56 protein-coding genes, 1 tRNA gene, 1 other RNA gene and 3 pseudogenes are annotated in these 57,671 nt (G+C 39.4%); 42 read left to right on the top strand and 19 right to left on the bottom strand.

Going from position 1 to position 57,671, the window contains the following annotated elements; translation table 11 throughout:
- The first annotated feature begins 180 nt into the window (after positions 1-180).
- A complete protein-coding gene (locus ACFOSE_RS07335; protein ID WP_380432068.1) occupies positions 181-426 on the top strand; it encodes an AbrB/MazE/SpoVT family DNA-binding domain-containing protein in 246 nt (81 codons plus the stop codon).
- On the top strand, positions 420-752 hold the full coding sequence (locus ACFOSE_RS07340) for a type II toxin-antitoxin system PemK/MazF family toxin (RefSeq protein WP_380432069.1): 333 nt from the start codon (positions 420-422) through the stop codon (positions 750-752). The genes ACFOSE_RS07335 and ACFOSE_RS07340 overlap by 7 nt, the downstream gene beginning before the upstream one ends.
- A gap of 49 nt (positions 753-801) precedes the next feature.
- Here the strand turns inward: ACFOSE_RS07340 and ACFOSE_RS07345 are convergent, their stop codons facing one another.
- The gene (locus tag ACFOSE_RS07345; RefSeq protein WP_380432070.1) at positions 802-2,154 is read right to left on the bottom strand and encodes an MFS transporter; all 1,353 of its coding nucleotides are present in this window, start codon (positions 2,152-2,154) and stop codon (positions 802-804) included.
- A 96-nt stretch (positions 2,155-2,250) separates the two neighbouring features.
- Between ACFOSE_RS07345 and ACFOSE_RS07350 the strand changes: the two genes are divergently transcribed.
- Positions 2,251-3,348, top strand: a complete 1,098-nt coding sequence (locus ACFOSE_RS07350) for an ArsR/SmtB family transcription factor (RefSeq protein WP_380432072.1) — start codon at positions 2,251-2,253, stop codon at positions 3,346-3,348.
- Positions 3,349-3,358: 10 nt separating this feature from the next.
- On the opposite strand, the pseudogene ACFOSE_RS07355 reads toward ACFOSE_RS07350, so the two are convergent.
- From ACFOSE_RS07355 to ACFOSE_RS07370, 4 genes and pseudogenes are all read right to left on the bottom strand, one after another.
- Positions 3,359-3,520, bottom strand: a pseudogene (locus tag ACFOSE_RS07355) (ISLre2 family transposase); the annotation flags it as partial.
- A 253-nt stretch (positions 3,521-3,773) separates the two neighbouring features.
- Positions 3,774-3,992, bottom strand: coding sequence for a zinc-binding dehydrogenase (locus ACFOSE_RS07360; RefSeq protein ID WP_380432073.1), 219 nt, complete (start codon positions 3,990-3,992; stop codon positions 3,774-3,776).
- Positions 3,974-4,504 carry a zinc-binding dehydrogenase gene (locus ACFOSE_RS07365; RefSeq protein WP_380432075.1) on the bottom strand — a complete coding sequence of 177 codons (531 nt, stop codon included), beginning with the start codon at positions 4,502-4,504 and terminating at the stop codon, positions 3,974-3,976. The genes ACFOSE_RS07360 and ACFOSE_RS07365 overlap by 19 nt, the downstream gene beginning before the upstream one ends.
- Positions 4,408-4,770, bottom strand: coding sequence for a hypothetical protein (locus ACFOSE_RS07370; RefSeq protein ID WP_380432077.1), 363 nt, complete (start codon positions 4,768-4,770; stop codon positions 4,408-4,410). The genes ACFOSE_RS07365 and ACFOSE_RS07370 overlap by 97 nt, the downstream gene beginning before the upstream one ends.
- A 105-nt stretch (positions 4,771-4,875) precedes the next feature.
- Between ACFOSE_RS07370 and ACFOSE_RS07375 the strand changes: the two genes are divergently transcribed.
- Positions 4,876-5,250 (top strand): MerR family transcriptional regulator, encoded by a 375-nt coding sequence (locus tag ACFOSE_RS07375; RefSeq protein WP_380432078.1) that lies wholly within the window; start codon positions 4,876-4,878, stop codon positions 5,248-5,250.
- A 415-nt stretch (positions 5,251-5,665) separates the two neighbouring features.
- Here the strand turns inward: ACFOSE_RS07375 and rpmG are convergent, their stop codons facing one another.
- Both rpmG and rpmF read right to left on the bottom strand, forming a co-directional pair.
- Positions 5,666-5,815 (bottom strand): 50S ribosomal protein L33, encoded by a 150-nt coding sequence (gene rpmG, locus ACFOSE_RS07380; RefSeq protein ID WP_002262412.1) that lies wholly within the window; start codon positions 5,813-5,815, stop codon positions 5,666-5,668.
- 15 nt (positions 5,816-5,830) lie between these two features.
- The gene (gene rpmF / locus ACFOSE_RS07385; RefSeq protein ID WP_380432095.1) at positions 5,831-6,013 is read right to left on the bottom strand and encodes a 50S ribosomal protein L32; all 183 of its coding nucleotides are present in this window, start codon (positions 6,011-6,013) and stop codon (positions 5,831-5,833) included.
- A 146-nt stretch (positions 6,014-6,159) separates the two neighbouring features.
- Between rpmF and ACFOSE_RS07390 the strand changes: the two genes are divergently transcribed.
- The 12 genes from ACFOSE_RS07390 (at position 6,160) to ACFOSE_RS07445 (ending at position 19,174) form a co-directional block, all read left to right on the top strand.
- Positions 6,160-7,026: a hypothetical protein gene (locus ACFOSE_RS07390; protein ID WP_380432097.1), complete on the top strand. Its 867-nt coding sequence runs from the start codon at positions 6,160-6,162 to the stop codon at positions 7,024-7,026.
- Positions 7,027-7,122: 96 nt separating this feature from the next.
- Complete coding sequence (hisS, locus tag ACFOSE_RS07395; RefSeq protein WP_380432098.1) at positions 7,123-8,403, top strand: histidine--tRNA ligase; 1,281 nt, start codon at positions 7,123-7,125, stop codon at positions 8,401-8,403.
- 37 nt (positions 8,404-8,440) lie between these two features.
- Positions 8,441-8,860 carry a hypothetical protein gene (locus ACFOSE_RS07400; protein ID WP_380432100.1) on the top strand — a complete coding sequence of 140 codons (420 nt, stop codon included), beginning with the start codon at positions 8,441-8,443 and terminating at the stop codon, positions 8,858-8,860.
- Positions 8,861-9,076: 216 nt separating this feature from the next.
- On the top strand, positions 9,077-10,828 hold the full coding sequence (aspS, locus tag ACFOSE_RS07405; protein WP_380432102.1) for an aspartate--tRNA ligase: 1,752 nt from the start codon (positions 9,077-9,079) through the stop codon (positions 10,826-10,828).
- The gene (locus ACFOSE_RS07410; protein WP_380432104.1) at positions 10,821-11,756 is read left to right on the top strand and encodes a YitT family protein; all 936 of its coding nucleotides are present in this window, start codon (positions 10,821-10,823) and stop codon (positions 11,754-11,756) included. The genes aspS and ACFOSE_RS07410 overlap by 8 nt, the downstream gene beginning before the upstream one ends.
- A 1,875-nt stretch (positions 11,757-13,631) precedes the next feature.
- Positions 13,632-15,791: a peptide cleavage/export ABC transporter gene (locus ACFOSE_RS07415; RefSeq protein ID WP_380432180.1), complete on the top strand. Its 2,160-nt coding sequence runs from the start codon at positions 13,632-13,634 to the stop codon at positions 15,789-15,791.
- A gap of 12 nt (positions 15,792-15,803) precedes the next feature.
- On the top strand, positions 15,804-16,574 hold the full coding sequence (locus ACFOSE_RS07420) for an HlyD family efflux transporter periplasmic adaptor subunit (protein WP_380432106.1): 771 nt from the start codon (positions 15,804-15,806) through the stop codon (positions 16,572-16,574).
- A 246-nt stretch (positions 16,575-16,820) separates the two neighbouring features.
- Positions 16,821-16,991: a hypothetical protein gene (locus ACFOSE_RS07425; protein WP_380432108.1), complete on the top strand. Its 171-nt coding sequence runs from the start codon at positions 16,821-16,823 to the stop codon at positions 16,989-16,991.
- A gap of 707 nt (positions 16,992-17,698) precedes the next feature.
- Positions 17,699-17,980, top strand: coding sequence for a Blp family class II bacteriocin (locus tag ACFOSE_RS07430; RefSeq protein WP_380432109.1), 282 nt, complete (start codon positions 17,699-17,701; stop codon positions 17,978-17,980).
- Positions 17,981-18,138: 158 nt separating this feature from the next.
- The gene (locus ACFOSE_RS07435; RefSeq protein WP_380432111.1) at positions 18,139-18,270 is read left to right on the top strand and encodes a hypothetical protein; all 132 of its coding nucleotides are present in this window, start codon (positions 18,139-18,141) and stop codon (positions 18,268-18,270) included.
- Between the two features lie 383 nt (positions 18,271-18,653).
- Positions 18,654-18,869, top strand: coding sequence for a Blp family class II bacteriocin (locus ACFOSE_RS07440; protein WP_380432113.1), 216 nt, complete (start codon positions 18,654-18,656; stop codon positions 18,867-18,869).
- Positions 18,870-19,003: 134 nt separating this feature from the next.
- Positions 19,004-19,174, top strand: coding sequence for a hypothetical protein (locus tag ACFOSE_RS07445; RefSeq protein ID WP_380432115.1), 171 nt, complete (start codon positions 19,004-19,006; stop codon positions 19,172-19,174).
- Between the two features lie 117 nt (positions 19,175-19,291).
- Here ACFOSE_RS07445 and argS read toward each other — a convergent pair whose 3' ends face one another.
- Positions 19,292-20,983, bottom strand: a complete 1,692-nt coding sequence (gene argS / locus ACFOSE_RS07450) for an arginine--tRNA ligase (RefSeq protein ID WP_380432117.1) — start codon at positions 20,981-20,983, stop codon at positions 19,292-19,294.
- Between the two features lie 154 nt (positions 20,984-21,137).
- Here argS and argR point away from each other — a divergent pair, with 154 nt between their 5' ends.
- The 6 genes from argR to ACFOSE_RS07480 are packed head-to-tail and all read left to right on the top strand — an operon-like array spanning position 21,138 to position 27,607.
- A complete protein-coding gene (argR, locus tag ACFOSE_RS07455) occupies positions 21,138-21,566 on the top strand; it encodes an arginine repressor (protein WP_380432119.1) in 429 nt (142 codons plus the stop codon).
- Complete coding sequence (locus ACFOSE_RS07460; protein WP_380432121.1) at positions 21,566-21,901, top strand: YlbF family regulator; 336 nt, start codon at positions 21,566-21,568, stop codon at positions 21,899-21,901. Before argR ends, ACFOSE_RS07460 begins: the two co-directional genes overlap by 1 nt.
- Positions 21,885-24,437, top strand: a complete 2,553-nt coding sequence (mutS, locus tag ACFOSE_RS07465; RefSeq protein WP_380432122.1) for a DNA mismatch repair protein MutS — start codon at positions 21,885-21,887, stop codon at positions 24,435-24,437. Before ACFOSE_RS07460 ends, mutS begins: the two co-directional genes overlap by 17 nt.
- Positions 24,438-24,448: 11 nt before the next feature.
- Positions 24,449-26,395, top strand: a complete 1,947-nt coding sequence (gene mutL, locus ACFOSE_RS07470) for a DNA mismatch repair endonuclease MutL (protein ID WP_380432124.1) — start codon at positions 24,449-24,451, stop codon at positions 26,393-26,395.
- 45 nt (positions 26,396-26,440) lie between these two features.
- On the top strand, positions 26,441-27,031 hold the full coding sequence (ruvA, locus tag ACFOSE_RS07475) for a Holliday junction branch migration protein RuvA (RefSeq protein WP_380432125.1): 591 nt from the start codon (positions 26,441-26,443) through the stop codon (positions 27,029-27,031).
- Between the two features lie 15 nt (positions 27,032-27,046).
- Positions 27,047-27,607, top strand: coding sequence for a DNA-3-methyladenine glycosylase I (locus ACFOSE_RS07480; RefSeq protein ID WP_380432127.1), 561 nt, complete (start codon positions 27,047-27,049; stop codon positions 27,605-27,607).
- A gap of 76 nt (positions 27,608-27,683) precedes the next feature.
- On the opposite strand, the gene ACFOSE_RS07485 is transcribed toward ACFOSE_RS07480, so the two are convergent.
- Positions 27,684-29,597: an ABC transporter ATP-binding protein/permease gene (locus ACFOSE_RS07485; protein ID WP_380432129.1), complete on the bottom strand. Its 1,914-nt coding sequence runs from the start codon at positions 29,595-29,597 to the stop codon at positions 27,684-27,686.
- A 190-nt stretch (positions 29,598-29,787) separates the two neighbouring features.
- On the opposite strand from ACFOSE_RS07485, the gene ACFOSE_RS07490 reads away from it, so the two are divergent.
- The 7 genes from ACFOSE_RS07490 (at position 29,788) to ACFOSE_RS07520 (ending at position 34,604) form a co-directional block, all read left to right on the top strand.
- Positions 29,788-31,059, top strand: a complete 1,272-nt coding sequence (locus tag ACFOSE_RS07490; protein WP_380432131.1) for a competence/damage-inducible protein A — start codon at positions 29,788-29,790, stop codon at positions 31,057-31,059.
- Positions 31,060-31,093: 34 nt separating this feature from the next.
- A complete protein-coding gene (gene recA / locus ACFOSE_RS07495) occupies positions 31,094-32,236 on the top strand; it encodes a recombinase RecA (RefSeq protein WP_380432133.1) in 1,143 nt (380 codons plus the stop codon).
- Positions 32,237-32,421: 185 nt separating this feature from the next.
- The gene (gene spx / locus ACFOSE_RS07500; protein WP_380432135.1) at positions 32,422-32,820 is read left to right on the top strand and encodes a transcriptional regulator Spx; all 399 of its coding nucleotides are present in this window, start codon (positions 32,422-32,424) and stop codon (positions 32,818-32,820) included.
- Positions 32,821-32,913: 93 nt separating this feature from the next.
- Positions 32,914-33,525 (top strand): SP0191 family lipoprotein, encoded by a 612-nt coding sequence (locus ACFOSE_RS07505; protein WP_380432137.1) that lies wholly within the window; start codon positions 32,914-32,916, stop codon positions 33,523-33,525.
- Between the two features lie 76 nt (positions 33,526-33,601).
- Positions 33,602-33,868 carry an IreB family regulatory phosphoprotein gene (locus ACFOSE_RS07510; RefSeq protein WP_380432138.1) on the top strand — a complete coding sequence of 89 codons (267 nt, stop codon included), beginning with the start codon at positions 33,602-33,604 and terminating at the stop codon, positions 33,866-33,868.
- Positions 33,868-34,287: a Holliday junction resolvase RuvX gene (gene ruvX, locus ACFOSE_RS07515; protein WP_380432181.1), complete on the top strand. Its 420-nt coding sequence runs from the start codon at positions 33,868-33,870 to the stop codon at positions 34,285-34,287. Before ACFOSE_RS07510 ends, ruvX begins: the two co-directional genes overlap by 1 nt.
- An 11-nt stretch (positions 34,288-34,298) precedes the next feature.
- Positions 34,299-34,604: a DUF1292 domain-containing protein gene (locus ACFOSE_RS07520; protein WP_380432140.1), complete on the top strand. Its 306-nt coding sequence runs from the start codon at positions 34,299-34,301 to the stop codon at positions 34,602-34,604.
- A 150-nt stretch (positions 34,605-34,754) separates the two neighbouring features.
- Here the strand turns inward: ACFOSE_RS07520 and ACFOSE_RS07525 are convergent.
- Positions 34,755-35,175 (bottom strand): annotated as a pseudogene (locus ACFOSE_RS07525) (transposase); the annotation flags it as partial.
- 258 nt (positions 35,176-35,433) lie between these two features.
- Here ACFOSE_RS07525 and ACFOSE_RS07530 point away from each other — a divergent pair.
- From ACFOSE_RS07530 to nrdG, 6 genes are all read left to right on the top strand, one after another.
- Positions 35,434-37,041 carry a DUF2079 domain-containing protein gene (locus ACFOSE_RS07530; RefSeq protein WP_380432142.1) on the top strand — a complete coding sequence of 536 codons (1,608 nt, stop codon included), beginning with the start codon at positions 35,434-35,436 and terminating at the stop codon, positions 37,039-37,041.
- A 100-nt stretch (positions 37,042-37,141) separates the two neighbouring features.
- Positions 37,142-39,340, top strand: coding sequence for an anaerobic ribonucleoside-triphosphate reductase (gene nrdD / locus ACFOSE_RS07535; protein WP_380432143.1), 2,199 nt, complete (start codon positions 37,142-37,144; stop codon positions 39,338-39,340).
- A 33-nt stretch (positions 39,341-39,373) separates the two neighbouring features.
- Positions 39,374-39,652 (top strand): IreB family regulatory phosphoprotein, encoded by a 279-nt coding sequence (locus tag ACFOSE_RS07540; RefSeq protein WP_380432144.1) that lies wholly within the window; start codon positions 39,374-39,376, stop codon positions 39,650-39,652.
- 23 nt (positions 39,653-39,675) lie between these two features.
- Positions 39,676-39,816, top strand: a complete 141-nt coding sequence (locus ACFOSE_RS07545; RefSeq protein WP_380432145.1) for a hypothetical protein — start codon at positions 39,676-39,678, stop codon at positions 39,814-39,816.
- A gap of 52 nt (positions 39,817-39,868) precedes the next feature.
- The gene (locus ACFOSE_RS07550; RefSeq protein ID WP_380432147.1) at positions 39,869-40,384 is read left to right on the top strand and encodes a GNAT family N-acetyltransferase; all 516 of its coding nucleotides are present in this window, start codon (positions 39,869-39,871) and stop codon (positions 40,382-40,384) included.
- A complete protein-coding gene (nrdG, locus tag ACFOSE_RS07555; protein ID WP_380432148.1) occupies positions 40,381-40,980 on the top strand; it encodes an anaerobic ribonucleoside-triphosphate reductase activating protein in 600 nt (199 codons plus the stop codon). Before ACFOSE_RS07550 ends, nrdG begins: the two co-directional genes overlap by 4 nt.
- Before the next feature lie 81 nt (positions 40,981-41,061).
- Here nrdG and yaaA read toward each other — a convergent pair whose 3' ends face one another.
- The 9 genes from yaaA to ACFOSE_RS07600 form a co-directional block, all read right to left on the bottom strand.
- Positions 41,062-41,790, bottom strand: a complete 729-nt coding sequence (gene yaaA, locus ACFOSE_RS07560) for a peroxide stress protein YaaA (protein ID WP_380432149.1) — start codon at positions 41,788-41,790, stop codon at positions 41,062-41,064.
- 44 nt (positions 41,791-41,834) lie between these two features.
- The gene (locus ACFOSE_RS07565) at positions 41,835-42,521 is read right to left on the bottom strand and encodes a rhomboid family intramembrane serine protease (protein WP_380432151.1); all 687 of its coding nucleotides are present in this window, start codon (positions 42,519-42,521) and stop codon (positions 41,835-41,837) included.
- Positions 42,511-43,044 carry a 5-formyltetrahydrofolate cyclo-ligase gene (locus ACFOSE_RS07570; protein WP_380432153.1) on the bottom strand — a complete coding sequence of 178 codons (534 nt, stop codon included), beginning with the start codon at positions 43,042-43,044 and terminating at the stop codon, positions 42,511-42,513. The genes ACFOSE_RS07565 and ACFOSE_RS07570 overlap by 11 nt, the downstream gene beginning before the upstream one ends.
- A 112-nt stretch (positions 43,045-43,156) precedes the next feature.
- Positions 43,157-44,287 carry an N-acetyldiaminopimelate deacetylase gene (locus ACFOSE_RS07575; RefSeq protein ID WP_380432155.1) on the bottom strand — a complete coding sequence of 377 codons (1,131 nt, stop codon included), beginning with the start codon at positions 44,285-44,287 and terminating at the stop codon, positions 43,157-43,159.
- Positions 44,288-44,344: 57 nt separating this feature from the next.
- Positions 44,345-45,043, bottom strand: a complete 699-nt coding sequence (dapD, locus tag ACFOSE_RS07580; protein WP_380432157.1) for a 2,3,4,5-tetrahydropyridine-2,6-dicarboxylate N-acetyltransferase — start codon at positions 45,041-45,043, stop codon at positions 44,345-44,347.
- Positions 45,044-45,187: 144 nt separating this feature from the next.
- Complete coding sequence (locus tag ACFOSE_RS07585) at positions 45,188-45,793, bottom strand: DUF4947 domain-containing protein (RefSeq protein WP_380432183.1); 606 nt, start codon at positions 45,791-45,793, stop codon at positions 45,188-45,190.
- 76 nt (positions 45,794-45,869) lie between these two features.
- Positions 45,870-45,942, bottom strand: a tRNA-Lys gene (locus ACFOSE_RS07590).
- 1 nt (position 45,943) lies between these two features.
- Positions 45,944-46,135, bottom strand: a non-coding RNA gene (ssrS, locus tag ACFOSE_RS07595) — 6S RNA.
- 44 nt (positions 46,136-46,179) lie between these two features.
- Positions 46,180-47,466 carry a replication-associated recombination protein A gene (locus ACFOSE_RS07600; RefSeq protein WP_380432159.1) on the bottom strand — a complete coding sequence of 429 codons (1,287 nt, stop codon included), beginning with the start codon at positions 47,464-47,466 and terminating at the stop codon, positions 46,180-46,182.
- A gap of 136 nt (positions 47,467-47,602) precedes the next feature.
- Between ACFOSE_RS07600 and ACFOSE_RS07605 the strand changes: the two genes are divergently transcribed.
- The 7 genes and pseudogenes from ACFOSE_RS07605 (at position 47,603) to ACFOSE_RS07635 (ending at position 57,644) form a co-directional block, all read left to right on the top strand.
- On the top strand, positions 47,603-48,073 hold the full coding sequence (locus ACFOSE_RS07605) for a DUF3013 family protein (RefSeq protein ID WP_380432161.1): 471 nt from the start codon (positions 47,603-47,605) through the stop codon (positions 48,071-48,073).
- Between the two features lie 65 nt (positions 48,074-48,138).
- Entirely contained in the window at positions 48,139-49,239 is a 1,101-nt protein-coding gene (locus ACFOSE_RS07610; RefSeq protein ID WP_380432163.1) for a hypothetical protein, read from the top strand.
- Complete coding sequence (gene prmA, locus ACFOSE_RS07615) at positions 49,236-50,189, top strand: 50S ribosomal protein L11 methyltransferase (RefSeq protein ID WP_380432165.1); 954 nt, start codon at positions 49,236-49,238, stop codon at positions 50,187-50,189. The genes ACFOSE_RS07610 and prmA overlap by 4 nt, the downstream gene beginning before the upstream one ends.
- A gap of 1 nt (position 50,190) precedes the next feature.
- Positions 50,191-50,937 carry a 16S rRNA (uracil(1498)-N(3))-methyltransferase gene (locus ACFOSE_RS07620; protein WP_380432166.1) on the top strand — a complete coding sequence of 249 codons (747 nt, stop codon included), beginning with the start codon at positions 50,191-50,193 and terminating at the stop codon, positions 50,935-50,937.
- Between the two features lie 154 nt (positions 50,938-51,091).
- Positions 51,092-53,314 carry a RelA/SpoT family protein gene (locus ACFOSE_RS07625; RefSeq protein WP_380432168.1) on the top strand — a complete coding sequence of 741 codons (2,223 nt, stop codon included), beginning with the start codon at positions 51,092-51,094 and terminating at the stop codon, positions 53,312-53,314.
- A 59-nt stretch (positions 53,315-53,373) separates the two neighbouring features.
- Positions 53,374-53,855 (top strand): annotated as a pseudogene (gene dtd / locus ACFOSE_RS07630) (D-aminoacyl-tRNA deacylase).
- Between the two features lie 306 nt (positions 53,856-54,161).
- Complete coding sequence (locus ACFOSE_RS07635) at positions 54,162-57,644, top strand: glycoside hydrolase family 66 protein (protein ID WP_380432169.1); 3,483 nt, start codon at positions 54,162-54,164, stop codon at positions 57,642-57,644.
- The last annotated feature ends 27 nt before the right edge of the window (positions 57,645-57,671 follow it).

Consider the following 57,671-nt stretch of genomic DNA (forward strand, 5'->3'; position numbering starts at 1 on the left):
TTTGTCACTTACAGTATAGTCCTTTTGGGCTTTTTATTGTCGTTGAAAATCAACTAGCACCACGAGTAATAGAATATATAACTCAAAATTACGAACAACTTTCTTATAATGTCAACTAATTCAAAGTATATACAAAATGATACTTTTGTGATATAATATTTAAAAAGAGGAGGTGGCATTATGCAACTAACAGTTAATAAATGGGGGAACAGTGCAGCTATACGTCTCCCAAAACAATTAGTACAGCAACTACAATTACATACCAACGATATTCTTGATTATGAAGTGTCAGGGAACAAGATTATTCTTAAAAAGGCAACGACAGTCCCAGAATTAACAGTTGATGACCTTTTTAAAGATTATCAGGGTGAGCCAGTTTCTGTAACGCCATTCATTTTTGAAAGTGCTGGTAATGAACAATGGTAAGTATTAAGCAAGGGTCTATCATTAAAATTAACCTTGACCCTAAACAAGGTCATGAACAAAAAGGCTATCGCCCTTATATTTGTTTAAGTCATAGCGTTGTTACGAAGTATTCTAACCTTGCTATTTTTGCTCCTATCAGCAACACTAAAAGGGACTATCCTTTTTATGTTCCTCTGAGAGATACCGAAACAACAGGTAAAGTCTTACTCGACCAGTTGGTGACAATAGATTTCAATGCTAGAGACTATCGGTATATCGAAAATGTTTCAGATGAGTTATTGAGTAGCTTGTTAGCTCGTGTGAAAGTATTGTTTGAAAAGGGGTAATTATATATAAAAAGATTTCAGTAAATAGTCACTGAAATCTTTTTTATAGTCAATTATTGTATTTTGAAAAAATCATGTCCTTTAAACTCATAATAACTAGCACTAATGTGATTCCCCATCCAATCCGAGTAACTAATAATAGATTGTTTGGCCAAAGATTTAGACAGGTTGAACCAACTGCTGAACCAGTCGAAATAGCAACATTTTGTACCATTCGCTGTAAGACTCCTGTACTTCCTTGCATTTCTATGGGGCTGGCTTGCATAATACTAGCAATATTAGCAGGTTGAAAATACCCCCCGCCAACACCATAAATAAACAATCCTAAAGTTAGGAATAGATAAGACCAGCTAGGAGTGAGAAGTAAGAGGAAGATTAAGGATAAAAGAATAATACCCAAACCAATATGGCTAAATGATTTATTTTTACTACCATCATTGACTTTACCAGATATCCTTGAAAAGAGAACCAAACCTGCAGGTGCTCCTAGTACAAGAAAGCCTGTCTGTCCCACCCCTAAATGATATAATTGTTCAAAAATGAAGGGAGGAAGTAAAAATATCATTGCAGAGGCGAAACCGAAAGTGACTGTTTGAAAAAGATAGGAGATTACTTGTGAATTATCTTTTAAGCCCTTAACATCAATAAGCGCATGATTAGTCTTATACTCAATATAGTAAAATACAATTCCAATCAACAAACTGGTTATTATTAAAATAAGACTAACCACTAGTAGATGAGGCTTACTCAATAAAGAAAGTCCTAATAGAAGACAAATCAACATCAAAGCGTTCATAGCGGTTCCAATGGTATCCAATGTTCGTTCACTAGTTTCCTCGGAGACCCTGTTAAGAAGGTAATGATTACAAATTATTCCAATGATAGCAAAGGGAACATTTATCCAGAAGATAAAGCGCCAGAGATTTAAGGAAAGTAATATACCTCCTAAGGATGGACCGAGGACAGGTCCTAAACCAATCATAACTCCTAAAATGCTAATGGCACTGTTTTTTCGTTCTTCAGAAACTAAAGTTGTAATTAAGGCTGCTGAAGTAGCTTGTAGAGCGGCAGCCCCTATGCCTTGAACAATCCGACCAGCAATAAGCCAACCAATACTATTAGCAAACCCACAAAATAATGAACTCAATCCGAAAAGTACAAATCCTAAATAGGAAATTTTTAACTTTCCAAATTTATCGCTTAATACTCCTAAAGGTAAGATAGAGATAGCTAATGCCAAAGTATAACCAGTTATTGTAAAGGATGCAATGTTAGTTGTAGTTTGGAATTGTCCTTTCAAAAAGGATAGCGCAACATTGATAATGCCTGTATCAAGGGTGGACAACAACATTCCCATACCTGCGATAACTGTTATTAGTAAATCTCGTAAATGTCTTGTCATTCTTAACATCTCCTTTAATGTTATTTATGATACAATAAAGATGATTGACAATCAATCGATTCGAAAAATATCGAATCGTTTAGAAGGAGTATGGACATGACTATTACAGTTCAATTTAGCAACTATGCTCTGAAAACGGATGAAACGTTAACACAAAGGATACAATTTGTGTACTCACCCTTAAATGAACTTTTTAGAAGCTTACATGTCTTATTGAACCCGCGTCATCATGGTACAAATATTGATTGGGTCATTGAGATACAAGACAGATTGACAGATGATTTCTATGAAAACCTTCACTATTTTCAACTTTTTTATGAACTTGGTGTTTCTCCTATTTTACTTTGTAATTTTCGCTATCATGCGACAACGATTGAAGAAGAGATGGGCAATTTAAAGAAATTTCTTGATGAGCTACCAACTATTCAATTAATTGAGCATTTAGAGAAAGTGACCAGTGACCGAGAAAACACCTTCATTCCAACATTGGCAAAAGGATTAGAATGGAAGGATTTTTCTTTGAATGAGGATAATCAGTTACTTATAGACTTGAGGAAGAATGCCTCTAGCGTTTATCAACATCTTTTTTCTTTTATTAATTGGTATCGCCAAGAAATATTTGATGAAACTTGGAAAAACAAAGATATTCAACGAAAGCTCTTAACAGAAATCCAACATCAAGCTTCTTTTTTAAGGGAAAATGGTTTTGAAGAGATGTTTAATCATTTGCAAATTGACCGCATTCATTGGCAAAAAGACAGGCTGGCCATCATTAAACCTTTTGACCAAGAAATCCAACTGCAAGATAGTGATTCTATTATGTTATTACCAAGTTATTTTATTTGGCCTCATCTGTTTGTTGAATCTTTCAACCAAGGAATTGCTATTACCTATGATATTACAGAGCAGCCAAGTTACTATAACTCCACACCGGAAAATTTAGTTACTATTTTTAAAGCTTTGAGTGACCCTGTCCGTTTACAAATTATGAATTATGTTATTGATAAACCAAGTACGACACAATCTTTGGCTCAAATTTTATTAATGAGCAATTCAAGTATATCTAGACATTTACAAATTTTAAAGGAGGCTAACTTATTAACGACAACAAAAGCTAAAAAATTCGTTCTTTATGAGCCAACACAGCTTGTTACGCAACTTATGCCGAATTTCTACCGTTTCTTTAAAAATTGAGGCTTTAGTATTTCCTATATCGACGATGGCGAAACGTAAATTCGCCAAATGTAAAAGCTACCGTGCGCTCCATAGAATGGATGCAAGTATAGCCCCTAGTCTTCATAATCGGAACCATCTGATCATCATATTTAGAGACAAACTCATAGAAATTTGTCGCATTTTGTGCAATTAGTGGTTATTTTAATCCTCGTTCATCAAAGGTTGTCATTGCCTCTTCTCCTCTAAATTAGGATAACGAGAACTATTTTAAAGATTCATTAATTACTTTTCAAATTTCTTTTGATTTTGGCACCAAAAAAGACTTAGTACTGTGCAAAATACAGAACTAAATCCTTTCAACAATTATTTATCTAACTTTTGAGGGCAGCTCATAATACTGGAGAGGTTATAGTTTTTACTTTCAAAGTTTTGTATCACTACAACTATGGTTCAATAATAATCGTTCCTAAAAAGTCATTCTTTTCAAGTTTACGATAAGCTTCCCAAATCTGATTTAAAGGGTAAGTTTTAGCAATAGTAGGATTAAAATCACCAAGTGCTAATTTTTCACAAATGTGAGTCACCGCTTGCCTTCTTGCCAAGTCATCCTCAACAAGTTCACTTACTGTCCAACCTTTAAGCGTTAAGCCTTTACCAAGCAAAAGCCCTGCTGAAAATTGGCACTCGCTGCCACCAAGAATGCCATATTCATAAATTTTTGCTCCCCGTCCAGCAACTTGGAATAATTCCTCCAATGATGCCCAGCAATAGGATCAAAAATGAATTGAACACCTTTTCCAGCAGTAATTTCAGAAATTCTAGTAACCAAATCTTCTTCATTACTAATAATGACATGGTTCAATTGTTTTAGCTGCCGTAGTTGCGCTGCTTTACGGCGTGAGCGGGTTGTCACAATTGGAATTGCTCCTAATTCACGTGCCAAATCAATCGCCGCTTGACCAACAGCAGAAGTCCCTGCGATAATCAACACATAATCACCCGATTTTAGATTGCTTTGACTATAAACAGGGTAAGCTGTTAGATATGGTACCCAAGTACTAGCAGCTACTGCAAAATCTACCTTATCTGGAATCTCAACCAGACGATTGGCTGGAACAATAATATCATCTCCCAAACTTGGATAACGTTCAAAATCATACGGTCCAACAGGCATAACTCGCTTACCAAGCCATTTTTCATCAACTCACCCGCTTTTCCAATAGCAGTCACAATCCCAGCAGCCTCATACCCAAGAGAGCTAATTTCATGAATAGCTTCTCCTGGCAAACGTAATCCCTTGATGTAGTTTAGCTGGTCGCCAGTAATTCGACTCGCTTTGACAGTCATTCTCACTTCATTTGAGGCTAATTCACGAAGTTCAACCTCATCCAACTGTAACTGGTCAATCCCTTGACCGTGAACACGAACTAATGTTGCCATAAAAGTTTCTCCTTTACCTTTGTAGTCTTTTTTTGATATCATGATTATAACCCCCTCGGGTAACCCGAAGTCAACTATTTACTATTATTTTTAGAGGATTTCACTATGTCATATACAATTAAAGAAACTAGCAAACGAACTGGGCTAACCTTACACACTATTCGCCACTACTGTGACCTTGACTTAATCTCAAGTTTACAACGTGATGAGAATAACAATCGTATTTTTGATGAAGCTTCTATTCATTGGTTGTATGCCATAAAATTTCTTAGACAAAGTCAAATGTCTCTCAAAGAAATTCGCCAATTTTTTGAAAAATACCAATATGACCCAACTAAATCTAGCGACCGTAAAAAGTTGTTACAAAAAGCCATTCAAGTTTCTGATGAAAAATTACAAAAAACCATTCAAGAACATGACCAATTAAAACATGAGTTGGAAACTTACCTTGACAATATTGATTGTGAAATTCAAAAATGATTCAATCGTTCCAAAGAGTCTCTCAATGGATTTCCCCCGTTTTTGATAATTTTTGCTTTCTGTACAGACCGATAGTTAAAGGGTATTAAACACAGAGTGTAGGGGCTCTTTTATACTCTCTGAATCGGTTACACTAGACTAGACAATAACACTTATAATAATTTTCTATTTTTTTGATGACGAACCGAAGGCAATGAACATAAAGCAACCTCAAAAACGTATAGAATAACAAAAAGCCCTGTTATAATAGCAATTTAACAGGGCTTAACTTCAATATCCAAATGATATATTTATCTAAAAAAGTAGAGTAAAAGGTAGAGTTTGTATCGATTTATAATGCAATCTACTGAACTTTATAAATTTAGAAATTGCATAAAATCAACGTTTTGACGTCTAGTGACGAGTAACGAAACCCTTACTTAACTTCCGTAAAAATTACATGTTTACGCAATTTGGGTGAGTATTTTTTCAATTGAAGACGGTCTGGAGTGTTGCGTTTGTTTTTTGAAGTAAGGTACAAGCGTTCACCAGATTCTTTGTGTTCAAGTGTAATGTTTACGCGCATGGTATCTCCCTTCTATTATTCAGCTGCAGCTGCTTTTTCGATCTTACGTCCCTTGTAGTATCCTTTGAGGGATACACGGTGAGAACGTGAGTAATCTCCAGTAGTTTCGTCAAATTTTACAGTTGGAGCTGTCAATTTGTAGTGAGTGCGGCGTTTATTTTTTTTCGCTTTTGAAGTGCGACGTGCAGGTACTGCCATTCTTTTTTCCTCCGATAAATTCATGTTATTGATTTACATCAACTTCACTATAATAGCACATCTTTTTTGTAAAGTAAAGTTACTTGACATTTTTTGTTTTCTCTTGAGTAATATATTATAAAAAAGGATGAAGGAAAGGAGGAAAGATGAAAAAAGGATGTTTATTTGGATGTACAGGTGTTCTAGCATGCTGCTTAGTTATTATAATGCTATATGTTGCATCAAACTTGATTCAAAAATATAGAGAACAACAGGAAATACTATCTGTACTGAGACATGAATTTAGGTTAGCAGGATATAAAGGAGATGTAGAAATACTGGAGTATGACAAGCCGTTATGGATCTCCCCTAATATTCATTATCGTTATAAGGAAAAAGTGGATGGACAAGCGATGAGATTTGATGGCGATCTTTCTTGGGACGAAGAAGAAAGAGATTTGTCTAGTAGCATTCCAACTTTTGAGGAAGGATCAATTGATGGAGCTGCACAGATGGTAGCCATGTGGCGTCAACCTGAAGTGAAGAAAAAATTACAGATGATGTCTACTAAATTTAAAAAAATGGAAACAGATGATCTAAGTTTAGAAAGGGTAGATGGTGAAGATATCAGTATTCATTATACAGATGATGATAAATTAGATTGGTCTCAAGTACAAGAAGGACGACGTGAAATAATAGCTGATTTTAAGAAAAATAGAGAAGCTGATAAACCGCTTAATGGTTATTACAATATCGATGTACCTTATTATCTTGAAAAGCGGGTGTTGCAAGTGGATATTGAATTTGAATGGAAAGTGCCTAGTAGTTACACCTCTTTTGACGGTGCTGATAAATTGGTTAAGAAGTTTAAAAAAAGGGTGAAGATGGTTGATTATAGTCAATTCTGGGATGGTTATTATCGTGTGAATTATTATCAGCGATACTCTAATGGAGGGACTAGCTCCTCACTTGATACGGGTCTGATCTTAGAAATTAAAGATGGTAAACTGGTACGTAGTTTTGAAGATGGGTAGTATAATCTTTAAATTTAACAGATTTTGGAGCTAAGTTATGATAAAATAGGAGAGATATAAATCCAAGGAGTTTATCCTTAAGGAAGTGGAGAAAAAATGAAACTTCAAAAACCAAAAGGAACGCAGGATATTTTGCCTGCTGAAAGTCGCCGCTGGCAGTATGTTGAGCAGATGGCGCGTGAGACCTTTAAAAAGTACAACTATGGTGAAATACGTACACCGATGTTTGAACACTATGAGGTAATCAGCCGCTCAGTTGGCGATACAACAGATATTGTGACCAAGGAAATGTATGATTTCTATGATAAGGGAGAGCGCCATATTACCCTTCGTCCAGAAGGGACAGCACCGGTTGTGCGTTCTTTTGTGGAAAATAAACTCTTTGCACCTGAGGTGCAAAAACCTGTTAAGCTTTACTACATCGGCTCAATGTTTCGTTATGAACGCCCTCAAGCAGGTCGTCTTCGTGAATTTCATCAGATTGGAGTTGAGTGTTTCGGCTCTAACCATCCAGAAACTGATGTAGAAACTATTGCCATGGCCTATCAGCTTTTCACAGAGTTGGGAATAAAGGATGTGACTCTCCATCTCAATAGTTTAGGAAATACAGAAAGTCGCTTGGCCTACCGTCAAGCCTTGATTGATTATCTGACTCCTATGCGTGATAGCTTATCCAAGGATAGTCAACGTCGTTTGAGTGAAAATCCCTTGCGTGTCCTCGATTCTAAAGAAAAAGAGGATAAATTTGCGGTGAAAAATGCTCCATCAATTCTAGATTACCTAGATGAGGAGAGTCAAAATCACCTCGATGCTGTACGTGGTATGCTAGAGAGTCTCGGGATTCCCTACGTTATGGATACCAATATGGTGCGTGGGCTAGACTACTATAATCATACGATTTTTGAGTTCATCACCAAGGTGGATGGTTCTGATTTGACGATTTGTGCAGGTGGCCGCTATGATGGCTTAGTTGAGTATTTCGATGGGCCAGTAACTCCAGGCTTCGGCTTTGGTCTCGGTCTGGAACGTCTCTTATTAATCCTTGAAAAGCAAGGTGTTACCCTTCCTGTTGATCAAGAATTAGATGTTTATATTGCAGTTCTCGGTGAAGGTGCAAATAGTAAGGCCTTAGAGCTGGTGCAAGCTATCCGCCGCCAAGGCTTTTCAGCAGATCGTGACTATCTGGGGCGTAAGCTCAAGGCGCAATTCAAGGCGGCTGATAGTTTCAGAGCAAAAGCAATTATCACCTTGGGTGAAGATGAAGTGAAAGCAGGACAAGTCCGTCTGAAAAACAACCAGACACGCGAAGAAATTCTAGCAAGTTTTGCTGATATTTCTAGCGATTTTGCCAGCCTGTTAAGCCAGATTAAGGCGTAATCTCATCGCCCTTTAACAGTGATTTTAGGAGTATATAGTGACAAGTATTGAACAATTACTAAAGGAGGAGCAAACTTTTAGCCTCTCCTTTGACCGCCGGTTGCCCATCTCTTTTCAGCAGCAGTTCTGGCGGATGATTGCCTACCTAACCAAGCATGAAATTCCTTGGTTTAATGGCGAAAAGGCTGATGATCATTTTATGTGCCAGCAATTCTTAGGGCAACAATGGGAACACGACTACCAGAGTGTGGTCATTGTCTTTCGACCAGCAGAGCGTTATTTGGGCTGGCAATATGATGATGAAACTGATGAATGGGGAGTGAGCATTCAGGATGTCTATGGTTTTCGCTGGAATCATCTGGCTCAAGAAGCAGATTATACCTTTGATGAAATAGAAGAATTTCAAGAAACCTTTGTCGATACTAGCGATCTGACTGCTTTGTTTGGAAAAAAATAAGACAAATACTGTAAAAAAAACTCTGCCCAATGGGTGGGGTTTTATTATGCTTTTTGTTATAATAGATAAGAATGTATGGGTGGCTAGGAAAGCCTAGGTTACTGAGTTTTCCTAACCAGCTGTCCAAAGACATAGGTGAAAGGAAACAACCCTAAACAATTATTAAAAGATACTGTTGAGTTAAATAACAGCGAAAGGGTTTTGGTAGTTTAAAACATGAAACGTAGTATGTATGCTGGTCGCGTTCGCACTCAAGATATTGGTAGTCAGATCACGCTCAAAGGCTGGGTGGCTCGTCGCCGTGACTTAGGTGGTTTGATTTTCATTGATCTGCGTGACCGTGAGGGCATTATGCAGCTGGTTGTCAATCCTGAGCAGGTGACCAGCGAGGTTATGGAGAAGGCCGAAAGTTTGCGCAGTGAGTTTGTTATTGAGGTCACTGGCTTGGTTCAAGGCCGTGAACAGGCTAATGACAAGATTGCGACCGGTCGTGTTGAATTGCAGGTCAATGACTTGACGATTCTCAATACAGCTAAAACAACACCTTTTGAGATTAAGGATGATGCAGAGATGACAGACGAGAGCCGTCTGCGCTACCGCTATCTCGATCTGCGCCGCCCTAGCATGCTCAATAACCTTAAACTCCGTGCTAAGGTGACACACAGTGTACGTAACTATCTTGATGAGTTAGAGTTTATTGATGTTGAAACGCCTATGTTGACCAAGTCAACACCAGAAGGCGCACGAGATTATCTAGTACCCAGTCGGGTCAGTCAAGGACATTTCTATGCCCTGCCTCAGAGCCCGCAGATTACCAAACAGCTTTTGATGAATGCTGGCTTTGACCGTTATTATCAAATTGTTAAATGTTTCCGTGACGAAGATTTGCGTGGGGATCGTCAGCCCGAGTTTACCCAGATCGATTTGGAAACTTCCTTCCTGGATGACCGAGAAATTCAAGATATTACAGAAGGTTTACTTGCGCGTGTTATGAAGGAAGTTAAAGGTTTGGATCTTCCGCTCCCTCTCCCACGTATGACTTATGATGACGCCATGAACAATTATGGGACTGATAAGCCTGATACCCGCTTTGAGATGCTCTTGCAAGACTTGACAGAAACTGTCAAGGGAGTTGACTTTAAAGTTTTCTCAGAAGCTCCTGCTGTTAAAGCTATTGTTGTTAAAAATGCAGCCGATAAATATTCTCGTAAAGATATTGATAAGTTGACAGAAGTCGCAAAACAATATGGCGCTAAAGGGTTGGCTTGGATCAAGTTCCTTGGGGGTGAGATTACTGGTCCAGTCGCTAAATTCTTAGCCGATATAGCCGCTGACTTGACAATACATTTACAATTAGTTGACAATGATTTGGTGCTTTTTGTGGCCGACAGTTTAGAAGTTGTTAATACTACTCTTGGCGCTTTGCGAACTCGCATCGCTAAGGATCTTGATCTGATTGACCAGTCGCAGTTTAATTTTTTATGGGTTGTAGATTGGCCGATGTTTGAATGGTCTGAGGAAGAAGGGCGTTATATGTCTGCCCACCACCCTTTTACTCTTCCAACTCAAAAAACAGCTCACGAATTAGAAGGGGGTTGTTTATCTAAGGTCCGTGCAGTAGCCTATGATATCGTTTTAAATGGCTATGAACTGGGCGGCGGTAGTCTCCGTATCAACCAAAAAGATTTACAGGAACGCATGCTTGAAGCGCTTGGTTTCACCCCGGAATCGGCTTATGAGCAGTTTGGTTTCTTGTTGGAAGCCATGGACTATGGCTTCCCACCACATGGTGGCTTGGCTATCGGTCTTGATCGCTTTGTTATGATTTTAGCTGGTGAAGACAATATCCGTGAAGTTATCGCCTTCCCTAAGAATAATAAGGCTTCAGATCCAATGACCCAAGCTCCAAGCTTGGTAGCTGACAAACAACTAGAGGAACTCGCTCTCAAAGTAGAAAGTCATGATTAGTAGCAGTAAAAAACGCGTTAAATATGCAGTTGGTAAGGCGGCTAAGCGGTTTGGCTTATGGCACGCCCTCAAGAGTATTTCCCGTGAGAAATATGCTGAAAAGATTTCGGCTTCGCTTTTCTACGGGATTCTCTCCAGTATCGCTGTCAATTTTTTCTTTCAACCCGGACACGTCTATTCTAGTGGAGCGACCGGACTGGCGCAAGTGTTGACAGCCCTCAGTAGCCGCTTTTTAGGTCTCAATATTCCGCTAGGGTTAACCTTCTATGCCATCAATATTCCTTTGATGCTTTTAGCCTGGTTCAAAATCGGACACCGTTTTACCATCTTCACCTTTATTACAGTAACGGTCAGTTCCTTGTTCATCCAAATCATGCCTCAGATTACTCTGACCCAAGACCCTTTAATTAATGCTATTTTTGGTGGTCTGGTCATGGGAGTTGGGATCGGTTACGGTCTACGTGCTCGGATTTCCAGTGGTGGGACAGATATTATCAGTCTCTATATTCGTAAGAAAACAGGCCGAGATGTTGGTAATATTTCATTGCTTGTCAATGGGATTATTATAATGTTTGCCGGCCTTCTCTTTGGCTGGCAGTATGCTCTTTATTCAATGATTACTATTTTTGTCTCCAGTCGGATGACCAATGCCCTCTTCACCAAACAAAAAAAGATGCAGGCCACCATTATTACAGATCAGCCTGAACGTGTCATCAAGAAGATTCACAAAAAATTGCACCGTGGTGTAACCCTAATCAATGATGCTGAAGGAACCTATGATCATAATAAGAAAGCCGTCTTGATCACTATCATTACCCGTGAAGAGTTTAACGATTTTAAAGAAGTTATGTATAAGGCTGACCCTAACGCCTTTGTTTCAATTGCCGAAGATGTTCATATCTTAGGTAAATTTATAGAAGAAGATTAAAACTTTGATGAGCTATTGATAGATATAAGGTTGATTATCTAATAACAGATAATCGGCCTTTTTAGTCGAAAAAATTTTTTTAAGAAACATCAGTTTGATGTCAATGATTACTGAGTTATTGTTTGTATATGACTTTGGAAAATTGAAATTTACGAGGCATGATAAAGGTCTACAAAGAAACTGTTAATGAACGATAAAATTGGAATAAGGAAGTCTTAATTAAAATGACAAAGACACAAAAGGTTAAGGTCTTTGAGTAAATTCCTTCTAGTCTTTATGATAGACGTAGTATATTATTAGCCACTTTCCGAACTTATGACTATTGCAGCTTTTGCAGTGGTTATGTCAGCGAATATTTGAGAGTATCAACTGAACAAATTTTAGAGTAAATCCACAGGCAAAAATGATCTGTGTTTTTATATTTGATGTGATAATCTTATTCTAATATCACTTGCATTGATTAAATTTTCCCTGTCTAGCGGTTCGGTAAAATATTTGTGTAAATAGAAAGATTTATTTCCGGGGGCTCGATTTAGCGCAGCATTTTAATGACGTTTTATCCTACTTCACTGGATTATGAACATGATATTGATAAAATCAATAATGAGGTTTAGCTATGCCCTCTTATCGGATGTCTAATTTATGTATATTGGCATCGGCTTACGCCTAGTCTAAAAGAATTTAATTATCACAATAGGTTGAAAAGGGTTTGAAGTTGAATTTTTATTAACTTCAAGCTTTTTTATTTCCTAAATTGGGAGTTTACAGTTCAGCATTTTATCAGTTGATAGAAATTAATTGTTATAGTAATAGAGGTTACATAATTGTTATTTTTTTAAGTTTATATTAAGTATTATAATACGTCTTGATTCTATTTTGTAAATTAACTAAAATACCTTTTAGATTATATATTATTTTCATATGAAAATTACTAATTGCTATTATTGATGCTATATAAGGATTTTAATTATGATGGAACGACAAGAATGGACTACCCTCTTTGAATCAGTTAATAAGCGTGAACCGACGCAGAAGGAAATACAAGCAGCGGTAGAAAATGGCCTTATTCCTAGTTCAGGGGTAGAAGAAGAACCTCAAAAGTCTTCCCAACCTGTTCAAGAGGTCTCTGCACAAGAATCGTCAGAGTTACCCAGGGAGGAGACTGCAATTGAGGAGTCAGAATTAATGCAAGAAAAGCCTAATGCCAAGCGGTCTAGACCTGCTCAAGAAAAAGCGACACCTAAGAAATCTAAGTCCTCTAAAGGGGAAAAGCTGGCAAAAAAATCGAGTTCAGCTAAGAAGGAATCTTCAACTGATCCTGCTTCAGAATCCGAGCAAGAAGCTAGCAGAGAATCGACCTCCGAAATTCTGAAATATTCTTCTGTAAGTGAGGAGCAGTCGGGGTCCGCTTCAGAGGTGGAGCAAGAAACTTCTTCCACGGAGCAGCAATCAGAGTCCATCGTAGAACAACCAAATTTTAACCTCCAAGAGCTCTTGGATCAGGCTCAGGATGCTGAGCCGCTGGCACAGTCTTTGACTTCTCAACAAATTTCTCAGTTAAAACAGGTTATCAATTATAATGCAGCTTCGAGTTCGGATGATTCGCAATCCACACCGGCGGTAACGCAGATCTTTGTCATGCCCGATACAGCCACAGGAAAGACAGCAACGGAGAAAAAAGAGAGAACCAATGTATCTAAAAATAAGTATAGGCAAGAAGAGGTTTGGGAAGGTTTTAAGGCAACTGTGCTCTTTCTTCCTTTCGTGATTTTTAGGAGCATTAGACTCATTTCTTCTGGAGTGACCAACCTCTTTTCCCGGCTTACAGGCAAGAAAAGGACTGCTTCTGGTTCCAAATCGGCTGTTAGAAAGCGAATTCATTTTAGACTGCGCTCCTATAAATTTGTTCCTCAGATTGATACAAGGGATTGTGGGGTAGCTGTTCTAGCATCTGTCGCAAAACACTATGGCTCTGATTATTCTCTGGCGCATTTACGCGAATTAGCTAAGACGGATAAGCAAGGAACGACCGCTCTCGGTGTTGTCGAAGCGGCTAAAAAGATGGGCTTTGAGACTAGAGCAGTTAAGGCGGACATGTCGCTCTTTGATGCAGATGATATTCCTTATCCTTTTATCGTCCATGTTCATAAGAATGGTAAGCTACAGCATTACTATGTTGTCTATAAACAGAAAAATGACATGATTATTATCGGCGATCCCGACCCAACTGTCAAGATTGCCAAAATGCCCAAGGAAAAATTTGAAAAAGAATGGACAGGCGTGGCAATCTTCTTGGCCCCTGAACCTAGCTATAAGCCGCAGAAGGACAAAAAGAATGGTCTATCCAGCTTTATGCCTCTACTCTTTAAACAAAGAGCTCTGGTGACTTATATAGTTCTTGCTAGTCTCATTGTCACCTTGGTTGATATAGCTGGTTCTTACTATCTCCAAGGGATGCTCGATGAATATATCCCTAATCAGCTCATTTCAACGCTGGGGATCATTTCCATCGGTTTGATTATTACCTATATTATCCAGCAAGTCATGGAATTTGCTAAGGGCTATCTCCTGATTGTCCTGAGTCAGCGTCTGGTAATTGATGTTATTTTGTCCTATATTAGGCACATCTTCACATTACCTATGTCTTTCTTTGCGACAAGAAGGACAGGAGAAATCACCTCGCGGTTTACGGATGCTACTTCAATTATTGATGCGGTTGCCTCAACAATTTTCTCTATCATCTTAGACTGCAGTATGTTGATTATGGTGGGAGCTGTTCTCCTGATTCAAAACGGCTATCTCTTCCTGGTTACCCTAGTTTCCATACCTGTTTATGCCGTTATCATTTTAGCCTTCTTGAGACCCTTTGAGCGGATGAATCATGAGGTTATGCAAAGTAATTCCATGGTGAGCTCATCTATCATTGAAGATATCAACGGGATTGAAACCATTAAATCCTTGACTAGCGAGACAACACGTTATCGCAATATTGATAGCGAATTTGTTGATTATTTGGACAAATCCTTCAAATTACACAAGTATGAAACCATCCAAACCTCGCTGAAAAAGGCATCTCAGTTAATTCTAAACGTTGTTATTCTTTGGTTTGGTGCCCAGTTTGTTATTGATGACAAGATAACTGTCGGACAGCTAATTACCTATAATGCCCTATTGTCTTATTTCACCAATCCGATTGAAAATATCATCAATCTGCAGACAAAACTGCAATCTGCTCGCGTAGCCAACAAGCGGCTCAACGAGGTCTATCTGGTTGAATCGGAATTTCAGGACGAAGGCACTCTGTCTGATCCTAACATGTTAAAGGGTGATATCGTCTTTGAGGACCTTTATTATAAGTATGGTTTTGGTAGAGACACCCTTTCAGATATCAATATCACCATTCCACAAGGAGAAAAGGTCAGCCTAGTCGGAGTCAGTGGTTCTGGTAAGACAACTCTGGCCAAGATGATTGTCAATTTTTATGAACCGAATAAGGGTCGTATCCGAATCAATGGTAACGATTTAAAAACCATTGACAAAACGGTTCTTCGTCAGCACGTCAACTATCTGCCTCAACAGGCCTATGTCTTCAGCGGAACGATTTTAGAAAATCTGACTCTAGGAGCTAAAGAAGGCACAACACAGGAAGACATCATGCGGGTTTGTGAACTGGCTGAAATCCGTTCGGATATCGAGCAGATGCCTATGAGCTATCAGACAGAACTTTCGGATGGAGCGGGTCTATCGGGTGGTCAGAAACAGCGTATCGCTCTGGCCCGTGCTCTCTTGACCCAAGCCCCTACGCTGATTCTTGATGAAGCGACCAGCAGCCTTGATGTTCTGACCGAGAAGAAGATTGTTGATAATCTCATGGAAATGGAGGATAAGACCATCATCTTTGTGGCTCACCGCTTGAGTATTGCTAAGAGAACTCAGCGTATCATTGTCATGGATCAGGGTAAGGTTGTTGAAACTGGTACCCACAAGAAACTGATAGGGGCTAAAGGGCTCTATCATGACTTGTTTAAGAAATAGAAAGGCAGCAAGATGGATCCAAAACTATTTGAAAGTGCAGAATTTTATAAGCGGCGCTACCATAATTTTGCCACTCTTTTCATCGTTCCCCTCGTTTGTTTCATCATTTTCCTAGTCGTCTTTCTCTGCTACGCTAAGAAAGAAGTGACGGTCACCACAACGGGGGAAATAGCTCCAACTGAGGTACTTGATGTTATCCAGTCTTATAGCTCTAGTCCTATTACCGAGAATAACCTAACCAATAATGCCACCGTCAAAAAAGATGACTTACTGGTTCGCTATTCCGAATTAGAAAATGAGAATCAAAATTTAGGTAAAAACTCGGATGATAAAAAAGATGAGAAACATAAGGAAATCTCAGCTAGTCAAGATGGTGTCATTCACACCAATCCTAAATACGAAGGAGCCAATCTGGTTCCTCAGGGCACTGAAATTGCCCAGCTCTACCCCGATATCAAAAAAACCAAGCAGGTCTTGATTACCTACTATGTCTCTTCCGACGATGTTGTTTCTATGAAAAAAGGGCAGACAACACGGCTTTCTCTGGAAAAAAAAGGCAATGAAAAGGTAAGCATCAAAGGCAAGATTAATAATGTTGCTTCATCTGCGACAACGACCAAGGAAGGCAATGTCTTTAAAGTGACAGCTAAGGTCAAGCTCAGCAAAGAGGACAGCAAGTTTCTAAAATACGGTATGCAGGGCAATACAGTCACAGTTGTCGCTAAAAAGACCTATTTCAACTATTTTAAAGACAAACTCCTGCACAAACTTGATGAGAAATAATTGCCTTAATAAGGCTTCTCAATTCTGTGCTTCAAAGGATAGCCTTTAAAGTACAGAGTTTTTTAATTCTTAAGATATTTTCATTTGAAAGAAAGATTACACCCAACTCTTGATTGTTTCATAGTTTTAACACAATATTAATTTTAGATTAATTTAAGGTTTTTACTTCACTTTATGACTATAAAAGGTTATAGTAAGTTCATCAACATGAAAACTATGGATTTAAAGGATAAAGGAGTATATTGTATGTCATTATCACCCAGAGTTGCCTGGCTAATTTTGGCCAGCTACCTTATTCTTATCATCCTATCAATGATACTGCCTATCAAGAATATAAATCTTATTGTCTACACCATCCTGATGATTGAAAATCTTTCGGTTATAGGCCTTCATGTTAAAGGTAAATACTTTTCTTAAGTCAAAAACGATACTATATAGAGGCTGATAATTTGTTCATAGATATCAGTCTTTTCTTTTGCCCTCTTGAGATTTGACAGAGAGGCATCACCTTAAACTCGGGTCAAAAAACTTGACTGTAAAATTAGTTTCGTTTGACAGAAATTTTATAATTTAACTGCTAAATATTGCACCATTTGGCATGAGATTTAATTTTAAATTGTTAGGCTTTACAAAGTCTTGATAGAGTTTTTATAATGATAATCGTTAGCGAACATAATATCATAGATGGGGTAATGAATTATGAATATACAAACAATTCAACAATTTGGCGCAATGGATACAGAAAAAGCCCTTGTCACTGTAAAGGATGGTATCTTTGGATATCTTTCCTCCTTATCTTAGAGTGACAGGAGTTATCGTAGAAATACAGGTAGGTATTAGCTCCCTATACTAACTGTATAACTATATTTGATAATAAGACAAACTTCTAAGTATAAAATACTTGGGAGTTTTATCTTGTTATAAATACATATGATTAGAAGGCTCTTTAAACAAACTATCTTACGAGAATAATCTGAAAAATCAAGTTAATTTTAAGAAAAAAACAAACTCTTTTCGCAAGCATTAAAAATAGTTTCATTTGCTAATATATCCTTAACAAAAGCTTAGAGATGTGTTATTCTAACATTGTTAGCTAACATAATATCATAAGTGAGGTAATGAAAATGAATACACAAACAATTCAACAATTTGACGTACTAGATATTGACATGCTGGCTGCTATCGACGGTGGTGATTTTGATCCTTATAAGTGTGTTGCAGGTACTGCGGGTACTGCAATAGGCAGCGGTGTGGCAGGTGCTGGAGTTGGTGCTGGAATTGGTGCTGCTGCGACAGCTCCCGTTGCAGAAGGTCTTGGATTGGGTCCCCTTATTGGCGCAGCTATTGGTTGGGATGTTGGCGTTGTCGGAGGAGGCCTTACGGGTTACGCGACTTTCTGTCGTTAGTCATCTCTTCTTTTTGGAGTTGTTCTATTTATATTTTCAAGTCATCAAGTTTGAATCACTCATACTAAATGAATATTTTAAAAGGGTTTGTTATGAGGATATCGACGATTGAATACTTGATGTAATGGATATGGGACACTTGATTACTGTAGCAGGCGATGCCCTTATTGGGTCCCCCCGTTTTTGCTATTCCTAGCTATTATGACCTAGTAGGTAGTGCGACGGTTAGCAATGTCGTTGATATCATTGGCAATGCTATCGCTCATTACTATTGGGTCGTTATTAATTAATTTTAAATTACATTAGTATTTTGCCCCACCTTGCTACTATAAAAGATTAATAAGCTCATCAGCATTAAAACGATGAATTTAAAGGATAATAGGGCACTATAGGGGTCCTTCTCGATATTGATAATAAAGAAACTTTCCAGTATTTTGTACTGGAGAGTTTTTTCTTATCATTGTAAGAGGCTCATAAAATTTTTATCAGAGAGTTATTTAAACTAAATTTTATGAGAATAATCTGCAAAATTAAGTTAATTTTAAGCAAGCGACAAACTCTTTTCATAAATATTAAAAATAGCTTTGTTTGCCAATATTGCCTTAACAAAAGCTTAAATATATGTTATTCTAACAATGTTAGCTAACATAATATCATAAGTGAGGTAATGAAAATGAATACACAAACAATTCAACAATTTGACGTACTGGATGCTGAAATGCTGGCTGGGATAGAAGGCGGTGGTTGGTGGCCATCCTGGGATGAGATCTGGAAGGGCTTCAAGTGTGTCGCAGGAACGGCCGGTTCAACTGGCTTAGGAGCTTTGGCGGAATCCCCTGTTCTAGGTGGCTTGAGTGGCTTTGGTGTAGGAATTGCAACATTCTGTTAATTATTAATAAGTCATATTATAATGCTACTTACACGCGTTTTTGAGTAAAACTTATTACTCCTATTACTATTCAAAAACTCGTTTGCTATTGTTCGATAGCCTTTTATGTTGCTAGTAACTCCAAAGAGATTTTTATGAAAATAAAAACAGTTCAAGAAGCTGAGGCATTTAATACAGAGGTGTTTATTATCATATTCGGTAGTGGAGTTCCCGTTGTTCCCAGCTCTTATATCTTAGGTAGTGTATTAATTAACAATGTCATGGGTATGCTATCGCTCATTACTATTGAGGTTATTATTAATTAATTTTAGCTGGTCTGTTTTCCGCTTGATGTGGAAAAAGGCCAGTTTTTTATCGGAAAATTATAGGTAATAAATAACACCTCTAATTGGTTTTTGAACCAGTCTGAGGTGTTACTTCTATTACATTTCTTTTGGGGCATCAACGCCGAGGAGACGCAGGGCTTCTTTTAGAACCAGACCGGTGGCATAGCTGAGAGCTAGGCGGCTGTTGCGCTCTGGACTATCATCGAGAATGCGTTTGTGAGCATAGTATTTGTTAAAGGCTTGGGCGAGATTGATAGCGAATTTTGCAATGATTGATGGTTCAAAGTCATGGGCAGCCCGACTAATGTAGCGTGGAAAATCTTGAATGAGCCTGATAATTTCCCAACTTTCCGCATCATCTAATTGATAATTTCCGCTAGTATTAGGAGTGAAATTGGCCTTGCGCAGGATGGATTGGATGCGGGCATAGGCGTATTGGACATAAGGACCAGTTTCTCCTTCAAAAGAGACCATAGCTTCAAGGTCAAAGTCATAGCCGTTGAGGCGGTCGGTTTTCAGGTCGTAAAACTTGATAGCACCAACACCAACAGCGTGGGCTACTGCCTGCTTATTGGCAAGGTCGGGATTTTTGCTGTCAATTTGATCTTCAGCACGTTTAATTGCTTCGGCAATTGTTGGTTCTAGTAGGATAACATTGCCCTTACGAGTTGAGAGCTTCTTACCTTCTTTAGTGACTAGTCCAAAAGGAACATGGGTGATCTGGTCGGACCAGTCGTAGCCCATTTCCTTAAGCACCGCCTTAAGCTGTTTAAAGTGAGCAGCTTGTTCATTGCCGACCACATAGATGGCCTTGGCAAAATTATAAGTGCGTTTGCGGTAGAGGGCAGCGGCTAAATCGCGCGTAATATAAAGTGTTGCACCATCAGACTTTTTTATCAAGGCAGGATGTTCGATGCCATATTTTTCCAGATTGACGACCTGAGCTCCTTGGGATTCCTGCAATAAGTTTTTTTCTTGAAGAAGTTCAACCACTTCATCCATCTTATCGTTGTAGAAGGCTTCACCATTATAACTATCAAAGGATACGCCGAGCTCATCGTATAGGCGGTTGAATTCAACCAGACTTTCATCGCGGAACCATTGCCAGAGCTCAAGCGCTTCGGGGTCGTTTGCTTCCAGTTTACGGAACCAGTCACGCGCTTCTTCATCTAATTCGGGGTGTTCTTGTGCTTCGGCATTGATACGAACATAGAGTTTGAGCAATTCATTAATTGGATTAGCCGTAACAGCTTCGCTATTACCCCATTTTTTATAGGCTACGATCAGCATTCCAAACTGTTTACCCCAGTCACCGAGATGATTGATCTTGACGGATTGGTAGCCCATTTTTTCAAAAATCCTGGCTAGACTGTCACCGATAACAGTTGAGCGCAGGTGGCCAATGGAAAAAGGCTTGGCGATGTTGGGGCTTGACATATCAATGGCGACCTTACGTCCTTGTCCCAGATTTTGGCTGGCATAATCGTCTCCCTTGGCAACAACTTCAGTCAAAACCGCCTGTGAAATATCTTTTTTATTTAAGAAAAAATTGACATAAGGGCCAACAGCTTCGATTTTTTCAAACTTGCTAGAGTCAATCTTTTTAGCAAGATCGCTGGCAATCATTTGTGGTGCCTTGCGCAGCAACTTAGCCAAAGAAAAAGCTGGGAAAGCTAAATCTCCCATTGCTGCATTTTTGGGAATTTCCAATAGGTCTGTAATCTCCTCAACTGATAAATCGGGCAGGGCAGCCTTGATTTTCTGAGCGACGATAAGTTTGTTATCCATGGTTTTCTCCTGTGAAAGTATTCATTTTATTGTAACATAAATAGCCTATTTTTTCTGCTAAAATTGCTGGTTTCTGAAGTAGGCGATTGATGAAAAATAGTCGTCTTTTTGTTATAATATTTAAAGTATAATTATAAGGACAACGAGGAAAATAATGAATAAATCGGAACGCCAGAATAAAATCAAAGCTATCATTCAACATCAACATGTGGGAACTCAAGGAGATATTAAAGATAGCTTAGCAGATCAAGGAGTTTCAGTGACACAGGCAACCTTATCAAGGGATCTGCGTGAGATTGGTCTACTCAAGCGTCGTGATGAGCTGGGTAAGCTCTACTATACTTTGTCTACTGAGGAAGATTCCCACTTTTCTAATGTTGTGGGAGACTACATCAAAAAGGTTTCCAGAGCTGGCTTTATTCTGGTTTTAGGAACAGAGCTAGGGGAGGCTGATGTGCTTGCTAATATCATTGATCGAGAAGGTCGAAGCGATATCTTAGGGACAGTTGCTGGTGCCGATACCCTACTGGTAATTTGTCAAAATGAGGTCAAGGCTCAAGCTATTGAGGACGAATTGTCATAATGGCTAACCTTGAACAAGCTATTCGAGAGTTGCAGGCGCTCTTGAGTCAACATGAAAGTGTAGAAGCCTTTCGAGAAGTGCAGGCCAAAGTTGATCAATTACCTGAACTGAATCAATTAGCCCACGATATGAAAGCCTACCAGCAAGAGGCTGTCCTTTTTGAAAAACTTGAAAAAAATCAGGCAGCAGATCAGCTGGCACAAGAGCTTTCTGAGCTACCCTTGGTTCAGGATTACCGCGCTAAGATGCAAGATGTTAGTGATCTCTTGCAATATGTTACCAAAAGCTTAGAAGATAAGATAAATGAGGAATTAAGCAATGGTCAAAGAAGATAAGATTTCTCCTGGTATGCAGCAGTATTTAGACATAAAAGAATCCTATCCGGATGCTTTTTTACTTTTTCGTATGGGGGATTTTTATGAATTATTTTATGATGATGCTGTCAAAGCGGCTCAAATTTTGGAAATCAGTCTGACCAGTCGCAATAAAAATGCAGATCATCCAATTCCAATGGCTGGTGTACCCTATCATTCTGCTCAACAATATATTGATGTCTTGGTGGATTTGGGGTATAAGGTTGCTATTGCAGAGCAGATGGAGGATCCTAAAAAGGCAGTCGGTGTGGTCAAACGTGAGGTTGTTCAGGTAATCACGCCGGGAACAGTTGTGGATTCTACTAAACCTGATAATGCTAACAACTTTCTGGTAGCCATTGATTTCTTAAATGGACTCTATGGTCTGTCCTATATGGATCTGACAACGGGAGAATTCTATGCAACAAGTTTGAGCGATTTTGCGGCTATACGTAGCGAAATTCAAAATCTAAAGGCGCGTGAGGTCGTTGTTGGCTATGAACTTAGTCGAGAGCAGGAGCAAGAATTGACCAAGCAAATGAATTTGCTTTTATCACCTGAGAGTGGAGTTTATGAAGATGTCCATTTGTTAGGTGATGATTTATCGAGCGTTGAATCTCAGGCAGCAGGTAAACTTTTACAATATGTCCACAGGACTCAAAAGCGGGAGCTCAGTCATTTGCAAAGATTAGTCCACTATGAAATTAAGGACTTTTTGCAGATGACTTATGCAACCAAGGTTAGTTTGGATCTGCTGGAAAATGCTAGAACAGGCAAGAAACATGGTAGTCTATTTTGGCTCCTAGATGAGACCAAGACGGCCATGGGAATGCGTCTCTTACGAACTTGGATTGACCGTCCTTTGGTTAGTCAGGACCGTATTTTGGAGCGCCAAGATATTGTTCAAGTTTTCTTGGATAACTTCTTTGAGCGCAGTGACTTGACTGACAGTCTTAAAGGTGTTTATGACATTGAGCGCTTAGCCAGCCGTGTATCTTTTGGCAAGGTTAATCCCAAAGATTTGTTGCAGTTGGGACAAACCTTGGCCCAGGTTCCACGGATTAAAGCTATTTTAAGTAGTTTTGATAGTCCAGCCCTAGATCAGTTAAATGCTGCTATTGATGCGCTGCCTCAACTAGAAAGCCTTATTAGCTCAGCGATTGATGAAAATGCTCCAGCTACCATTACCGAAGGTGGTATGATTCGGACCGGTTTTGATAGTCAATTGGACCATTATCGGCAGGTCATGCGGGAAGGGACCAGCTGGATTGCTGAAATGGAAGCTAAAGAACGTGCAGCTAGTGGTATTTCAACCTTGAAAATTGACTATAATCGTAAAGATGGCTACTATTTTCATGTTACCAATTCCAATCTACCGCTTGTTCCTGATCACTTCTTTCGTAAGGCAACCTTGAAAAATTCTGAGCGTTTCGGAACGGCAGAGTTGGCCAAGATTGAAGGCGATATGCTGGAAGCTCGTGAACAGTCCGCCACTTTGGAATATGATATTTTCATGAGTGTCCGCAATCAAGTTGAACAATATATTCAACAACTGCAGGATTTGGCTAAAAACATTGCAACGGTTGATACGCTGCAGAGTTTGGCGATTGTCGCTGAAAATAACCATTATGTTCGTCCTACTTTTAATAATCAAAAAATTATTGACATTCAAGAGGGGCGTCATGCTGTGGTTGAAAGGGTTATGGGAGCTCAAGAATATATTCCCAACACTATCGCCTTGGATCAAGCAACGGCTATTCAGTTGATCACCGGACCAAATATGAGCGGGAAATCGACCTATATGCGTCAATTGGCATTGACTGTTATTATGGCTCAAATGGGGTCTTTTGTAGCAGCCCAGTCTGCTGAACTTCCGATTTTTGATGCTATCTACACCCGCATTGGAGCCGCAGATGATTTGATTTCTGGTCAATCAACCTTTATGGTAGAAATGATGGAAGCTAATATGGCCATTCAGCGTGCCACATCCGGTTCCCTTATTCTCTTTGATGAACTTGGCCGCGGGACAGCAACCTATGATGGTATGGCTCTAGCTCAGTCTATTATCGAATATATCCATGACAAGGTAGGAGCAAAGACCATGTTTGCGACCCACTATCATGAGTTGACAGAGCTCTCAACTAGTCTACCGTATTTAGTTAATGTCCATGTAGCTACCTTGGAACAAAACGGCAATGTTACCTTTCTGCATAAAATCACAGAAGGGCCGGCCGATAAGTCCTATGGGATTCATGTTGCCAAGATTGCCGGTTTACCAAGTGATTTGCTCACTAGAGCAGACCGTATCCTGACAGATTTGGAAGCACATTCTGTCAGTCTAACGAGTGATAAAAAGGTTTCGCCTGAGTCTGATCAGGATGCGAATCAGCAATTATCCCTTTTTGAAATGAAGGGTATTAATGATGAACTAGCAGCAGCTCTGGCAGAGCTTGATGTTGTTAATATGACGCCCATGGAAGCTATGACTGCACTGTTTGAGATGAAAAAGTTACTGTAAGCGAGGAATTTATGCCAAAAATTATTGAACTACCCGAGGTGCTAGCTAACCAAATCGCTGCAGGAGAAGTAGTTGAACGCCCTAGCAGTGTCGTTAAAGAATTGGTTGAAAATGCTATTGATGCTGGTAGTACGCAAATTACTATAGAAGTTGAAGAATCGGGCCTTAAAAAAATCCAAGTGACCGATAATGGACAGGGAATCGAGACCGATGATGTTGCTCTTAGTCTGCGTAGACATGCGACTAGTAAGATTAAAAATCAAGCTGATCTCTTTCGAATTAGAACTCTTGGTTTTCGTGGCGAGGCCTTACCTTCTATCGCTTCAATCAGCGATATAACCCTCAAGACGGCTGTTCAGGGTGAAGCACACGGTACTCTGTTAATTGCTAAGGGGGGGGATATCCTTTCGCAAGAGCCTGTCAGTACACCAGTTGGAACAAAGATTACAGTTGAAAGTCTTTTTTTCAACACGCCAGCTCGCCTTAAATACCTGAAGTCTTTACAGGCAGAATTGGGCCATATCGTGGATGTGGTCAACCGCCAAAGTTTAGCTCATCCTGAAATTGCCTTCGTTTTGATTAACGATGGTCGCCAGCTGACTAAAACCTCTGGAGCTGGCGATTTACGTCAAGCGATTGCAGCTATTTATGGACTTAATACAGCTAAAAAAATGGTGGAAATTTCTAATTCGGACTTAGATTTTGAGGTGTCAGGCTATGTCAGTCTACCTGAGCTAACCAGAGCCAATCGCAATTACATCACTATTCTCATCAATGGACGCTATATTAAGAATTTTCTGCTTAACCGTGCTATTTTAGACGGCTATGGTTCCAAACTTATGGTTGGCCGCTTTCCTCTAGCAGTTATTGATATCCAAATTGATCCTTATTTAGCGGATGTCAATGTCCATCCGACTAAACAAGAGGTTCGTATCTCCAAAGAAAAAGAATTGATGCAGCTGATTAGTGCAGCTATCGCGGAAAGTTTGCAAGAGCAGGATTTAATCCCAGATGCCTTGGAGAATCTAGCTAAATCAAGTATCCGTCAAAGTGAAGGTTCTGTCCAAACCAGTCTACCCCTCAAGCAGTCCAATCTTTGTTATGATAAAGAGCGTCAAGATTTTTATCTTAAATCAGAGATTGAAGTCGCAGAAAAGCCATTAGAAAGTACTTCTGATACTGTCAATCAAGTTGACAAGCTTGTAAAGCAATCGACTCATGTTAAACGTGCCCAACGTTACAAAGAAGCTGCTGAAGATTTGGAACATCCCGATATTGATTTCTCGAAGAAATCTCAGACTAATAAACTTTTAGAACGTCTGGAAACTGAGGAAAAATCACAATTCCCAGAGTTAGATTATTTTGGGCAGATGCAGGGGACCTATCTGTTTGCTCAGGGTGAAGGGGGCCTCTATATCATTGACCAACATGCGGCTCAGGAGCGGGTTAAGTATGAGTATTACCGTGAAAAAATTGGAGAAGTTGACAGCAGTTTACAACAACTTCTAGTCCCCTATCTCTTTGAATTTATGGCGGATGACTTCATCAATCTGCAGGAAAAAATGTCTCTGTTAAACGAGGTTGGTATTCATTTAGAGCCTTATGGTAATAATACCTTTATTATGCGGGAACATCCTATCTGGATGAAAGAAGATGAAATTGAATCAGGTGTTTATGAGATGTGCGACATGCTGCTGTTGACCAATGAAGTTTCCATCCAAAAGTACCGTGCTGAACTAGCGATCATGATGAGTTGTAAACGTTCTATCAAAGCTAACCATTCCTTAGATGACTACTCTGCCCGTGATTTGTTAGTGCAGTTAGCCCAGTGTCAAAATCCTTATAATTGTCCCCATGGTCGGCCAGTACTGGTCAATTTCACCAAGTCTGATATGGAAAAAATGTTCCGTCGCATTCAGGAAAATCATACTAGCCTACGAGAATTAGGGAAGTACTAGGTAGGATAGTATTCAATACAAAAAATATAGTGATAAAGGAATTTTATGTACGATTATATCAAAGGAAGATTAAGTAAAATCACGGCCAAATATATCGTGGTTGAAGCAGGTGGTCTTGGCTATATCCTCAATGTGGCCAATCCTTACAGCTTTTCTGACCAGATGAATCAAGACATACAGATTTATCTGCATCAGTTTATCCGTGAAGATGCTCACCTTCTCTATGGTTTTCATGATGAAGACGAAAAGGCTGTTTTTCTCAACCTCATCTCAGTATCGGGGATTGGTCCGACGACAGCACTAGCTATCATTGCTGTAGATGACAATGAGGGGCTTGTCAACGCTATTGATCATAGCGACATCAAATATCTGACCAAATTTCCGAAAATTGGTAAAAAAACTGCCCAACAGATGGTCTTGGATCTAGCAGGTAAATTTATTGAAGTTCCGCAAGAAAATGGTAAAGTTGCCAAGACAGTGTCGGCGGGTAATGAGCAATTAGAAGAAGCTATAGAAGCCCTTTTGGCACTGGGCTATAAGGCTAGTGAACTTAAAAAAATCCGTACCTTTTTTGAAGGAACCAATGAGACCGCGGAGCGCTACATCAAGCAGGCTCTGAAAATGCTGATGAAATGAGGAAGGAGTGAGCAAATGAAACGTTGTGGCTGGGTTAAAGAAAATAACACTTTATATGTGGCTTATCACGATGATGAATGGGGGAAACCTCTCCATGATGAGCAGGCTCTCTTTGAGTTGCTCTGCCTTGAAACCTACCAGGCCGGTCTCTCTTGGGAAACTATTCTCAATAAGCGGGTCGCCTTCAAACAGGCTTTTTACGATTATGACTATAGCAAGGTTGCTGCTATGTCGGATGAGGAATTGGAGGCTGTACTGCAAAATCCGGCAGTTGTCCGCAACCGTGGCAAAATTTATGCAACCAGAACCAATGCCCAAGCTTTTCTGAAAGTTAGGGAAGAATTTGGCTCCTTTGACTCTTACCTTTGGTCCTGGGTAAGTTTTACACCGCTTGACAATTCTGTCAAGGACTATAAACAGGCTCCGGCTAAGACAGAACTGTCTGAAAGGATTTCTAAGGATCTCAAAAAACGAGGTTTTAAGTTTGTGGGACCAGTCTGTATCTATTCTTTTCTACAAGCGGCAGGTCTAATCAATGACCATGAAGTTAGCTGTGATTGGCATTTTGAGAATTAGTAATACGCAGATAAGTTTTACCGGACCAGATAAGAATATAAAAATGAGACTGATTTCCAGTCTCATTTTTATATTCTTATTCAGAAGCCAGAGCATCGATGGTATTTAGACGGGCAGCCTTGCTTGACGGTGCCAAACTGGCGATAAGGGCAATCAGAAGACCAATGATAACAGTGGTTATAGTGGCTGTTAGTGAAATTTGGATAATATCATACTTAATAGTAGAATAAACCGCCCTATTAACCAGAGCTTGAATTAAAAGCGCGGTGATGATGGCCATAATGTTTGCCGAGATACCTAGTAACAGACTCTCATTGACAAATAAATGGCGGATATCCTTACGTCTTGCTCCCATGGAACGCAGAATACCAATTTCTTTGGTCCGTTCAGTAACGCTCATGTAAGTAGTGGCGACAATCATCAGAATGCTGACGAGCAGAGAGATACCGGCAATCATGGCTAGGACAAAGCTGACAATGTAGGTCACTTGGACGATGCTATCTAGCATACCACCGATACCAGTGATTGAATAGAGGTTTTTACCATCTTTTTTCATGGCTTTGATGGTATTTTGCGCTTCTTTCGTATTGTTTAAATCGTCCATACTAGCCGTGATGAAATTTGGTTTTAATTTAGCATTTTGCGCAGCAGCTGCATCTTGCAAACTTTTATAGGTCACCAAATTCATACCTTCTACGGTGCCAGCAATGGTATATTCTTTGCTGATAGCAACGGGTTGACCATTGGCATCGAAAGCAGATAGAGTGATGGTGATTTTTTGCCCAACGGCCTTTTTGATATCCTTACTGATATAGCGTTTGGCGTAATCCTTAGAGACGATAATCTCATCATCTTTAGGCAATTTCTTACTAGAAATATTCTTTTTGACAATAGTATCATTAATCGTTTGTAGAACCTGACTTTGAGTAGTTTCACCCTTGTAGTTGACATTGAAGAGTGGTGCATAATAGCCGTACTGTGTTTTGATAACGTGCTTAGTATTAGCAACTCTATCTTTATCTTTTGCGGTCATACCAGTACTGTTCAGCCGTCTTGCATCAGCGAGAGTGACTTGGAAGGCTTTGGGATTCGCGATGTCAGCAATAAAACTATTCATATAACCACGGGCCCCATTACCCAGTCCCAAAAAGAACATAACCGAAAACAGACCAATAGCCATACCGATGGCGATGATAAGATTTTGCTTCCAAGCACTTCTGAAATGCGCCCAAGCCATTTTCCAGCTAGCACTTCTCGTCAATGGTTTAGAGTCAAATATTGTCTCCTTTTCTTTACTTGAGAAAGGTTCGCGCAACCTTTGGTCATTGGTGACTTGACCATCGACCAATGATATAATGCGTGTACCAGCTTCGGCAACTTCTTGGGAGTGTGTGACCACGATAACGGTTTTACCAGACTTAGCAATATCCTGCAAAATAGTGAGCACTTCCCTGGTGTTCTTGCTATCTAGGGCCCCAGTTGGTTCATCTGCGATGATGATCTCAGGATTACTTGCTAGAGCACGAGCGATAGCAACTCTTTGTTTTTGCCCACCAGATAGCTGAGCCGGCTTTTTCTTGCGGTGCTCAAAGAGGCCAACCTGTTTCAAGAGATCCTCGGCATGAGACAACTGTTCCTTGTGGGACAGTTGGGTCATTTTCAGACTAATTAAAACATTGTCCAACACACTCAGATAATTGATTAAATTAAAGGATTGGGAAATGAAGCCAATTGTTTGTCGGCGATACTCATCGAGAGCCTTTTCACGTTTATCCTTTTGACGCTCTCCGTTGATGATGACATCTCCAGTATATTCCCTATCTAGACCACCGATAATGTTCATCAGAGTTGATTTACCGCCCCCGGATTCTCCTAGGATACTGACAAAGTCTCCCTTATCAAAAGAAAGATTAATCCCGTTCAAGACAGGAAATTCTTCTTTACCTAAATAATAAGACTTATGAATATTTTGTAATTTTAATAAACTCATTATACTGCCTCTTAACGTTGTAATATGTAGATGATACAATTTTTTGTTGACAAAGTCAAAAATTAAGCAGAAAAAGAGCACTTTGTTAAAATAAGATGGCGTCAGCTTCAAATCAATTTTCTTCATCTCACAAATGATAAAAATTTTGTTAAAATAAGATGAATTTACGAATAGATAAGTGGGTGACAAAATGAAAGCTGAAATTATTGCCGTTGGGACAGAGATCCTAACAGGACAGATTGTCAATACCAATGCCCAGTTTTTATCAGAAAAATTGGCGGCTTTGGGCATTGATGTTTATTTTCAGACGGCTGTTGGAGATAACGAAGAGCGACTTTTATCGATCCTTGATATTGCTAGCCAGCGTAGTGATACCATCATCCTCTGCGGCGGACTTGGCCCTACTGATGATGATTTAACGAAACAAACTTTAGCACATTATCTAAAGCGTCCTCTAGTTTTTGATCAGACTGCCAAGGAGCGATTGGACTCTTTTTTTGCCGCTCGTCCGGCTGTTCTACGCACTCCCAATAATGAATGTCAGGCTAAAATTATTGATGGGGCGAAAGCCTTACAAAATCGTACGGGCCTAGCAGTCGGAGACTTTTTGAAGATTGATGGGAAAAACTATATTGTCTTGCCAGGTCCCCCAAGTGAGCTTCAACCCATGGTTCAAGAACAGTTGTTGCCACTTTTGATAGAGAACCACCAGCAATTATTTTCACGTATTCTTAGATTTTTCGGTATTGGTGAAAGTCAGTTGGTCACTGTCATTGATGACTTAATCAAAAATCAGACTGATCCGACCATAGCTCCTTATGCTAAGACGGGAGAGGTAACCTTGCGCTTGTCCACCAAGGCCGATAGCTCAGAGCAGGCTAATCAAAAATTTGATCAGCTCGAAAGTCAAATCATGTCGGTTGAGTCTTTAGAAGGACAGAAGCTGACAGATTATTTTTATGGTTATGGGGATGATAATTCTCTGTCTCAAATCACTTTTGATTTACTCAGAAAGAAGCAAAAAACAATTACAGCAGCTGAGAGTTTGACGGCCGGCCTTTTCCAAGCAACTTTAGCAGATTTTCCTGGGGCCTCTAATGTTTTCAGCGGTGGTTTTGTTACTTATAGTATAGAGGAAAAAGCAAAAATGTTAGATATCCCCCTAGCGGAGCTAGAAATCCACGGTGTTGTTAGTGACTATACTGCTCAACAGATGGCTGCCAGTGCAAGGATTAAAACAGGGGCAGATTTGGCAGTTTCTTTGACAGGAGTTGCTGGACCGGATAGTTTAGAAGGTCAACCAGCAGGGACAGTTTTTATCGGTTTAGCAACCCAAAATGAGATTGCTTCTCATCAGGTCAAAATTAGTGGGCGTTCCCGTTCGGATGTCCGTCAAATTGCGGTCTTGCACGCCTTTAATTTGGTACGAAAAACTTTATTAAATGACAAAGATTTAGTATAATAACTAATACTAAATAGAAAATAGGAGAAAAAAATTGGCTAAAAAAGTAAAGAAAACTGAAGAAGTCACTAAAAAATTTGGTGACGAACGTAAGAAAGCCTTAGATGATGCCTTGAAAAATATCGAAAAAAATTTTGGTAAGGGTGCCATTATGAAACTCGGTGAACGCGCTGAGCAGAAGGTTCAAGTGATGAGTTCTGGCAGTCTCGCACTAGATATTGCTTTAGGAGCTGGGGGTTATCCTAAAGGACGTATCGTTGAAATCTATGGACCTGAAAGTTCAGGTAAGACAACTGTTGCTCTCCATGCGGTTGCCCAAGCACAAAAAGAAGGTGGTATTGCCGCCTTTATTGATGCCGAGCATGCTTTAGATCCAGCTTATGCAGCAGCACTAGGTGTTAATATTGATGATCTCTTGTTATCGCAACCGGATTCTGGTGAGCAAGGACTTGAAATTGCGGGCAAGCTGATTGATTCAGGAGCTGTAGATCTTGTGGTTATCGATTCGGTTGCTGCGCTTGTGCCACGTGCAGAAATCGATGGCGATATTGGGGATAGTCACGTCGGCCTACAAGCCCGGATGATGAGTCAAGCTATGCGTAAATTGTCAGCTTCTATCAATAAAACAAAGACTATCGCTATTTTTATCAATCAACTGCGCGAAAAAGTTGGTGTGATGTTTGGGAATCCGGAAACAACCCCTGGTGGCCGTGCCTTGAAATTTTATTCATCGGTTCGTTTGGATGTACGTGGCAACACTCAAATCAAGGGAACCGGCGCTCAAAAAGATCAAAATATTGGTAAAGAAACAAAAATCAAGGTTGTTAAAAACAAGGTAGCTCCACCATTTAAAGAAGCTTTTGTAGAAATCATGTATGGGGAGGGTATTTCGCGTACGGGTGAATTGGTTAAGATTGCGACTGATTTAGATATCATCCAAAAAGCAGGAGCTTGGTATTCTTATAATGATGAAAAAATTGGACAAGGTTCAGAGAATGCTAAAAAGTTTTTAGCAGATAATCCAGAAATTTTTGATGAAATTGATAAGAAGGTCCGTATTCAATATGGATTGATTGACTCAGATGAAGCAGTAGAAAAAACAGATGAACCTGCAGTTACGGAAGAACAAACCGAGGACTTGGCATTGGATCTTGATACAATCGAAATTGAAGAATAAAAAGTAGCCTTTGGCTATTTTTTATAAGGAAAATAGAAATGTGTCAAAAATCTTAAAAAATCTCAAATATTAACATTTGAAGTTTTCTAGTTGACAAATTGAAAATAGGTCGTAAGACCTATGTTCTGCTTCTCTTTAGTATGTTAGAATGTAACCATCATATAGATAGAAAGAGAGAAGTGATTATGATTAAGATTTATACGATTTCTAGTTGTACTAGTTGTAAAAAAGCAAAAACTTGGTTAAATAACCATCAATTACCATATAAAGAACAAAATCTCGGAAAAGAAGGATTGACAAAAGAAGAAATTTTGAATATCTTATCAAAGACTGAAAACGGTGTTGAGAGTATCGTTTCCTCAAAAAATCGTTATGCGCGAGCGCTCAAATTTGATATTGATGAATTGAGTCTAAGCCAGGTTGTTGATTTGATTCAAGAAAATCCACGCATTCTTAAGAGTCCGATTTTGATTGATGACAAGCGACTGCAGGTTGGTTATAAGGAGGATGATATTCGCGCCTTCTTACCGCGTGCTATTCGTGAAGTTGAAAATAATCAAGCTCGTTTACGAGCAGTATTATAATAAAAAGTTGAAAAGAAGGGTGAAAGCCCTTCTTTTTTGCCTTAAAATAAGCTATAATGATGCTATAGGTGTTTTAAGAAAAGGAGAAAAATTATGAAAAGAAGAAGTTATATCACCATAATCATTTTAGTGATTGTTTTTGGTCTAGCTGCTTGTTCAAATAATTCACAGAGCAAGTCTAGTTCTAGTTCAACATCTGATACAACTAGTCAAAAATCTGATAATAAGAAAAAAGATTCTTCATCACATGAAGTAAAAAAAGTATCTGGAACTAAAGCTGTTCAGTTTAAATCACGAGATTACTCAACTGGTTCTAGCAGTACAAGTGGTACAGATGCTACTATTACAGAGACTGTCACTTATGATGGCGATGAATACAAGACCATAAAAATGGTAATAGCACAATCTCTACCGGATGATATTAAAGGGCGTGATATCAATGATGTGAGAGGAGCTCTACCTGAATTGGAAAAATCTAATACCATTCAGGATTTGAAAAAAGTCAAGGGAGTGACCGTTAATCTAGAGGTTACTGATGATTATCAGCTCAAGTATAATATTACTTATGATATGAAGAGCCTTGATAAATCTGCTTTAAATAATACCATTGCTCCTCTTTATTTTGATGAGTTGCAGAAAGTGACTCCCTTGGAATACGTCCTTCTTTTATTTAAAGAAGGAGGAACATCGGTAAAACCTTCCTAAAAACACTTTTCTTTGAAAAGAGAAGGAAAATAGGATATAATAACACAAATTGCTCTAACAGAAAGAAGGTGCAAGTATGGGATTTACAGATGAAACTGTTCGTTTCAATCTCGATGATGGAAGTAAGCAGGAAATCAGTGAGACACTGACGGCCGTGTATCGTTCATTAGATGAAAAAGGATACAATCCAATCAATCAGATTGTAGGTTATGTGTTGAGCGGGGATCCTGCTTATGTACCTCGTTATAACGATGCCCGTAATAAGATTCGTAAGTATGAACGCGATGAAATTGTTGAGGAACTGGTCCGTTTCTATCTTAAAGGAAATGGAATTGATTTTTGATGAGAGTTATGGGACTTGATGTTGGGTCAAAAACAGTCGGTGTTGCCATTAGTGATCCGCTAGGTTTTACAGCCCAAGGTGTTGAAATTATTCCAATAGATGAAGCTAAGGAAAACTTTGGTTTTGAACGTCTAGGAGAGTTGGTTAGTGAGTATAAGGTTGATAAGTTTGTTGTGGGCCTTCCCAAAAATATGAATAATACAAGTGGTCCCCGTGTAGAAGCTAGTCGTGCTTACGGGGAAAAAATCACCGAGTTATTTCATATTCCAGTGGACTACCAAGATGAACGATTGACAACAGTTCAAGCAGAGCGCATGTTGGTCGAGCAAGCAGATGTTAGCCGTGGAAAACGTAAAAAGGTTATTGATAAATTAGCGGCACAGCTGATTTTGCAAAATTATTTAGATCGAATGTTTTAAGGAGAAAGACTATGGCAGATGAACACAATCATAACCATGATCATGAAGTTATTACACTTATTGATGAACAAGGCAATGAGACCTTGTTTGAAATTCTTTTGACTATTGATGGTCGTGAGGAATTTGGCAAAAATTATGTTCTCTTGGTACCATCTGGTGCAGAGGAAGATGCCAATGGCGAAATTGAAATACAAGCTTATTCCTTTACAGAAAACGAAGACGGCACTGAAGGTGATTTACAACCTATTCCAGAAAACTCAGATGCTGAGTGGGATATGATTGAAGAGGTCTTCAATAGCTTCTTAGATGAAGAATAGTCAGTTGCCAATAGCAATATAACAAGAGATCCTGAGCAAATCTTACTCGGATTCTTTTCTACCCTTTGTCAGATAGTGCGTTTACATATTTTGAAAGAGTATCAGTTGATTATTCATAGAAGCATTTCAATCTATTTTTGAAACAAGACATTACAATGAAGGGCATAAATGACTCTGGGTAAAAGTGTCGTCGAAAAGTTTGTCATGCATTATGAAGTAATACATTGTTCCAATGAAACGATCTACAGAGGCAATCGTATATGGCTTAGTTAAAGTCGTCTGCGATTGTCTTTTTCGTATCTTATAAAAGTCTGCGATGTGGCAGGGATGGGTTTAGCTGCCACGATAGTGCGGATGCACTTATACAGAATCTTGCTAACGTAAAAATTCCCATACTTGGTAATATGTTTCTGAGCTAGGTAGTTTCCAGATTCATAATGTCTGGGATCTACCGATAAAAGTATTTATTGACTAGATTGCCAGACTGAAACCGATGAATATCTTCTAATTCAACAATAATACTTGTTGCAGTAAGTTCTGCGATACCAGAAATAGTGAGTGAAATTTCGTATCCTGTAATTTTAGGATATGTTTAGATTTGTCCGATATTTTACCACCCTTTCTCTAATCTATTTGCGAATAAAGAGTTGGAGGGCTAACTGATGAGAGGATTAGACTTATCAAAAGAAGAAATTAAATTTTTAGAGACTTACCAAAAACAAAAATATCACCGTTTTAAAGATATTCTAGTTTATTGTACTATCCTTAGAAAATTGACTAAAGATTAATTTTTGATATACTAGTGATAATAAATTCAAGGAGAAACATAGTGGCTCGTAGAAAAGAAGAAGGTCAAACTTATCATAGACGTCATAGAGTGGAAGATAAGTTTGATGTAGCAGAAGCTGAATTACAGAGAGAAACTCCAAAGTCTTATAAAATAAAAATTGATGGTTTGCATCGGTTTTATATTTTTATTTTGAGTTTAATCCTAGCGCTTACATCAGTTGCTAATCCTTTGTTGACAGACTTTGGGAACATTCATCAAACTGTTAATCTCTATACCGGACAGATGATGGCTAATGGCCATATCCCCTACTTAGATACATTTGCAACAGGGGGCTTCCTTTTCTATGTTATCATCGCCTTAAGCTATCTCTTGGGTTCTAGTATCTGGCTGATGATTATTGAATTATTAGCTTTTTATATGTCGGGGATTTATCTTTATAAAATTATCGCCTTTTTGACTAATAGGCATGGTATGGGAATGACCTTTACGGTGATTTTTTTCCTTCTTAATCTTGGTTTTGGTTTTGGTGGGCTTTATCCTATCCAATGGGCCTTTCCTTTCCTCTTGAATGCTCTTTGGTATTTGACAAAATATTTTGCAGGACATATCAATGATGAAGCTTTCATCATCTATGCTATTTTTGGCTCCATATCTGCTTTGATTGAACCTCGTAGTTTGATTTTTGGGGCTTTATCCTTTCTAGCTATTGGTATTTACAATTTCATGCAGCGCCATTTTGCGCGTGGTTTCTATCAACTTTTATGTATGATTTTCGGAGCTATTCTTGTTTACTATACTGTTGGCTACTTTATCTTTAATATGGGGAATTTATCAGATTATATTTCTCAAGCTCTTTTCTATAATTTTAAGGTATTTACTATTGGTAAGGAATCTTTCTTGATTACCATTCCTTATCAAATTCTGATTCTAGCATCATCTGGTTTACTGTTGGGTTTCTTTGGCTTTTGGGGTCACCTTGGACAAACTTCAAATTTTAAAACAATAAAATGGTTAATCTTTTGGAACTTGGTGTTCAGTCTGGTTATCGGAATTTTTGCTAGAAGTTACTATATTTTCCAGCTTTTGCTGGTGCTACCTTTTGGTTTGATTCTAACGGCTCTTGTTATAAACGATAATATTGATTATCAACGAGCAGAACCTAGCAGCAAGGGGAGCCGTGCAGCCCATCGGCGTAAGCACAGTCGTGAAGCTAATCGCAGTTACTGGGGAACTTTTGCAGAGAAACATTTTCAGCTTCCTGTCCTCGTTGTTATTGCAGGAGTAGTTCTTCCAATCTTTATTGGTATCATGTCACTTGGGCTTAATAGTGAGCGTAGTAACATTGCGGCCTACCTAAGGGAAAATACCGATAAGAAAAATACTATTTATGTATGGGATAACTCATCAAAAATTTATCTAGACACGGCTTTGCAGTCTGCTTCACAATTTCCAGTGCCTTCTGTGAATACTACAACTAAGGCCAATGCACAGAAATTGGAAGATGAGATTTTGCAAGCCAGGGCCCAGTATATTGTGGTCAATAATTCTGAGAACTTATCGAGCGATATTGTCAATCGTTTGAATAGTACTTATGAGAAAATATCTGTAACAGATGCTGATCACTTTACGGTTTATCAAAAGAAATAAAACAAGTTTAAAATCAATATGTTGTGGTTTAAGAAAAAATCCACCACAACATATTGATTTTTTTTTGCCTTATGCTATAATGGAGTCCGAGGTGAAGTTCATGATTACATTAGAAAAAGAAATGGTGACGACTGTTCCTGAAATTACAGTTATTAAGCGTGATGGTCGTCATGTTAAGTTTGATCAGGATAAAATTTATCAGGCTTTGCTTAGAGCTAGTCAAAATGTGTCACCAATATCACCATTGATGGAAACAAAGCTAAAAGGAATTACTGATTGCATTGTCGCCGAGATTGCTGATCGTTTTTTAGCCGATATTAAAATCTATGAGATTCAGAGTATTGTTGAGCATGAATTGTTAGCTGCCAATGAGTATGCGATTGCTCAGGAATATATTAATTACCGGACACAGCGCGATTTTGCTCGTTCTCAAGCAACCGATATTAACTTTACTATTGATAAATTGCTCAATAAGGATCAGACAGTTGTTAATGAGAATGCTAATAAAGACAGTGATGTCTTCAATACACAGCGTGATTTGACAGCTGGTATCGTTGGGAAATCCATCGGTTTGAAGATGCTACCACCCCATGTGGCTAACGCTCATCAAAAGGGTGATATTCATTATCACGATCTTGATTATAGCCCTTATACGCCAATGACAAATTGTTGTCTGATTGATTTTGAGGGGATGCTGGCCAAGGGTTTTAAAATTGGTAATGCAGAAGTTGAAAGTCCTAAGTCAATTCAAACAGCAACAGCCCAGATTTCTCAAATTATTGCCAATGTAGCTTCCAGCCAGTATGGTGGTTGTACAGCTGATCGCATTGATGAATTTCTAGCACCTTATGCTGAACTCAACTATCAAAAGCATCTTAAAGATGCTCAAGAATGGGTAACTGGAGATAAACGTGAAGAATACGCACGGGTTAAGACCAAAAAAGACATCTACGATGCGATGCAGAGTCTGGAGTATGAAATCAATACTCTATTTACTTCAAATGGGCAGACTCCATTTACATCGCTTGGCTTTGGTTTAGGGACTACGTGGTTTGAAAGGGAAATTCAAAAAGCTATCCTGAATATCCGTATCAAGGGGCTAGGTAGTGAACACCGTACAGCAATATTTCCTAAGTTGATTTTCACCTTGAAAAGTGGTCTCAATTTAGAGCTTGGGACGCCCAACTATGACATTAAGCAGTTGGCCTTGGAATGTGCTACTAAGCGGATGTATCCAGATGTTTTATCCTATGATAAAATCATTGAATTGACTGGGTCTTTCAAGGCGCCGATGGGATGTCGCTCTTTCCTACAAGGTTGGAAAGATGAGAATGGTAAAGAAGTCAGCTCAGGCCGTATGAATCTTGGTGTTGTTACTGTCAATCTGCCCCGCATCGCTTTGGAATCCAAGGGTGATATGACAAAATTCTGGTCACTCTTTGAGGAGCGCATGCAGATTGCTAAGGAGGCTCTAGTTTACCGCGTTGAGCGTGTTAAAGAGGCTACGCCAGCCAATGCACCGATTTTGTATCAATATGGAGCATTTGGCAAACGTCTCTCTAAAATGGAAAATGTTGATGAGCTCTTTAGAAACCGTCGCGCAACCGTATCTTTGGGCTATATCGGACTCTATGAAGTGGCAACAGTTTTTTATGGTGGTCAATGGGAAACTAATTCTGAGGCTAAGGAATTTACCAAAGAAATCATTCGTCAAATGAAACATTTGGTTGAAGATTGGTCTGATGAATATGATTACCATTTCTCAATTTATTCAACACCTTCGGAGAGCTTGACAGACCGCTTTTGTCGTTTGGATATCGAAAAATTTGGTAAAATTGAAGATATCACAGCTAAGGAATACTATACAAATTCTTTTCATTATGATGTTCGGAAGAAACCAACACCATTTGAAAAGCTAGACTTTGAAAAGGATTATCCAGAGCTCGGCGCTAGCGGAGGCTTTATCCACTATTGTGAATACCCTGTCTTACAACAAAATCCTAAGGCTTTAGAAGCTGTTTGGGACTATGCTTATGACCGCGTTGGTTACTTAGGAACCAACACCCCAATTGATAAATGTTATGAGTGTGGTTTTGAAGGAGACTTTACTCCAACAGAACGTGGCTTTATGTGCCCTAATTGTGGTAATACGGATCCTAAAACGGTAGATGTTGTTAAACGAACTTGTGGGTATTTAGGAAACCCTCAAGCTCGTCCAATGGTTAATGGACGCCACAAGGAAATTTCAGCTCGTGTCAAGCATATGAACGGCTCATCTATCAAGAATGCAGGGAAATAAGCTATTCATCAATTAAATCAGAAAGGAGAAATAATGCCGGAAAATCAGAAGATTACAGATGAAACAGTCCTCTTTGACTTAAGTGATGCTGATTATGAATTGGTTCAAGATTTAACGACGGTATCTCAATCGTTGAAAGAAATAGGCTATGATCCAGTCAACCAAATTGTTGGTTACATCTTAAGCGGAGATCCGGCTTATATTCCTCGGCATAACAACGCTCGCAACTATATCCGTCGTCATCATCCAGACGAGATTGTTGATGAATTGGTTCGTTATTATCTTAATGAAAAATCATTTGAAATAAAATGATAGTGGCATTATAAGGAGTAGGTATGGGAAAGTACCAGTTAGATTATAAAAGTCAAGCTCAGGTGGAACGTTATCATGAAAAGAACTCCGTTAGTAATAAGAATGGCCATAAAACTCGGGTTCAAGAACTATTAAGACGGGCCAACATTGGAAAGAATGATTAAAAAGAGTTGGGGGTGGTAACCCAGCTCTTTACTTATCGCAAGAGGAAGAACTATGGAGTTACGTCGACCACAAGTGAAAGATAAGGAAAGTGTTTTAGCAATGATGTTAGAATTTGAGCAAGAGAGTGCTGCCCATGATGGTGGTTTCTGGGATACTGAGAACTTTGATTATGAGGAGTGGCTAGAGCAGAATTTTGATCATGAATTAGGATTGAATTTAGTTGACGGTATGGTACCCTCTATTCAATTTGTTGCTTTTAGTGATGATGGGAAGGCTCTGGGATTTTTGAGCCTACGTCTGCGCTTGAATGATTCCTTAATGATGAGTGGTGGACACATTGGCTATTCAGTTAGACCCAGTCAGAGAAAACGAGGGATTGCCAAAGCTATGTTGACACAAGCTTTACAAGTTTGTCAATCTAAAAACATAAAAAAAGTCTTAGTGACCTGTCACTCGGATAACTTGGCTAGTCGTGCCGTTATTTTAGCTAATGGTGGTCAATTAGAAGATGTTAGAAATGGCATTGAGCGTTATTGGATAGAAGTGGAGGCGCAGGTAGATAAATGAACAATCCTAAACCGCAAGAATGGAAGGCAGAGGAACTCAGTCAAGGGCGCATTATTGATTATAAGGCCTTTAACTTTGTTGATGGCGAAGGGGTTCGAAATTCACTCTATGTCAGTGGCTGTATGTTTCACTGTGAGGGTTGCTATAATGCGGCAACCTGGTCTTTTAAGGCTGGTATGCCTTATAGTCAAGAACTTGAAGAGCAAATTATGAAAGATTTAGCGCAGCCCTATGTTCAAGGTCTGACTCTACTTGGTGGGGAACCCTTTCTTAATACCGACACCCTCATACCTCTGGTTAAACGTATTCGAAAAGAATTACCAGAGAAGGATATTTGGTCTTGGACGGGTTATACTTGGGAAGAGCTCATGCTAGAAACACCGGACAAGTTGGAATTGTTAAAATTAGTTGATATTTTGGTTGATGGTCGTTTTGATATAACTAAGAAAAATTTGATGTTACAATTTCGTGGTTCGTCCAACCAACGCATTATTGATGTCAAAAAATCTTTGGAATCAGGCAAGATTACTATATGGGATAAACTTAATGATGGAGAAGCAGACTATGAGCAAGTTAATAGGGATAAGCTAATATAATTAAAGAATTATGGAAACATATAAAAAGCATAAAACTTATCATAATAGTTTTATGCTTTTAATTTTTAAAGGATTCTATGCTTAGTCTGTTGCCTTTACAAATACTAGAGAATGCTCTGTTGAAAGTTCCTCTCTATAATCAAAGTTATCAAAAGTGAGTGTTCGTAATCCTTCTATGTTATTTATCCTATGTTTGATAATTTGATTGAGACATTTACCACGAGCTTTTTTAGAAATGGTAGAATGAGTTTTAAGTTTCCCATCCTTTTCTTCATGAAAAATTAGCTTAATAAATTGGTCGGTATATTTTTTAGAGAAGACCGACTCGAATTCGCTGGATAACATAGAGATGATAGGTTGATTGTCTTCTTTAACAAATTGATCATAATAGGGTCGCCAGTAGTTTTTGAGAGATTGATTATCCACCTTTAGTTTGCAGTTGAAATCTAATCGATGCTCTGCAATGCTATCTAAAGCATTGATAACACCATATAAAGCAGAGGTGATAAAAACATGGTCTCTTATAAAGTTCAAGTCTTCATTTGTCAAGTTTTTGTCAATCTGTCGATACATCAAGCCATTAAAAAGCTCTAAAGCATGATAACCTAATGCTTGATTAGCTAGTAAGTTTGAGATATGCTGCCTCTCTTTTTCAGCAGTTTCCGGTTTTATATGGTAAATCTTTTCTAAGTCTTTAGAGTCGGCTTCCCCTAGTTTTTTTAGGATAGGCCAACTTTTACTTGGTAGTTGATGGGGATAGGTTTGCTCGGCTGCTTTCATTTCTTTAGCAGTAGGAATTAAGAATTTCATAGCTGTTTAGTTATCAGATTTTTGGCAGTAGGAGTGTTGCTTGATTAAATAATTGACCAAGCTACCATGCCTACTGCAAAGGTAAAATAGGCAATAAGGGCAGTTATTTTTAAACTTGTACTGATTCCTGTTTTGTGATGTTGCATGGGTAGAAAGAGAGCGGTTAGTGCCCCGCCAAAAGCTCCACCAAGATGTCCAACTAGACTTATAGTAGGTTGACCTGACAGGAGATCTAAGAGATTAAAAGCTAGATTCAGAAGAATTAAAATAAGAAATTGCTTACCCACGCGTTTAAGAACAGAATTATTACCGACATAGCCAACAATAAAGATTGCGGCAAAGAGACCAAAAAGTGAGGTTGAAGCCCCTGCTGAGACAACAGTTGGTGTAAAGAAAAGTGTGGCAGCATTTCCCATAATACCAGCTAATAGATAAAGCGTTAAAAACTTGGCTGTCCCCCAAAGATCTTCAGCCAAGCGTCCAACAAAATAAAGTGTCACTCCATTAAATAAAAGGTGCTCCCAACCAATGTGAACAAAAACAGGCGATACCAAGCGCCATAATTGCTGAGGATCAAATTGGACAGCTCGGCCAAACATGCCTCCAAAATTATAAATGGCAAGACTAGTAGTAGCCTGATTGCGATAAGTTATTTGAAGCGCCAGAAAGACAAGAATTGTAATAGTCAATAAGGAATAGGTTGCAGGATATTTTTTGAAATCATTTATCATAAGTAATCATCTTTCTAACGGCAATGTCGTGTTGATCAGGTATAAAGTTAGCTAATTGACAAGAGTAAACCAGACTAACAGTTTCCCCTTGGAAATCTTTGAGGTAACGATCGTAATAACCACCTCCATAGCCAATGCGGTAACCTTGAGAATTAAAAACTAAACCGGGAACATGGATGAGATTGATTAGGTCTTTGTCGATTGACTCTTCACCTTTAGGTTCTAGGAGACCAAAACTAGTTTTTTCTAAAGAATTTGGGTCGTATTGCGTAAATGTCATACGACCTTTGGGATAGGTTTTGGGTATCAGAATAACTTTTCCATCTGCTATTGCCCTCTCAATTAAGAGTTGGGTGTTATACTCATGATCGAAAGCTAAGTAAGTGGCAATGTATTTTGCTTCTTTATAAATCGATGTTGAGACTAACTGGTTGAGCATCTGTCTATCAGCCTCATTTTTATAGGTGCTGTCTAAAGATTTTAAATCAGCTAGAACTTTTTGTCTTAGATCATCTTTTAACATACTAATATCTTATCATTTTTCCTTGCAAATAGAATGATGAATATCTCTATTGCTTATACTATACAAAGTTATACTGTAAAAAATCATCAATAAGGCAGAGGCAGGTTTTAAATCAGTTAGCACGATAGGCGAGGAATCTTGCAATTGTATCAACAGCAAATGGTAAGACTTCTTCGCGAGGGCTCATTTTAGGGTGATGAAGCGGGTAAGGGGAATCAACCCCCAACCAGAACATTACACCGGGAATTTGGTGAAGGAGGTAACCAAAATCTTCGCCGGTCATAGCAGGCAGAATATCAATGAGATTAGCCTCAGTTTCTTGATCAAAGAAACGCATAAAATCTTTTGCTAAGCTAGGATCATTTTCAACCGGTAGATAACCGCCTTGGATGAGTTTGATTTCAACTTCCATGTCAAAGGATGCAGCTACTCCTTCAGCAATGGTTTTGAGACGTTTTTGTGTCAATAAGTTCATATCTTGTGTTAAAGTACGAATGGTTCCGTGGAGTTCGGCGGTTTCAGCAATGACATTATTGGTAGTCCCAGCGTGCATAGAACCAAAAGTAACCACTGCCCCTTCAATTGGGTCAACACTTCTACTGATGATAGTTTGGACTTGTGTCACAAAATAAGCTGCAGCAACGAGAGCATCGTTAGCATGGTGAGGAAAAGCAGCGTGTCCACCAATTCCTTTAAAAGTTATGAGAACTTCACATGTACCTGCAAATAAAGTGCTAGTGTTGGTAGCAATATCACAAACTTTTAAATCAGGACGAACGTGTAAACCGTAAAATTCATCTGGTTTCCAGTCACCAAAAGCGTCATCTTCATACATGAGTTTACCACCGGCGAGGTTCTCTTCTGCTGGTTGGAAGAGAAAAAGAAGATTATTTTTAGGTTGACTTACTACTAGTTTTTCAAGCAGGCCAAGCGCAATGGTCATATGTATATCGTGTCCGCAAGCATGCATTCGACCAGCATGTTGACTAGCAAAGTCTAGATCAGTGTCTTCTACTACTGGTAGGCCATCAATATCGGTTCGCCAACCTATAGTCTTTTCTGGTGCGGTTCCTTTCACGAAAACAAGAATTCCAGTTTTCCAAGTTCGCTGTTCGACAAAATTTTTGCTGGCAGTAATTTTAGCAATTTGTTCTAGCAGGTAGGTCTGTGTTTCAAACTCTTCAAGTCCAATTTCTGGGATTTGATGTAAGTCATGTCTAATTTTAATTAAATCCAAAGTCATTTTTAGTCCAATCTCATTGAGAAAATGGAGTAGAACATCTACTCCATTTATTCTTCATTACAGGTTACGCAAGGCATCTTCAAGAGCCGTTTTTTGTTGTGTTTGTTCATCGATTTCTTTGATGACACGGGCAGGGATCCCGGCGACAACGACATTTTCTGGAACATCTTGAGTTACAATGGCACCGGCTGCGACAACAGAATTGTTACCTACTTGAACACCTTCAATAATTACAGCATTAGCACCAACAAGGACATTATCACCGATGCGAACAGGATCAGCACTTGCTGGTTCAATAACACCAGCAAGCACGGCTCCTGCACCGATATGGCTATTTTTACCTACAGTGGCACGGCCTCCTAGGATAGCTCCCATATCGATCATAGTGCCTTCACCAATTTCAGCACCAATATTGATAACAGCTCCCATCATTACAACAGCATTATCTTCGACAGTAACTTGATCACGGATAATTGCTCCTGGTTCAATACGAGCATTGATATTACGTTTATCAAGTAAAGGGACAGCTGAATTTCGACCGTCTTGCTCAACGACATAATCTTTATTTTCAACTAAATTCACCAAGAGGGGCTCGATATCTTTCCAATCTCCAAAAAGAACATTTCCCAATTTGATAACAGTAGTTGGGAGGTTTCCTTCCAGTTCTCCTTCGAAAGTTACTTTAACATTAGTTTTCTTTTCGGCATTACCGATGAAGGCTATAATTTCTTGCGCAGTCATTTTTTGTGCGGTCATGAGATTCTCCAATTCCTTTATTCATTAGACATTATTATATCAAAAATTCAAAGATTATGGAGCGTAAGGATTAATAAATTCGCTCTATTTAAAATTATCGCAGAGGTCTTTGAATGATAAACAAAGAAAAACTCTTTTTTAGCCTCAGCGCCAGTAAACATAATCGGGATTGGGTGTGATATAGGCTAGGGTATCGCTCTCAGTATTAAATAGTAAAACAATATTTTTATCTTTATACTCGTAAATATAGTATCTATCCAGATTGCCAAGAACAAAGTCGTTGGCCACACTGTAAAAAGCCTTTGCTTCCTCTCGGGAAATCAGTTCAGTCTTAAATAAACTGATGATTCGCTCTTGTTCGTCTTCAGTCAGCATGGACTTCATGGTTTTGGTATCTTTGATAATACTACTAGGGCTCCCTAAAATTTGCTTGACTTTATTAGCGGTATAGCCTTTAAAATCAGGGGTAGAAGCAGCAAATCCTGAGCTGGAGGATTCGTAATAGATTTCGCTGCCATCTGTGGCATAAATTTTATCCGTATTAGCGGAATCAGCATCTTTAGGTAAATCAGTCGGATGGCGATTTTCATTAAATTTATCTCTGTTGGCTCCCTCGTCCTGAGATGAGGAATCAAAATTTTGTTCATCATCAGGAGTATTGGAGATATCTGTTTGATCAGGAGATTTGGCTTGTTCCTTTGAAGAGCAGTCTACCAAAAAAACACCTGCTGCCAGAAGGCATAACAGCAATAATAACTTTTTTCTCATTCATAAACTCCTAGTAAATAAAAAGCCTATATACATAGGCTTTTACACGTCAAGTTTATCCTCCCTGTAGGGCTCGAACCTACGACCCACGGATTAAGAGTCCGCTGCTCTACCAACTGAGCTAAGGAAGGAAAAAGAGCTGTATTGGTACCGGTGATTCACGCTTTGTATTGAACCCGCAATAAAAGCAGGTGGGTAACTCGCTCTTGCTATAGTTGCTTCCGCGTGTAACGGCCTGCATACTGCAAGAAGACTTATGTTTCCCTATAATACAAGATTTAGTCGGTCAACACATTGATGTGAATTCGTATACCACAGCAGTTCTATGCTTTTATAATACCATTTTTGAAAATTTTTTCAAGAAAAAATTATGATTTTTTAGTTTTATGGTTTGAAAGCTTATCAATTCTCTCTTTGTTAGCTCCCAGCGCCCGTTCGTACTTCCCAGTATCATTTGCTGTGAAATAGCTGGCGTTCTTAATTTTGTCTGGCAGATATTGCTGCTTGACCCATTTTTCAGGATAATCGTGAGGGTAAAGATAGTTTTGGGCATTGCCTAATTCTTTGCTTCCGCTATAATGTCCATCACGTAGATGGTGGGGGATGGGGAGGTTGCCGGAATTCCGTAAATCTCTTAAAGCAGCATCCATAGCTATATAAGCTGAGTTGGATTTGGGTGATAGTGCTAAATCAACAACCACATTAGCGATTAAGATCCGTGCTTCTGGGAATCCAATCTTTTGAGCAGCTTCAAGAGCTGTTACCGTATGTATCTGCGCATCGGGATTGGCTAAACCGATATCTTCATAAGCAATAACTGTCAATCGTCTGGCTAGACTAGGTAAATCTCCCGCTTCTATCAGTCGGGCAGCATAATGGAGGCTGGCATTGACATCAGATCCGCGGATGGACTTCTGCAGGGCGGACAGGATATCATAGTGGCCGTCACCGTCCTTATCCATAGAGATGTAGCTGCGCTGGAGGCTGTTTTTGATGACCTCAAGCGTGATATGACGCACCTCTTTTTGATCTGGTGCGGTTGATAGGACTGCTAAATCAAGGGAGTTGTAAGCTGAACGCAGGTCGCCATTGGTAGCTGTCGCAATAAAATCAAGGGCATCATCGTCTAAATCGACGGCCACCTCAAAGCCACGCTCCTTATCCGCCAGAACCCTTTGAAGGGCTGTCTTGATATCTTCATTAGACAGGGGCTCTAGCTCAAAAATCTGAACCCGGCTGCGAATGGCGGGCGTTACAGAAAAGAAAGGATTTTCAGTGGTTGCCCCAATCATGATGATATTGCCATTTTCAAGCAAGGGGAGCAAGAAGTCTTGCTTAGGTTTGTCTAAACGGTGAATTTCATCAAGAAGCAGCACCAAACCGCCTGAAAATTTGGCCTCTTCCGCAATTTCCTGCAGGCGTTTTTTACTGTCGGTTGTGGCGTTAAAGGTCCGAAAGGCAAACTGACTAGTACCTGCAATGGCAGAGGCAATCGAGGTTTTGCCGATACCAGGAGGACCGAATAAGATCATAGAAGCTAGACGATTGGCTTCGACCATCCGACGGATGATTTTCCCGGGACCAACCAGATGTTCTTGGCCGATAACGTCATGGATATTTCGGGGGCGCATCCGCAATGCTAAATTATCGTGCATGTCAGTCTCCAGTCTTTTATGGGTATTTGCGTTGAAATGATTGCTTGTGTTTAGCCTCAATTTCAGCGTCAATCGTATTTTTTCCATCTTTAAAATGCTATAATTATTATAGCACAAGAAAGACAAAGGGTGACAAATGGCAAAGTATGGCTTTTTATCGGTATTAGAAGAAGAAATGGATCAGCATTTTCATTACGATTATGAGCTGAATTGGGACAAGAAAAACCATGCCATCGAGTTGGCCTTTCTTTTGGAAGCGCAAAATCAGGGTGCTGTGGCCACACTGGATGCCAAGGGAGAAGAAAGCAACGACGATATCTTGTTTGAAGACTATGTGCTTTTCTACAATCCTGCCAAATCCAGCTTTGACAAAGACGACTATCTGGCAGCTATTCCCTACGAACCCAAAAAAGGTCTGTCCCGCGAATTTCTCGCCTACTTTGCAGAAACCCTCAACGATGTGGCGACCGAGGGCCTCAGTGACCTCATGGACTTCCTAGCGGACGAGACCGCAGCCGACTTTGGCCTGACCTGGGATGCGGCTGCTTTTGACAAAGGCAGAGCCGACTTGCAAGAAACAGAGTTTTTTGGATATCCGAGGTATTAGGAGATTAAATAAAGTGGTTTGATTCAGGATTATAATGGCTTAGATAGAATATCAGTTGGGGAAGTATGACAAATAGGGAAATTGCTGTTGTAATATGGAGTACATTATTTTTAGTATGGGGAATCTATTTATCTAGAAGAAATGGAATTTTTAAGAGTTTGGCAGATGTACTTAAGAGTTTTTTTGGAATATTGAAACTTCCGATTTCACAGTGGATACTTATCACAAATGCTATTATCGTCGTAATAATGTTTGGTTGTTTGCGTGATAAAATAGAATTATCATACTGGTATATAAAGGATTATTTTTTAATTTTTTTATTTGCAATTTTTCCTACGGTATTACTTCTAAAAGAATATTCGATTATAGAAATTGTAAAAGATAAGTGGCGAGACTTATTTGGATTGCTGTCAGTATTTTTGTTTATCACCAATACTTATACCTTTTCACTATATCTTGAATTGGTGCTGGTATTTCTTTTGGTAATTTTATCTTTATTTTCTGCAATTGCTGAAGTAAAGGAAGAATTTACTTTAATTGGGAAAATATTTAGATTTCTTTTATCAGCATTAGGATTGATATTATTGTTTGGGGCGTTAAATAGTTTTATCAGGCATATTGGAGATGTAGGAACATTGAATTTTTGGTTATCTTATGGCTTAGAATTATTAATTTTTGTAATTAATATTCCAATTTTATACATTGTAGAGAAAATGGTTGTTATTGAAAAAATGGTAGTTCATAGCGATTATCAAAATACATTATTGACTTTTGTTAGGTACTATTTTCATTACTACGTCCGAAAAATAAAATTTAGAAAACGATTATCAAAAAATACTCCATTAAAAGTTCAAGTGGAAAAGTATATCTTTGGCTATCCGAAAATTACAATTTATGTTGAGGGAGAAAATCTAAAAGAAGAGGATGTTCTAAGTTTGATAGCAGAGATGATAATAAATGGACATAAAATAACTAGACCGTCCAGAAAAATAGATAAATTTCCGGTGTATATTGAAATTGTTGATAAAAACAACGAGACGCTAGCTCTTTGTACAGAGGATTTTTTATCTCGAAACAGTCGTTTCTATAATCCCTTTATGAATAAAAAAACGAAAGAAATATATCCGTCAGTATTAATGTTAGCGAAGAGAAAGGAAAACATATGAACTCATGGCAAGAATTAACCATTCACGTGCATCGTGATGCGGAAGAGGCCGTTTCTAATCTGATGATTGAGACGGGCAGTCAGGGGGTGGCGATTAGCGACTCGGCTGATTATGTGGGGCAGGAGGATCGTTTTGGGGAACTCTACCCAGAGGTGGAGCAGTCGGAGATGATTGCCATTACGGCCTACTATCCAGACACTTTGGATATCGAAGAACTTAAGGCAGATTTGGCTGCTCGTTTGGCGGACTTGACGGATTTTGGTTTGGAAACGGGTCAGGTGAGCTTGGAGAGTCAGGAATTGGCTGAGGAAGATTGGGCGGACAACTGGAAGAAGTACTATGAGCCGGCCCGTATCACCCATGATTTGAGTATTGTGCCCTCTTGGACGGACTATGAGGCGACGCCCGGGGAAAAAATCATCAAGCTGGACCCGGGGATGGCCTTCGGGACGGGCACTCATCCGACCACTAAGATGAGCCTTTTTGCTCTGGAGCAGATCCTGCGGGGTGGCGAGACGGTCATCGATGTGGGTACGGGCTCAGGTGTCCTCTCCATTGCCAGTTCTCTTTTGGGTGCCAAGGAGGTGTTTGCCTATGACTTGGACGATGTGGCGGTGCGCGTGGCTCAAGAAAACATTGCCCTCAATCCCGGCATGGACAATATCCAGGTGGCAGCTGGGGACCTGCTGCGCGGGGTTGACTTGGAGGCGGATGTCATTGTGGCCAACATTTTGGCGGACGTGCTCATCCATCTTATGGAGGATGCCTATCGTCTGGTCAAGGATCAGGGTTATCTGATCCTGTCTGGCATTATCTCTGAAAAATGGGACATGGTCCGTGCATCCGCTGAGGCCGCAGGCTTTTTCCTAGAGACCCACATGATTCAGGGTGAGTGGAATGCCTGTGTTTTCAAGAAAACAGACGACCCGTCGGGTGTGATTGGAGGATAGAATGCAGCAATATTTTGTAGAAGGCAGAGCCGAGAAGCTCATCACTATCACCGATAAGGACACGGTAAAGCACATGTTTTCGGTCATGCGCCTGGCTGAGGGAGATGAAGTGGTCCTGGTTTTTGAGGACGGAATCAAACACTTGGCCCGAGTGGTGTCCAGTAGCCAACACCAGTTAGAAATGGTTCAGGAATTAAGAGACGATGTGGAGCTACCAGTGCAAGTGACCATCGCTTCAGGCTTTCCAAAAGGTGACAAGCTCGATCTAATTACCCAAAAGGTAACCGAACTAGGGGCTTACGCCATCTGGGCTTTTCCGGCTGACTGGTCTGTGGTCAGATGGGATGGTAAAAAATTAGCTAAAAAAGAAGAAAAATTAACCAAAATTGCCCTAGGTGCAGCAGAGCAGTCCAAGCGCAATCTGGTTCCTCAAGTTTCATTATTTGAAAAAGAAGAGGATTTCATAGCACAGCTTTCGCATTTTGATAAGATTTTTGTCGCCTATGAAGAAACAGCTAAGGCTGGAGAATTATCAACTTTAGCACGTGAATTGTCGACTGTCGTTACAGACCAAAAGATCCTTTTCATCTTTGGACCGGAAGGTGGGATTTCTCCTAAAGAGATAGAAACTTTTGAGCAAGCAGGCGGAATTCAAGTCGGCTTAGGCCCACGGATTCTGCGCACCGAGACGGCACCGTTTTACGCCCTAAGTAGTATTAGCTATGCTCTGGAATTGACCAAACGATAGCAAGTTTGTTGCCATTATATAGAGCTATTTATCTAAAAAATCGAGTTTTTTAACTCATTTTTTTACTAGTAAATTTAAGCCAGTTTTTCAGCTTTTCTTCCTATATAAAAAGTGTTAAAATTAAAACAACTATTTCAAGCTCGAGGTAAAGGTTATGGCAAGCAATCCCAACTTATCAGGTAATGATGTTATTGATATCGTAAAAGAATATATGAGCGAGGATGATGTAGCCTATGTTCAGAAAGCTCTGGATTATGCAACAAAGGCCCATAAAAGTCAATTACGTAAATCTGGTGAGCCCTATATTATTCATCCTATTCAAGTTGGCGGTATTCTGGCTAACTTGAGTTTGGATGCCATAACTGTTGCTTGTGGTTTTCTGCATGATGTAGTTGAAGATACGGATGTTACTCTAGATAATTTAGAGGAGGAATTTGGTCTTAATGTTCGTCAAATCGTGGATGGGGTTACTAAACTTGGTAAGGTAGAATACAAATCACATGAAGAGCAGTTGGCTGAGAATCATCGTAAAATGCTTATGGCGATGTCTCGAGATATCCGAGTTATCTTGGTGAAATTAGCAGACCGCTTGCACAATATGAGAACCCTAAAACATTTACGGCCTGACAAGCAAAAACGTATATCTCGTGAGACCATGGAGATTTATGCACCGCTGGCTCACCGTTTGGGGATTAGCCATATCAAGTGGGAGTTAGAAGATTTAGCCTTTCGCTACCTCAACGAAGCAGAGTTTTATAAAATTTCTCACATGATGAAGGAAAAGCGGCGTGAACGTGAAACCCTAGTTGATGAAATTGTTGAAAAGATCAGAGACTATACTGCTAAGCAAGATTTGCATGGGGAAATCTATGGCCGACCTAAACATATTTATTCTATCTACCGTAAAATGCGGGATAAGAAGAAGCGCTTCGACGAAATTTATGATTTAATTGCTATTCGTTGTATTATGGAAACACCTAGTGATGTTTATGCTATGCTGGGATATATTCATGAGCTTTGGAAACCTATGCCCGGTCGTTTTAAAGATTACATTGCTAGTCCTAAATCAAACGGTTATCAATCTATTCATACAACTGTTTATGGTCCTAAAGGTCCGATTGAAATTCAAATTCGGACTCAAGAAATGCATGAAGTCGCAGAATATGGTGTTGCTGCTCACTGGGCTTATAAAAAGGGAATCAAGGATAAGGTTGACAGTCAAGAATCAGCTATTGGGATGAACTGGATTCAGGATTTGGTAGAGCTACAAGTTGGTTCAAACGGAGATGCCAAGGAATTTGTCGATTCTGTCAAGGAAGATATTTTTTCGGCTCGTATCTATGTTTTTACCCCGTCTGGTGATGTTCAAGAATTACCTAAAGATTCAGGTCCTATTGATTTTGCTTACGCTATCCATACTCAGGTTGGTGAAAAAGCTGTCGGTGCTAAGGTTAATGGTCGTATGGTACCCTTGACTGCCAAACTTAGAACTGGTGATGTTGTTGAAATTGTTACTAATAGCAATTCTTTTGGTCCTAGTCGTGACTGGATAAAATTAGTTAAAACCACTAAGGCTCGTAATAAAATCCGTCAGTTCTTTAAGAACCAAGATAAAGAAATGTCCATCAGCAAGGGGCACGAATTATTGGTAAACTATTTTCAAGAGCAGGGCTATGTTGCCAATAAATACTTGGATAGAAAGCATATTGAAGAAATTCTACCACGCATTAGTGTTCCTAATGAAAGTGCCCTGTACGCAGCTATCGGTTTTGGCGAAATCAGCTCTGCGTCGGTTTTTAATCGTTTGACTGAAAAAGAACGTCGAGAAGAAGAACGTGCCAAGGCCAAGGCTGAAGCTGATGAATTGCTCAATGGTGGCGAAGTAAAACATGAGAATAAAGAAGCTCTCAAGGTTAAAAGTGAAAATGGTGTCATCATTCAAGGATCCTCTGGATTACTTATGCGGATTGCTAAATGCTGTAATCCGGTTCCGGGAGATGAGATTGAGGGCTATATCACTAAGGGGCGTGGAGTAGCTATTCACCGTGCTGATTGTCATAACATCAAGAGTCAGGATGGCTATGAGCAACGCCTGATTGAAGTTGAGTGGGATGAAAGTAGCAATGCAGGTAAGGAATATCTGGCTGAAATTGATATTTACGGTCTTAATCGTTCAGGCTTGCTCAATGATATCCTACAAATATTGTCCAATCAGACCAAAAATATTTCAACGGTTAATGCTCAGCCAACCAAGGATATGAAATTTGCCAATATCCATGTCAGCTTTAAAATTCCTAATTTAACAAGCCTGACAACTGTAGTGGATAAGATCAAGGTAGTGCCGGATGTCTATTCCGTAAAACGCACTAACGGCTAAGTCTCAGGCAATGTTTACAGAATTTATAAGGAAGCAAGTAAGATAAATGAGAAAGAATTATGAAAATTGTTATTCAGCGGTGGCTCAGGCAAGGGTTTCTATTGGTGACAAGACAGTCGGAGCCATCAATCAGGGTTTATTATTGCTGGTTGGATTTGGTCTAGAAGACACAAAAACAGATTTAAAATATGCTGTCCGCAAAATTACCGGTATGCGTATTTTTTCTGATGAAGCTGGTAAAATGAACTTATCTGTTACAGAAATTGATGGCCAGATTCTATCCATTTCTCAGTTCACTTTATATGCTAATACAAAGAAAGGAAAACGTCCGGCTTTTACGGAGGCGGCCCCTCCCCATATGGCTCAGCAACTTTATCAGGAATTTAATCAAATGCTGGCCCAAATTGTCCCTGTTGAAACGGGAGAATTCGGAGCTGATATGATAGTTGATTTAACCAATGATGGGCCAGTCACGATTTTTTTAGATACTCAATGTAAGTCCAGTAATTCGTCGGAAGTAACATCACTTAATAAAATGTAATTGTTTTGTAATATAACAGAAAAAACTAATTATTTTGGTTTTTGTGAATAGTAATGAAGCAAAGTCTAGAAAGACTTTGCTTTTATTACGGTTTTTTACAAACTCTTAGTTTTAGGGTTAGTTTTATGGGAATATCAATGAAAATACGGGTTGCATTTTCATCACTTTTCAGTAAAATATCTACCATCAGTATTCTGATATATATTTGAATACGATTCAAAAAATCTAATGAAAGGGGGACCTACGGTCGTGAAGAAAGAGAAGCTAACTTTTTCAATTGTATTATTCTTATTTATTTTTGGAATAATGTTTAGTCTGAATGGTTCGCGTGTTTCAGCGGATGCAGCTGTGCCCTCACAGTCCGTGGAAGAAAATTTCACTAACGTGACAGTTGATGCTGCTGAAACTTCTACAACTCAAAATGATATTGAACCAATGCAAGAAACGGATACGACTTCGCCTGCGGTAGAAAATTCTGCAGTAGCAGCTAACACCCAAACTCAAGAAGTTTCGACTAGTTCAGAAACAACTGTTGAAGTACAACCCTCTGTTGAACAGACATCGGTTGCAGCCTCCAATTCTATGTCACAAGAAGTTGCTGGAGAGGGCGACTCAATATCCAGTCAAAATGGTGAGTCTAACAATGCTCCTAGACTCACTCGTGCGACGGGGGCCCAAGTTGTTCGGACGCGCTCAATTGTTTCAGCTAAATCAGGTGAGGCGATTACTGATGTAGCCAGTGATAAGGCTAGCTACAGACCTAATGAAGATGTTAATCTAAATGTTGGATTTACCAATACAACAGCTGTTGCTCAAGATATAACAGTTTCTGTGGATGTATACTATCTCAACAATAAGATTGGCAATTATAAGTTCACAAAGACCTTAGCTGCTGGCGAGGGTTATACTAGTCAATATGGGGAATTGAAAATCCCTGCTTCTCAATTTACAAATGATCATGGTTATCTGTTAAATATTAAGGTATTAGATAGCCATAATAATGCCCTTGGTGAAATGAACCGTGCCATCGCATATGAAAGTGATTGGACAAAATTTCCTAGATACGGAATTGTTGGTGGTTCCCAAGATTCACACAACAGTCTTTTAAATAAAGATATTGAAAACTATACTAACGCTATTGAAAAAATGAAGAATATGAACATCAACTCATATTTCTTCTATGATGTTTACAAATCTGCTACTGATCCATTCCCAAGTGATGAAGAATCTTTTGATCAAACTTGGAATTGGTGGAGCAATTCTAAAATTGATACCCAAGCTGTAAAAGATATCGTGAATAAGGTTCATGAAGGTGGCGCTGTAGCCATGCTTTACAACATGATTTTGGCTGAGAATGCTAACGAAAACGCAGTTCTTCCAGAAACAGAATATGCTTATAACAGCGATAGTCGCGGCTATGGTGATCAAAGTGGTGTCATGTCTTACCTCATTGATGGTAAACCACTACAACGTTACTACAATCCAAAGAGTACCGAATGGCAAAACAAGATTGCCCAAATTATGGGGGATGCTATGAAAGCCGGCGGCTTTGATGGTTGGCAAGGTGACACTATCGGTGACAATGAAGTTTATAGCTATGATGACCGTTACAGCAGTGATAGCAATAAGAAATTCTGGTTGTCAGATGCTTATGGTGAATTCCTTAATGCTATTAAGGAAAAACTACCAGAATACTATTTGACCGTAAATGATATCAACGGTGAAAATATCCGTAAATTAGGTTCAAGTAAGCAGGATGTTATTTACAATGAGATTTGGCCTTTTGGTAGTTCAGCCCTCGGTAATGGCCGTCAACAAACAGAATATGGTGATTTAAAAGCTAGAATTGACGAAGTCCGTAAAGCAACAGGAAAATCACTCATTGTTGGTGCTTATATGGAGGAACCAAAGTACACGGACAATAACGAACCTGCTAATGGTGCTGCTTTAGATGCCAAAAACGGTGGGGAATTTCAAAAGGATGCTGTTCTTTTGACAACTGCTTCAATTGCTGCTGCAGGTGGTTATCACATGTCACTTGCAGCCCTTTCTAACAGTAAAGATGCTGATGGTATCGGTATCTTAGAAACTGCTTATTACCCTACTCAAAGCTTGAAGGTTTCGAGCGAACTTAACCGTAAAAACAACGACTACCAACAATTTATCACAGCTTATGAAAACATTTTGCGCGATGGTGTTGAAAATGATGATGCAAGCGTTGAGACTTATAACTCGGCCAATGATAAGCTATCACATGATGCCTCAGGTATCAACGGTCATCAAGTCTGGACTTACGGTAAAAAAGGCAAAGATTTCAGAACAGTTCAACTTATCAATTTGATGGGAATTAACTCTGACTGGAAAAATGTTGATGGAATGTCTGCCAATAAAACACCAGATGAACAAAAAAATCTTACAGTGAGATACAATCTTGGTAATGTTTCACGCGAAGAAGCAGAGCGTATGGCTAATCAGACCTACGTTACCTCTCCAGATGATTGGTCTAAATCTACAATGACCAAAGTTTCTGCCAAGATAGAAGGATCAGAAGGTAACTTTACTTTAGCTGTTGATGTGCCTCAGCTCACTCTTTGGGATGTTATCTATATTTCAAGTGCTGAGCAATCAGCTGTAGTAGAACCAAAAGTGGAACCAGAGGTGCAAACTGAACCTACAGCTCCAGCAGAAGTTACCGATCCACAAGTTACAGAAGAGCCGTCTGAAGTAACTTCTGGTAATGATGAACCAGTAGCGCCAGCTCCTGAAGAACAGCCACAAACTGAGGTTCAACCAGAAGAGCCGTCTGAGCCTACAGTTCCGGTAGAACCAACAACACCTGAGGTTTCAGAAGATACTCCTGAAATACCGGAAGCAACAAAACCGGTTGATGAAACTCCAGAAAACTCTTCTGAAGATGTTGATCAAGCTGCCCAATCAGACGAACAATCATCGGGTGACACAGATTCTTCTGGTCTTCCAGATGACACCCCCGATCCATCAGCAGAAGGAGACAATCAGTCAGCACAACCGTCTCAACCAAATTCGGATGAAACACCGGAAGGCGGTTCAGATACAACTCCTGATCAGCCAAGTGGAGGTGATACCATTTCACCTGAGGGTGAAACTCCGTCAGCAGAACCAACAACACCTGAGGTTTCAGAAGTTACGCCTGAAACACCGGAAGCAACAAAACCTATTGAGGAAACTCCAGAAAACTCTTCTGAAGATGTTGATGGTACAAATGGAGTCGAAACGCCAGCTGCTCAGTCAGAAGGTGAAGACCCAGCCGACGACCAGTCAGCCCCTCAGGGAATGGCAGAGGGTACTCCATCAGGCGGTTCGGACATCGATTTAGATGATCCGGCAGCAGTCGAACCCTCAGTTTCTCAGCCTGCAGGGGATGCTTCTCCTTCGGCAGTCGAAGAGCCGGCGGTACAGCCAGATTTGCAGGCGATTCCAGCAGATCAAGAATCTAATCAATCGGGTGCTTCTGGCCAACCAGAGCTGCAAGAGCAGTCTCAAGTAGACCGGGATGAAGCAATCTCCCTAGCCACTGATCCAACGGATTTAGTCGGGAATGTAGATAACCAACAGCTGCCAGCTATTCTTAAAATGTCAGGAGTAAGGGACATCAGTGTAGATAGAAAGAGTAGCGCTGATAGACAGCCAAGTTCAAACTCGGCAGAACAGTTACCTAAGACCGGTGATCATATTATTGATGCTATCATGCTGATTGGTCTAGTCTTTATTAGCTTGACAGGCCTGCTTGTAAAGTGCGAGAGAAATTAATAATTTAGAGGACTAGTTTATTGAGTG

Source organism: Streptococcus dentapri, assembly GCF_042649885.1.
GTDB classification, from domain to species: Bacteria; Bacillota; Bacilli; order Lactobacillales; family Streptococcaceae; genus Streptococcus; species Streptococcus dentapri.

Bases quoted from the DNA above. Each gene is read 5' to 3' on its own strand.
- ACFOSE_RS07365 (WP_380432075.1), bottom strand. From the start codon at position 4,504: ATGCCTGTTGGACCGTATGATTTTGAACGTTATCCAAGTTTGGGAGAT.
- ruvX (WP_380432181.1), top strand. From the start codon at position 33,868: ATGAGAGTTATGGGACTTGATGTTGGGTCAAAAACAGTCGGTGTTGCC.
- ACFOSE_RS07520 (WP_380432140.1), top strand. From the start codon at position 34,299: ATGGCAGATGAACACAATCATAACCATGATCATGAAGTTATTACACTT.
- ruvA (WP_380432125.1), top strand. From the start codon at position 26,441: ATGTACGATTATATCAAAGGAAGATTAAGTAAAATCACGGCCAAATAT.
- ACFOSE_RS07350 (WP_380432072.1), top strand. From the start codon at position 2,251: ATGACTATTACAGTTCAATTTAGCAACTATGCTCTGAAAACGGATGAA.
- rpmG (WP_002262412.1), bottom strand. From the start codon at position 5,815: ATGCGCGTAAACATTACACTTGAACACAAAGAATCTGGTGAACGCTTG.
- ACFOSE_RS07485 (WP_380432129.1), bottom strand. From the start codon at position 29,597: ATGAGTTTATTAAAATTACAAAATATTCATAAGTCTTATTATTTAGGT.
- mutL (WP_380432124.1), top strand. From the start codon at position 24,449: ATGCCAAAAATTATTGAACTACCCGAGGTGCTAGCTAACCAAATCGCT.
- mutS (WP_380432122.1), top strand. From the start codon at position 21,885: ATGGTCAAAGAAGATAAGATTTCTCCTGGTATGCAGCAGTATTTAGAC.
- ACFOSE_RS07620 (WP_380432166.1), top strand. From the start codon at position 50,191: ATGCAGCAATATTTTGTAGAAGGCAGAGCCGAGAAGCTCATCACTATC.
- ACFOSE_RS07430 (WP_380432109.1), top strand. From the start codon at position 17,699: ATGAATACACAAACAATTCAACAATTTGACGTACTAGATATTGACATG.
- ACFOSE_RS07440 (WP_380432113.1), top strand. From the start codon at position 18,654: ATGAATACACAAACAATTCAACAATTTGACGTACTGGATGCTGAAATG.
- ACFOSE_RS07625 (WP_380432168.1), top strand. From the start codon at position 51,092: ATGGCAAGCAATCCCAACTTATCAGGTAATGATGTTATTGATATCGTA.
- ACFOSE_RS07335 (WP_380432068.1), top strand. From the start codon at position 181: ATGCAACTAACAGTTAATAAATGGGGGAACAGTGCAGCTATACGTCTC.
- ACFOSE_RS07550 (WP_380432147.1), top strand. From the start codon at position 39,869: ATGGAGTTACGTCGACCACAAGTGAAAGATAAGGAAAGTGTTTTAGCA.
- prmA (WP_380432165.1), top strand. From the start codon at position 49,236: ATGAACTCATGGCAAGAATTAACCATTCACGTGCATCGTGATGCGGAA.
- ACFOSE_RS07340 (WP_380432069.1), top strand. From the start codon at position 420: ATGGTAAGTATTAAGCAAGGGTCTATCATTAAAATTAACCTTGACCCT.
- ACFOSE_RS07425 (WP_380432108.1), top strand. From the start codon at position 16,821: ATGTCATTATCACCCAGAGTTGCCTGGCTAATTTTGGCCAGCTACCTT.
- ACFOSE_RS07540 (WP_380432144.1), top strand. From the start codon at position 39,374: ATGCCGGAAAATCAGAAGATTACAGATGAAACAGTCCTCTTTGACTTA.
- ACFOSE_RS07490 (WP_380432131.1), top strand. From the start codon at position 29,788: ATGAAAGCTGAAATTATTGCCGTTGGGACAGAGATCCTAACAGGACAG.
- ACFOSE_RS07345 (WP_380432070.1), bottom strand. From the start codon at position 2,154: ATGACAAGACATTTACGAGATTTACTAATAACAGTTATCGCAGGTATG.
- ACFOSE_RS07635 (WP_380432169.1), top strand. From the start codon at position 54,162: ATGTTTAGTCTGAATGGTTCGCGTGTTTCAGCGGATGCAGCTGTGCCC.
- ACFOSE_RS07545 (WP_380432145.1), top strand. From the start codon at position 39,676: ATGGGAAAGTACCAGTTAGATTATAAAAGTCAAGCTCAGGTGGAACGT.
- argS (WP_380432117.1), bottom strand. From the start codon at position 20,983: ATGGATAACAAACTTATCGTCGCTCAGAAAATCAAGGCTGCCCTGCCC.
- nrdG (WP_380432148.1), top strand. From the start codon at position 40,381: ATGAACAATCCTAAACCGCAAGAATGGAAGGCAGAGGAACTCAGTCAA.
- ACFOSE_RS07390 (WP_380432097.1), top strand. From the start codon at position 6,160: ATGAAAAAAGGATGTTTATTTGGATGTACAGGTGTTCTAGCATGCTGC.
- nrdD (WP_380432143.1), top strand. From the start codon at position 37,142: ATGATTACATTAGAAAAAGAAATGGTGACGACTGTTCCTGAAATTACA.
- ACFOSE_RS07445 (WP_380432115.1), top strand. From the start codon at position 19,004: ATGAAAATAAAAACAGTTCAAGAAGCTGAGGCATTTAATACAGAGGTG.
- ACFOSE_RS07435 (WP_380432111.1), top strand. From the start codon at position 18,139: ATGCCCTTATTGGGTCCCCCCGTTTTTGCTATTCCTAGCTATTATGAC.
- argR (WP_380432119.1), top strand. From the start codon at position 21,138: ATGAATAAATCGGAACGCCAGAATAAAATCAAAGCTATCATTCAACAT.
- ACFOSE_RS07505 (WP_380432137.1), top strand. From the start codon at position 32,914: ATGAAAAGAAGAAGTTATATCACCATAATCATTTTAGTGATTGTTTTT.
- ACFOSE_RS07460 (WP_380432121.1), top strand. From the start codon at position 21,566: ATGGCTAACCTTGAACAAGCTATTCGAGAGTTGCAGGCGCTCTTGAGT.
- yaaA (WP_380432149.1), bottom strand. From the start codon at position 41,790: ATGAAATTCTTAATTCCTACTGCTAAAGAAATGAAAGCAGCCGAGCAA.
- dapD (WP_380432157.1), bottom strand. From the start codon at position 45,043: ATGACCGCACAAAAAATGACTGCGCAAGAAATTATAGCCTTCATCGGT.
- spx (WP_380432135.1), top strand. From the start codon at position 32,422: ATGATTAAGATTTATACGATTTCTAGTTGTACTAGTTGTAAAAAAGCA.
- aspS (WP_380432102.1), top strand. From the start codon at position 9,077: ATGAAACGTAGTATGTATGCTGGTCGCGTTCGCACTCAAGATATTGGT.
- ACFOSE_RS07510 (WP_380432138.1), top strand. From the start codon at position 33,602: ATGGGATTTACAGATGAAACTGTTCGTTTCAATCTCGATGATGGAAGT.
- ACFOSE_RS07610 (WP_380432163.1), top strand. From the start codon at position 48,139: ATGACAAATAGGGAAATTGCTGTTGTAATATGGAGTACATTATTTTTA.
- ACFOSE_RS07600 (WP_380432159.1), bottom strand. From the start codon at position 47,466: ATGCACGATAATTTAGCATTGCGGATGCGCCCCCGAAATATCCATGAC.
- ACFOSE_RS07480 (WP_380432127.1), top strand. From the start codon at position 27,047: ATGAAACGTTGTGGCTGGGTTAAAGAAAATAACACTTTATATGTGGCT.
- rpmF (WP_380432095.1), bottom strand. From the start codon at position 6,013: ATGGCAGTACCTGCACGTCGCACTTCAAAAGCGAAAAAAAATAAACGC.
- ACFOSE_RS07570 (WP_380432153.1), bottom strand. From the start codon at position 43,044: ATGTTAAAAGATGATCTAAGACAAAAAGTTCTAGCTGATTTAAAATCT.
- hisS (WP_380432098.1), top strand. From the start codon at position 7,123: ATGAAACTTCAAAAACCAAAAGGAACGCAGGATATTTTGCCTGCTGAA.
- ACFOSE_RS07375 (WP_380432078.1), top strand. From the start codon at position 4,876: ATGTCATATACAATTAAAGAAACTAGCAAACGAACTGGGCTAACCTTA.
- ACFOSE_RS07410 (WP_380432104.1), top strand. From the start codon at position 10,821: ATGATTAGTAGCAGTAAAAAACGCGTTAAATATGCAGTTGGTAAGGCG.
- ACFOSE_RS07605 (WP_380432161.1), top strand. From the start codon at position 47,603: ATGGCAAAGTATGGCTTTTTATCGGTATTAGAAGAAGAAATGGATCAG.
- ACFOSE_RS07370 (WP_380432077.1), bottom strand. From the start codon at position 4,770: ATGGCAACATTAGTTCGTGTTCACGGTCAAGGGATTGACCAGTTACAG.
- ACFOSE_RS07575 (WP_380432155.1), bottom strand. From the start codon at position 44,287: ATGACTTTGGATTTAATTAAAATTAGACATGACTTACATCAAATCCCA.
- ACFOSE_RS07565 (WP_380432151.1), bottom strand. From the start codon at position 42,521: ATGATAAATGATTTCAAAAAATATCCTGCAACCTATTCCTTATTGACT.
- ACFOSE_RS07420 (WP_380432106.1), top strand. From the start codon at position 15,804: ATGGATCCAAAACTATTTGAAAGTGCAGAATTTTATAAGCGGCGCTAC.